The organism is Arthrobacter sp. ok909, assembly GCF_900104405.1.
Taxonomy (GTDB): domain Bacteria; phylum Actinomycetota; class Actinomycetes; order Actinomycetales; family Micrococcaceae; genus Arthrobacter; species Arthrobacter humicola.
On the sequence record NZ_FNJS01000007.1, the window covers coordinates 57672 to 114251 of the forward strand.

Below are 56580 nucleotides of genomic sequence, written 5' to 3' on the forward strand. Positions count from 1 at the left end.
AGCTGCGTCCCAGGCCGGCAGGGTAGATGCCGATCACATCCTTGAGGCTGCCGACGGGGAGGTAGTGCCGTGCCTTGGCGGCGGCGGGAGTCGCGCCGTGCGGTGGATCGGTGCGGTGGACGAGGGCCAGTTCCTGCAGGGAATGGAGCAGTCGGTCGATCGCGGCAACCGAGGAGCCATTGATCAGTTTCTTCAGCGTTGCCGCCGATGCGCTGTGTCCGGTATCGGCGTTGGTGCACAGGTGCAGGGTTTCCAGCACCTGCATCTGCGGACGGTTGAGCCGCTCGAGTGCCCGTTGCACGCTGACTCGTCCGCTGGCGCGGGCGGCCAGGGCGGCGAAGTCCGGGACGCCGGGAGAGATCAGGTCCGGCCGCGCGGAGAACAGGGCCCGCAACGAGTCGTCGCTTCGTGCCTGAAGTTCCTTGCTGAGCGCGCGGATGAGGGACATCGGTCCAACGTTACCTTTCGCCGGGCCCGCGCGGGCGGCGCCGGGCGACCGCCGCGTCGACAACTAGGGCGAGCATGAGCAGAAATGCCACCGGGAGCCCGTAGAGGGCCACCGAGGTAATCCAGACGGGCGCCACGACATGGTTGAACGCCAGGGCCATGACAGCGCCGACGGCGACGAGGGACAGCACGGCAATGGCGGCCGCAAGGATCATGAAGGGCCGCCGGTAACGCGTCAGTGTCATGAGGGCAACGCTAACAGTCCGGCCTCGCCCGCGCCTCACGCCGCTAAAGTGAACAAGGCAGGATAACCTTGGAGATACAGACCAACACGGTCCGGGCAGTCATACCCTGAACCCGCGTATCCATGCGGATGCGGTGACCGCCGGCCGTGTCCCCGCAGAACGAAGAAGGTTGATTACGTGCCTACCGGCAAGGTCAAGTGGTATGACAAGGAAAAAGGCTTCGGATTCCTCGCTGGCGAGGACGGCCAGGAAGTCTTCCTGCCCAAGTCCGCGCTGCCCGAGGGCGTCACGGACCTCAAGGCCGGAACGCGCGTTGAATTTGGGGTAGCCGACGGCCGCAAGGGGGCCCAGGCCCTCGGCCTGCGGGTGCTGGACAAGACGCCGTCCATCGCCAAAGCAAAGCGGCCCAGCGCCAAGGACCTTGCCCCGCTGGTCCAGGACCTCGTCAGCGTGCTGGACAACCTGTCCGGAACCCTGTCCGCGGGCAAGTACCCGGAAGGCAACAAGGGCAAGGCGATTGCAGCCGCCCTGCGTAAGGTTGCCGACGAGCTGGACGTATAAGGCTCTTGATGACTCAGGAACCTGATCAGTTGCCGGCGCCGGATGCCGGATCCAAAGTGCCGGCCGGATCCAAGGGAACCGGCCCGAAGCAGGGGTCCCGCCCTCGCGCCGGCGTGCCGGCCTGGCGCACCGGCAAGCCTGACGCCTTCCTGGCCGCCGCCGTCGACGTTGCCCGCGCCGCCGTGGAAAGCATTGCCCCCGCGGAGCAGATCGGCGAGCACCTCGGTGCCCGCAGCGAAGGAGACCGCCTGGTGACCCATCTGTTCGAATCCAGGCTGCCCGGGTACCTGGGCTGGCAGTGGTACGCCGTTCTGACCCGCAACTCGCGGTCCAAAGTGGTGACGGTCGACGAGCTCGGCCTGCTGCCCTCGGAAGACTCGATCCTGGCGCCGGCCTGGGTCCCGTGGGCTGAACGGGTCCGCCCTGAAGACGCGCAGACGGACGAGGCCGAGGAGGCGCCCGGCGCCCAGGCGCCGTCGCAGGGGCACGACGCGGAGCACGACGTCCAGCACGACGTCCAGCACGACGGCGATGCCCAGGCCGCCAGCGAGCAGGATGACGACGAGCAGGACGACGACGAGCAGGACGCCAACGAAGAAGACGCCGCCGAGTACGACGCCGAGGACGCTCGGGAACCCTCCACCGACGAGGCCGACTAGCGGTTGGAAGCGTCCGGGAGAGTGCATAGCGAGGGCTGGGCCTGATGTCCACGTTCAAATCCCTGCACATCCTGAACTACCGGATCTGGTTCGTCGGCGCCCTCATTTCCAACATCGGCACCTGGATGCAGCGCACCGCCCAGGACTGGCTGGTGTTCGCGCATCTGACGGCGCACGACGCCGGCGCGGTAGGCATTACGATGGCCCTGCAACTGGGCCCGCAGCTTTTCCTGGCCCCCGTGGCCGGACTGGTCGCGGACCGCTTCAACCGTAAACGGCTCCTGGTCCTGACCCAGTCCGCGATGGCGCTGCTGAGCGCCGGGCTGGGCATCCTCGTGATAACGGGCACGGCGCAGCTCTGGCACGTCTACGCCTTCGCCCTGCTGCTCGGCGTGGTCTCCGCGCTGGATGCCCCCGTCCGCCAGACCTTCGTCTCGGAACTGGTCCAGGACGACTACCTCCCCAACGCCGTGGCCCTCAACAGCGCCTCCTTCAACGTCGCCCGGATGATCGGCCCCGCTGTCGCCGGCGTGCTCACGGCCGTCGTCGGACCGGGCTGGGTCTTCCTCATCAACACCCTCACGTTCGCCGCGCTGCTGCTGAGCCTGGCGAAAATCCCGGCGGCATCGCTGCGCCGGCTGCCGCGGGCAGCGGCCGGCAAAGGCAGGATCCGCGAGGGGCTGCGCTATGTGAGATACCGTCCCGACCTTGTCGTGGTGCTCGTGGCCATCTTCATCGTGGGAACCCTGGGGCTGAATTTCGCCCTGTTCATCGCGGCCATGGTGGGCACCGAATTTGGTCTCGACGCGGGGGCCTTCGGCCTCATGAATTCGATCATGGCGATCGGCTCCGTCGCCGGGGCCCTGTTATCCGCTGGCCGAGGCACACCGCGCCTGCGGGTGATCTTCGCGGCAGCCGGGGCGTTCGGCGTGACCTCCGGCATCGCCGCCCTGGCTCCGAACTACTTCTGGTACGGCGTCGCGCTGGTGCCGGTGGGGCTGTTCGCGATCACCATGATGACGAGCGCCAACGGGTACGTCCAGACCACCACGGACCCTGTGATGCGAGGCCGCGTGATGGCCCTGTACATGGCGATCTTCATGGGCGGAACGCCCATCGGGGCGCCGTTCGTCGGCTGGGTGGCAAACATCGCCGGCCCGCGCTGGTCCATGGGCGTCGCGGCCGTTGCCGGCCTGCTCGCGGCCCTGATCGGGCTGCTGTGGATCATCCGGGCGAAGCAGCTGCGGCTCCACTTCAACCGCCGGGCCCGCGGGCTGCGGTACTTCCGCGTGGCAAGCCGCGCCACCGCAATTGGGGCCGGCGGATCCGGGGCCGGTGCAGCCGGCGTGGGCCCGGGCGCCCAGCCGGAGAACCTGCCCGGAAACGACGACGGCGCCGCACCGGCACGTGGCCGGGACGACGCCGTCGGACGCTGAGGCTACTTCTTGAGTTCTGCCACGACGAAGTCGATGCACTCAAGCAGCGCCGAGACATCGTCCGGTTCGATCGCCACGAACGTGGCGATGCGCAGCTGGTTGCGGCCCAGCTTGCGGTACGGCTCGGTGTCGACGACGCCGTTGGCGCGGAGCACCTTGGCGATGGCCGCGGCGTCGATCGATTCGTCGAAGTCGATCGTGGCGATCACGTTGGAGCGGTCCTCGGCCTTGGCGACGAACGGCGTGGCGTAGCCGGACGCCTCGGCCCAGCGGTAGATCCGGCCGGCAGAATCCGCGGTCCGGGCGGAGGCGAAGTCCAAGCCACCGTTGGCGTTGAGCCACTGCACCTGCGCATCCAGGGTGACCAGGGTGGCCAGCGCGGGGGTGTTGTAGGTCTGGTTCAGCCGGGAGTTGTCGATTGCGGTCTGGAGGTCCAGGAAGTCGGGGATCCAGCGGTTGCTGGCCTTGATCCGAGCCGCCCGCTCCAGCGCCGCCGGGGAGAACAGGCCAAGCCACAGGCCGCCGTCGGACGCGAAGTTCTTCTGCGGCGCAAAGTAGTAGACGTCGGACTCGGCCACGTCCACATCCAGTCCGCCTGCGGCCGACGTCGCGTCCACCAGCACCAGTGACCCTTCGTCGGCGCCCGCTACGCGCCGGACGGGGGCGGCCACGCCGGTGGACGTCTCGTTCTGCGGCCACGCGTATACGTCGACGCCGGCCTCGGCGTGGGCGGTGGGGCGGGTGCCGGGCTCGGCCTTGATGATGGAGGATTCGCCGAGGAACGGCGCCTTGTTGGTAGCCGAAGCAAACTTCGAGCCGAATTCTCCGAAGGACAGGTGCTGCGCCTTGGTCTCGACGAGTCCAAAGCTGGCAATGTCCCAGAATGCGGTGGAGCCGCCGACGCCGAGAATCACTTCGTAGCCCTCCGGGGCGCGGAAGAACTCGCTGAGGCCATTGCGGACCGAACCGACGAGGTTCTTTACGGGTGCCTGGCGGTGTGAGGTCCCCAGCAGCTTTGCCGACGCCGCTGCGAGGGCCTCCATCTGTTCCGGTCGGACCTTGGACGGGCCGGCGCCGAACCGTCCGTCCTTGGGCAGGAGGTTGGCGGGGATCGTGATGCTGGTGTCGCTCACAGTGGCTCCAATTTTCGGCTGGTTCGTAGCGTGGCTGGGAGGTGGCCTGGCCGGGACGGCTACAACGGACACCCCTTGTCATTCTGCCTTTTTTATTCTGCCTGACAGCCCCCGGCGATACGGAAAAGCCTCTGTCATAGTCCGGTCATTGAGACGGCCCCGAGGGGCCGGCCGGCGGGCGCCGGGGGAGCATCCGCAGTCCGGGCCAAAAATTATCCGGAGTAATTCAAAATAGGCTAGGCTGTTCTGCGAACGTACGGCGGATCTCGCCAGGGCGCATCCTTACACGCAGCCCGCACGCGGTACGGTGGGAATGACGCAAGGACTGCGCTCGAGGAGCTGAGCTGAATGACGGATCTGATTGATACCACGGAGATGTATCTCCGGACCATTCTGGAACTTGAAGAAGAAAACATCGTCGCCCTCCGCGCCCGCATCGCCGAACGACTCCGCCACTCCGGCCCCACTGTTTCCCAGACCATCGGCCGCATGGAGCGTGACGGCCTTGTGATTGTTTCCGGAGACCGGCACCTTGAACTGACCGAAACCGGACGGAAACGCGCCGTCGGCGTCATGCGCAAGCACCGCCTCGCGGAACGCCTGCTCGCCGACGTGATCGGGCTCGACTGGGCCTACGTCCACGAGGAAGCATGCCGCTGGGAGCACGTCATGAGTGAGCGCGTCGAGCGCAGGATCTTCGAGATGCTCGACCACCCGACCGTTTCGCCCTACGGGAACCCGATTCCGGGGCTCGCGGAACTTGGCGGCGCATCCTCGGGGGCCCACACGGACGGCGTCGTGAACCTTCTGGAGGCCATGGCCGGCTACGGTGCGGATTCGCGGATCACGGTCAACCGGCTCGCGGAGCCCATCCAGGTGGAACCGGAGCTTCTGGCCCAACTCGACGAGGGCGGAATCCGCCCCGGGGCGCTTGTCTCGCTGGAGCGGGTGGGGGAGTACATCTCGGTCCGGGTCCCGGATATCGAGGGCGCCTTGGAGTTGCCGCCAGAGGTCGCCGCGCATGTCTTTGTAACAGTCGTCTGACCAGCCAAAACGTCACCGTCATGGGATGACCCATGAGTTCTGCACAAACGCGATCACGGATTTATCACCGGGCGGCTTAATCGCCTATAGTTAGTGCCCTGTACCGATACCAAAGCGTTACCTGATCCGAAGCCGAGCCCTGCCAGCGGATCAGTCGCAGAACCACCTCCTGGCAGGGGCGGGGGAACCACTATCGGCTGCTTCTTCGGCAGCCTTGGGGTGAAGTCCGTCAGCGGCAAGCAGCTTCCACCGAGGACCCCCAGCGGATGCCTCTGTGGCTGGATGCTTGCAACGGCGGACCGGGTCTTTGATCTCTCTGACTCGAATCCGACAGCTAACTTCGCAGGCTCTCCAGAGAGGAACCGTTCTTGACCACCCAGACCGCCAGGGGCCGTCGCCGCGCAACCGGTCCCGCTCCGGAGCCGCGTCCCGGCGTCGCGTATACGGCCGAACGCCCGCGCGACCCGCACCGGGACGAGCGCCGCAGCCGCCGCAGTCCGTTCCGTCAGGTAACGGATTTTGCCGCCGCCAGCGGCGTGGGGCAGAAGGCCGGCATCGCACTGGCCGCGGCTGGTCTGGTACTCACGGTGACGGTCCCCGTTACCAGCCCGGTCATGGCCTCGAACGCGGACGGATCGGGCACGGTCTCGGCCGCAGCGCAGCCGGATGTCACGGCTGCCGCCGCCGCAAAGCTCGATTTCAGCCGGACGGCCGTCGCCACCAAAGGCGACCCGGACGGGAAGCTCAAGCAACTGCTGAGCGCCCAGTCCGTCGGCAGCATCACCCGCGCGGCTTCAGCCGGCACGCTGGGTCCGCCGCTGGACCAACTGATCACGGCATCGCCGTTCGGCTACCGTGTGAGCCCCATCACGGGCGGTCCGGGGGAGTTTCACCGCGGCCAGGATTTCGCCGCCCAGTGCGGCACGCCGGTCCACGCCGCCGCCAGCGGCACCGTGACCTTCAACGGATGGCACCCCTACGGCGGCGGCAACCGTGTGGTCATTGACCACGGCAACGGTCTGGAGACCACGTACAACCACCTGTCGTCGTCCTCGGTGAAGGTCGGCCAGAAGGTCTCCCGCGGCGATATCGTCGCGCTGAGCGGGACCACCGGCGCCTCCACGGGCTGCCACCTCCACTTTGAAGTGATGGTCAACGGCGACGTCGTTGACCCCCTCGGCTGGCTCTAATAAAGACGATGGACAACTCTCAAATTCCCGGGACACGCCGTGATCTGAATGTGACATTGGGTCCGGAGTCCTGTAGAGTTTGAAGCACGCCAACTTTTCCGAAGTTGGCGCTCTTGAGTGGATTGCCTAGCTCTGCCACCGCTCAAGGTCCGTTCGCATTACATCGTCTGGCAGGGGCGGGGGAACCAATTTTGGCCTTCGAAAGAAGGCCTAGGGGTTAAGTCGCAACGCTTCCCAGGAAGCAGCGCGGCCGGGTGACTCCCATCCGAATCCGACAGCTCACCTCGTAGGCATTGGGAGAGGCTACTTTCGTGTCTTCACGCCACAATGCTGCGCGTATGCGCACTGGCGCGGCTCTTTTGAGCCCGCTGACATCCACATCACGTGCCGCCCTTGCCGGCGCCCGGATGGGATCACGTTCCGCTGGCTCATTCTCCACCGAGTCCGGACAGCATGCAGTTCCCGCTTTTGGCGCGTCTTCGCAGTACACCCTTCGCTAAGTAACCCATTTCGGGGCGATCCGGCGTACCCCCAAGATGCCGGAGCGTCCTCAGCCCGCGCCCAAAAACGCGCGGTCCAAGGATCACGAAAGAGAGAACTTAATGACTACTCGTGCAACCGTTGCACGGCACCGCGCCGAGGTCACCAAGACCAACTCGCTGGCTGTTATTGCCAAGGCAGTCGGCGACAACGCCGGCGGCATGGGCCGTCAGGCCGCGGTCATCGCCGCAGCTTCCGGTCTGGTTCTGACCAGCGGAATCGCAGCCAACGCTGCTGAGACCAATGTTCAGCGCGAATCCACCTCCGCTTCCGCCCTGGAAGTCCAGTCGTCGGCTCCGGCCACGATTTCGGCTGCTTCCACCATTGCGATTTCCTACGAGAAGCCCGCCGTGACCACGTCGCCGGCTCCCGTCGTCGAGGCTCCCAAGCCCGTCGTGCAGGTCCAGACCGCCGCAGCCACCCAGGCCGGCGGCGCCCAGGCCGGCGTCAACGGCGGCGCAGCTGCCCTGGCCCCTGCCGGAATCGGAAGCGGCGCCGGTGCAACTATCGCTGCCGCCGCCTATGCACAGCTCGGCGTGGCGCAGGACTGCACCGCCCTTGCCACCAACGCCCTGGCCGCGGCCGGTATCCACTACCACGGCTGGCCGGCAGGTTACCTGTCCCTCGGCCGCACCGTGAGCGCCGCCGAAGCTCGTCCGGGCGACCTCGCCTACTACCAGAACGGTGGCGTGGGCATGCCCCACATCGCTGTCTACGTCGGCAACGGCATGGCAGTCCACGGCGGCTGGAACGGCGGCACCACCGCTCTCTACAGCGTGAACGTCGGTTCCGGCCCGGTCTTCATCCGCGTCGGCGGCTAGGCGCAAGCCCCCCGCACTTTCAAAGACCCCCGCCTCTTGAGGCGGGGGTCTTTCGTGTTACCGGGGCATGAATTTTCCGCGCTGGGGGCCGCACCGCCGAAAAAACATTCGGTGATCTGGCAGTTGAGTGTTTACTCTTGTCTTGTCGATCCATAGCCCGACCATGCACAGGGCAGCCGGCCCTCGTGCCCCTGGCGGGTGCGGCCGTGAAGAGGTATGCGGATGCGCACTCTCGTTCTGAATGCTGGATATGAACCGCTGGCGGTCATCACCTTCCGCCGGGCGCTCGTCCTTGTCCTGACCGGAAAGGCAAGCGTGGTGGCTGAAGGGGACGACCCCGTTGTCGGCCCGCAGGACATACTGGGCCGCCCGTCCGTGATCCTCCTGAACCGCTACATCCGGCCGCGGTACAACACGATGACGGCGGTCAGCCGCCGCGGCGTGCTCCGCCGCGATGCCCACCACTGCGCGTACTGCGGCAAGGCAGCCCACACGATCGATCACGTCCAGCCCAAGTCCCGTGGCGGCGCCGATTCTTGGGAGAACCTCGTGGCCGCCTGCCTGCGCTGCAACAATGCCAAGGGCGACCACACGCCGGCAGAGATGGGCTGGAAACTCGGATTTGTACCAGGTCCCCCGAAGGGCACCATCTGGCAGATCAAGGAACTCGAGAAGCCTACCCCCGCGTGGGATCCGTTCCTGCTGCCGGAATCGGCCGCCTGACCTACCTCTTGACCTACCGCTTGAACCGCTGCCCCGGCTGCTGCCCTAACCGTGGCCGTGGCCGTGGCCATGGCCGCGACCCCGGGCCCCGCCCGTGGCGCCCGAGCCTCCGGGCAGCTCGCGCCGCGCTAGGCTGATCCGGTGGAGTTCGATGCCATCATTCTCGCCGGCGGAAGGTCGGCCCGCCTGGGCGGTGTGCCCAAGTCGCGGCTGACTTACGACGGCGCCACCCTGCTTGAGCGGTCGCTGCGCGCCGCGGGCGGTGCCCGCCGCGTCGTCGTCGTCGGTCCTGACCCCGGGGACCTGCCCGCCGGGACCCTGAACTGCCGGGAAGACCCGGCGTTCGCGGGGCCCGCCGCCGCGATCGCCGCGGGACTGAACGCGCTGGCCGCCGAGCACGCCGGCCGCTCCGACGCCGGCGCTCCCGCGCCGTTCACCCTTGTCCTGGCCTGTGACATGCCCCGCTCGGCCGCCGCGGTCCGCGCCCTGGCCGGGACGCTGGCGGAGATGCTGGCGGAGGCAGTGACTGAAACGGCGACCGAGAACCTGGCAGAGGCCGGGGACGCGGCGCCAGCCGCGGATCAGCCGGGGCAGGCGGGCGACGGCGTCATGGCCGTGTCGGCCGACGGCCGGAAGCAGCCGCTCGCCGGGCTTTATGGCACGGCTGCGCTACAACGAAGTGCCGCGGACGCCGCGCGTGCGGGCAGCCTGGAAAACGCGTCCGTCTTCGCCCTTCTTGCTAGGCTGGACGTGCGGGAAGTTCGCGTTCCCCCCGGTTCCACGGATGACGTTGACACCTGGGATGACGCTTCCGCGCTAGGGGTATCCGGCAGGATTTCAGACCCCGGTCCGGGTTCCGGGCCGGAACTCCCCAGCTGAACTCGACCATGGAGGCAAACGGTGAAAAGCCAGGATGAAACGCTTGAAGACTGGTGCCGTGCCCTGCTCCAGGCCCTGGAGTTGGAAGGCGTTGAGATTGACGTGAACGAGGTCCTTGCCCTGGCAGGCGTAGCCGCGCACTCGGTGGTGCGACCGGCGGCTCCGCTGACCACGTTCATCGCAGGCTTTGCAGCAGGCCTGGCTTCCGGCTCCGGGAAGGCCTCGGACGCCTCGTCCATGCAGGCCGCCATGGCCGTAGCCCGCCGGCTCGCCACAGACTATGCAGCCGCCGAAGCTTCCGGGGCATGACGCCTGCGGCCCCAGACGGCAGCGGACCCGCCAGCGTCCCCCGCGGGGATAACGTCGCTGACGGCGTCGGGGACAACCTTGAGGACGGCCTGGAGGCCGTCCCCGGCGACCCCCAAGCCGGTGCCCTGGACGCTCCCGCACCGGACTCTGCCGGGCCGGACTCTGCTGGCCAGGACATTGGCGGGCCGGACATTGCCGGTCACGACGCCGCCGAACCGGACAGTGCCGGCCAGGACGGTGCCGGCCAGGACGGTGCCGACGTACAGCACCGGCATCTGGCCCACACATGGCTGGAGGCCCGGCAGCTCGCCTTCGACTGTGCCACTCCCATCCCTGCCGCCCCCGTGCCGCTTCGGCAGGCCCTGGGTCGGACCCTGGCAGCGGACGTGGTTGCCCTGCAGGACATGCCGCACTACGCCTCCTCCGCCATGGACGGCTGGGCCGTCAACGGCAGCGGTCCGTGGATCCTGGCCGAGCCCAACCAGCGGCTGGCGCCGCACCAGGCCAGCCGGATTGCCACCGGCGGCCTCATCCCCGATGGGGCCAAGGCGGTGCTGCGCAGTGAAAGCGGCGTCATCGGCACCGACGAGGACGGACTGCCCGTCCTGAAGCTGGGCGGCAGTGCGAAGCCGGGGGATCCGCGAAATGGTGACCACATCAGGAAAGCCGGCGAAGAAGCGGCCGCCGGAGATGTTCTGATCAAACGTGGCACCGTCCTGAATCCGGCTCACCTGGCCCTCGCCGCGCTGGCCGGGAACGACACGCTGCCCGTGCTCGGCAAGGCCCTGGTCCGCCTCGTCCTCACCGGCTCCGAGGTGGTGACGTCCGGACTGCCGGCGCCCGGGCAAGTTCGGGATACGTTCGGTCCCCAACTGGCGGCAGCGGTGGGGATGCTCGGCGGCATCTGTACCGAAGAGATGAAAATCGGCGATACCTACACCGAATGGCTCGCCGCGCTTGAGGACGGGGAGCCCGTCCCCGCGGGCGGCGGCCAGTCAAGCGGTCCGTCAAGCAGCCAGTCAAGCAGCGCGTCAGACATCCCGTTCCGCGACGCGCCCGGCGGCAGGTCCGCTGCTCCGGCTGCCGATCCTGCCGCTGAAAGCCTGCCCGCCGACGTCGTGATCACCACCGGCGGCACGGGCCGTTCCGGAACTGACCACCTCCGGCGTTCGGTGGACGAGCTCGGCGGCCGCCTGCTGATCGACGGGATCGCGATGCGGCCCGGCCACCCTGCCGTGCTCGCCGAGCTGCCCGACGGCAGGTACATCCTCGGCCTGCCGGGGAACCCGCTCGCGGCCATGATGGCTCTGTCCACCATCGGAGCCCCCCTCCTCGCGGCCCTGGGCCACGGCTCTATTCCGCCGCTCAGCGAGGTCCCCTGCGGTTCAACAATTGACGCCGATCCCGGCCGGACTCGCCTCATGCCCTTCCGGCTGGTGTACGGCATGGCATCCCCGGCGCAACACACCGGCCCGGGCATGATGCGGGGCCTCGCCGCGGCCGACGGCGTACTGGTGGTCCCGCCCCACGGCGTCCAGTTGGGGGAACTGGTCCCCGCGTTCGCGCTTCCATGGGGCACACCACTCCCGGACGCCGCGGCGGCCTCCGGCGCACCCAAGCCGGCGCCGAAGCGGACAGCCAGGAAAACCTCGGCCAGCGACGGGCCGGTGGACTGGAGCGCCCTCCTGGGCTGAATTTCGAGGGCCAACCCCGGCCCCCGGCCTCTGCCGCGCTGGCTTCAGGGTCGGGCGCTTGCAATGATGGAACCAACGTAACGACCAAGAAAATCTCACACCATGTTGCTTAGGAGTATCGGATGGGCCGCGTGACACAGCGCCGCAAGGTGCACAAGATTGTCCTCGACGGTTCCCCGCAGGCCCTCGAATTCCCCGTCCGCCACCGGGAAGACGTCCTCGCCGTTGAGGAACCGCTGGAAATCCGGATCGGAAGCATGTCCTTCTCCGTCACCATGCGGACGCCGGGCAACGACTTCGACCTCGTCGCAGGGTTCCTGGTCTCGGAGGGGGTCATCTGGACCCCCGAGCAGCTGGTTTCGCTCAGGTTCTGTGCGGGCGAAAACGCCGACGGTGTCCAGACCTTCAACGTCGTGGAGGCCCAGCTCCGGCCCGACGTCGTCCGGCCGGAGACGGGCCGCAACGTCTTCACGTCCAGTTCCTGCGGCATCTGCGGGACCGACTCGATCGACGCCGTCCGCAAATCCTCCCACTACAGCCCGGCCGAGGACCCGCTGACCATCCCCGTGGAGACGCTGGCGGCCCTCCCGCAGGCCCTCCGGTCCGCCCAGGACGTCTTTGACGTCACCGGCGGAGTGCATGCCGCCGGACTCTTCAGGATCTCCGACGACGGCTCGGCGGACCTGCTGTGCCTCCGGGAAGATGTCGGACGGCACAACGCGGTGGACAAGGTGGTCGGCTGGGCGCTCCGCGAGGGCCTGCTACCGCTCCGGGGAACCGTGCTGCAGGTCTCCGGCAGGGCCTCATTCGAGCTCGTCCAGAAGGCATCCCTCGCCGGAATCCCGGTCCTCGCCGCCGTCAGCGCACCCTCCAGCCTGGCCGTCGAGCTGGCCGAGGCCAGCGGGATGACGCTGGCCGGGTTTAGCCGCCAGACCAGCCTGAACATCTACGCGGGCCAGCACAGGGTCGCCGTTCCGGCACCCGCAGCCGGCTAGCGTGACCGGCTGACGGCGGCACTTGGCCAAAAGGTTCCCCGCGACGTAAATTTTATCCATTGACTGGAGTCAATCGGGCCCGCCAGCGCTGACCCGCCAGCGCTGAAGAGGATCACATTGCACGACGACCGCCGTCTTACGGAAGTCCGGCTGGACCGCTTTTTGCGTGACCGCATCGCCCCCGCGGTCTACCCGCGCACCCTGCCCCTGACGCTGAGCAGCTGGGACGCACCGGACGAGCCCGTGCCCGCGCTGGAGGCCCTGCGGCACGAGTTCACGCCGCAGGAACACGGCGCGGCCTGGGGCCGGCCGTGGAGCACCAAATGGCTCCGGCTGCAGGGCGAGGTGCCGGAATCCTGGGGTACGGCGGACGGCACGTCGGTGGAAATCCTCGTGGACCTGGGGTTCAGCGGCGACCTCCCGGGCTTCCAGTGCGAAGGCATCGCTTGGCGGTCCGACGGGACCATCATCAAGGCGATTTCCCCACGGAACCAGTACATCCCGCTCAAGCTCTTGGGCGGCGGCATGGCCGTTGACTTCTACGTCGAAGCCGCGGCCAACCCCGACCTGTCCCAGAACTGGACCTTCGCCGCCACGCCCTACGGCGACAAGGCGACGTCCGGCAGCGAGCCGAAATACCGACTCGGCAGGATCGCCATCGCCGAGCTCAACCAGACGGTCTGGGAGCTGCAACAGGACATCCTCACGCTCAGCGGGCTCATGCACGAGCTCCCCACCGAGCTGCCCCGCCGCCACGAGATCCTGCGGGCACTCGAACGCATGCTGGACATCATGGACCCCGAGGACGTGGCCGGTACCGCAGAGGCCGGCCGGGCCGCGCTCGCCGGCGTCCTGTCCCGGCCGGCCTACGCCTCGGCGCACCAGCTCGTGGCCACGGGGCATGCCCATATCGACTCTGCCTGGCTGTGGCCCGTACGGGAGACCATCCGCAAGTGCGCCCGAACGTTCTCCAACGTCGTCGCGCTGATGGACCAGGACCCCGGTTTCATCTTTTCCTGCTCCTCAGCCCAGCAGCTCGCGTGGATGAAGGAGTACTATCCGGAGCTTTTCGGCCGCATCGTGGACAAGGTCCGGGCCGGCCAGTTCGTTCCCGTCGGCGGGATGTGGGTCGAATCTGACTCCAATATGCCCGGCGGGGAGGCCATGGCACGGCAGTTCCTCGAGGGCAAGAACTTCTTCCTGGCCGAGTTCGGCGTGGACTGCCAGGAAGCGTGGCTCCCGGACACGTTCGGGTACTCAGCGGCGCTGCCGCAGATCATCAGGGCCGCAGGCAGCCGCTGGTTCCTGACCCAAAAGATCTCGTGGAACCAGGTCAACAGGATGCCGCACCACACGTTCAACTGGGAGGGCATCGACGGCACCCGGGTGTTTACGCATTTCCCGCCGGTGGACAGCTACAACTCCGACCTCAGCGCCAGGGACCTGGCACACGCGGAGCGCAACTACCGCGACCACGGACGCGGAACCACCTCACTGGTTCCGTTCGGCTACGGCGACGGCGGCGGGGGACCCACGCGCGAAATGTTGGCCGCGGCGCAGCGCACGGCGGACCTGGAAGGATCCCCGAAGGTGCGGATCGGCTCGGCAGCCAGCTTCTTCACCCATGCCCAGGCCGAGTATGAGCCCCTGCCGGTCTGGGTGGGCGAGATGTACCTGGAACTGCACCGCGGCACCTACACCAGCCAGGCCAAGACCAAACGGGGGAACCGGCGCAGCGAGCACCTGCTCCGGGAGGCCGAACTCTGGAGTGCCACCGCGGCAGTGCGTGCCGGGCACAGCTACCCGGCGGCGGAGCTCAACCGGCTGTGGCGGCTGGTCCTGCTGCAGCAGTTTCACGACATTCTGCCCGGCAGTTCCATCGCGTGGGTCCACCAGGACGCCGAACGCAACTACGCGGCCGTCGAACGCGGTCTTGAAGCCATCATCACCGAGGCCGCGGGTGCGGCACTTGGCACCGGCAACCGGGAATTCCTCCTCAATGCCGCCCCACACGAGCGCCAGGGCGTGCCGGCCCTGGCCGCTGCCGAGCCGGTCCCGTCCGGGCAACCGGTGGCCGTCACGGAAGCGAACGGCGGCTACATCCTGGACAACGGCATCATCCGGGCCGTGGTGGACGCCAACGGACTGCTCGCCTCGCTCATGGACTATGCCACCGGGCGTGAGGCGATTGCTCCCGGGGAGTCCGGCAACCTCCTGGAGCTGCACCGGGACACACCGAATGAATGGGACGCGTGGGACATCGACGCCTTCTACCGCAGGAACGTCGTCCGGCTGGTGGAGGCGCGATCGGTCGCACTGCAGCGCGGCCCCGGTCCGGAAGGCCTGAACGCCGTCGTCGTGGTGGAACGGATGGCCGGCTCCTCGGCCGTGACCCAGCGGATTGCGCTCGCGGCCGGTGCTGACTCCCTGGCGATCTCCACCGTCGTGGACTGGCAGGAAAGCGAAAAGCTGCTCAAGCTCGGCTTTGCCCTGGACGTCCGGGCGGACCGCTCTGCGGCGGAGACGCAGTTCGGGCACGTGTTCCGCCCCACGCACCTCAACACGTCGTGGGAGGCGGCGAAATTCGAGATCTGCGCCCACCGCTGGATCCACGTCGCCGAGCCCGGCTACGGGGTGGCCGTTTCCAACGCGTCCAGCTATGGCCACGACGTCACCCGCAACGTCCGGGAGGACGACGGCGGGACCACCACCACAGTGCGGGTCTCGCTCCTGCGGGCGCCGAAGTTTCCGGATCCCGGCGCGGACCAGGGCAGGCACGAGCTCCGGGTCACGATCCGGCCGGGTGCCAGCATCGCCGACGCCGTCGAAGAGGGGTACCGCACCAACCTGGCACCGCGGCTTGCAAGGGGAGCCCGCGGGGTTGAACCGCTCTTCACCGTGTCCAACGAAGCGCTCGTCATCGAGGCCGTCAAGCTCGCCGAGGACGGCTCCGGCGACGTGATCGTTAGGCTGTACGAATCACTGGGGGAGCGGTCCACGGGCCTCGTGACGGCGAACTTCCCGCTGACCGGAGTGCGCGCCGTGGACCTGCTGGAGCGGCCCGTCGATGCGCCGGGCGTGACGGCTGCCCTTGATTCGGCCGAGCTCACGCTGCGCCCGTTCCAGCTGGTCACGCTGAGGTTTGTGCGCTGAGGTTTGTGCGCCGAAGGCGAGGCAAAGAGACGCTGTGGCGCTGCCTTTGGGGCAACGGGAACGACCGGGGTTCCGGCCAAAGCACCGTTAAACAGGCTGAGTGGGAGCGGTCCATGCGGACCGCTACCACTCATCCCCCCAATGGCGCTTGGGCGACTGCCTCTGCTTCGCACGGCTAAGTTCCGTACACAAAGCGAATGTCGCTTTCACACATTCATGATTCTTTCACGGTCTAATGATTTTGTGAATGCCCTACCCTTTGTTCTTGCGGAATGTTGCGCGAGCGTTACCAGGCCCCTGTGCAGCGACCCCGGAGAACCAGAACAGGCCCAGCCCCAGGACATAGCCCACAACGGCCAAATAGTTGACCGTTTGCTGCGCGAGGGTCCAGGTTTCCGGGGCGAAGGAGGCGGGGACGCTGACGGCGGTGGCGACCGCTCCGACGCAGGTCAGCAAGGCCGCGGCACGCACCAGCCGCGGCAGTTGGCTGCGGGTGGTGGCCAGCAACGCCGGCAGGAGGGCGAGGGAGACAAAGCCCGGATAGGTGCGCCCGGCCGCAGCGTAGAACGGGGCCAGGACGGCGTTACGTCCGCCGTTGTCCGTTATGTCCAGCAGGCCGGCCGAGGACCCGCGGGTATCCATGAGGAAGAAGGTGGCCGCCACGGCGACGGCGCTCGCGGCCAGGGCCCAGCGTCCGGCCGGGCCGGCAATGAGGCGGTAGCCCCGTGGGTCCGCGAGCCCCCTGGCCACCCGCAAGCCGACCAGCAGCACCGCCGCGAACACGAGGAAGCGCAGGATGAGGTGGGTGAGGTTCCAGCCGCCCAGAACCCCGTCGATCGCCTCGTAGGGCCCGGCAACTGAGAGCAGGCTGCACAGCGTCGCAATCAGCAAGATTCCGAACACTGTCCTGTTCCGGCCCTGGATCGCATCCGGCACGCGCAGGAGGAGCACCACGGTGCATATGACCAAGGTGCCCCACTGGAGGGCCGCCATCATCCCGGGTTCGTCCACATCGTTCGCCTGTTCAGCCCCTGGACACTCAGGTGAAGTTAGCTTGCTTCTTCGGCGCCCGCACCGCAAGAGCCTTCGCAATCCAGACCAGGCACAGCCCCAGGACCAGGCACAGGATGGCGCTGTAGTTGAAGACAAACCGCAAGAATCCGAGGGGCGGCGGAATAACCGGGGACAGCAGGCTCAGGGAAATCGCCACGGTACCGAGCGCCAGCAACGCCGCGCTGGACCGCACCAGGACGGGGAGCCTGCTGCGGAAGGTCCGCACCATGGCAGGGAACAGGGCTGCGGTGATGAACGCCGGATAGAGACGTCCGGCGGCTCCGTAGTACTCCACCAAGGCGGCGTTGTGGTGGTCCTTGGCAGCCACCCCGACCAGCCCGGCGGAGGACCCCGTGGTATCCATCATGAGGAAGACCGCGATGACGACGAGCGATGCCGCGGCGGCCACGGAGATTCCGACCGGGCCCGTGATGAGCCGTAAGGCGTCGGTGGCGCTGAACCCCCGCGCCACCCGGAGTCCAAGGAAGAAGATGGCGGCGAAGATGACAAAGCGGAGCACCAGGTTGGCGATATTCATGCCGCCCAGGGCCCGGTCCACCGCCAGATACGGGGCATCGATGCTGAGCAGGATCGCCAGGGTCATGAGGGCAAAAATGGAGAACAGAGACCGGTTCTGGCCCCGGAGGGCGCTTGGAATGCGGGCGAGCGTGACGACGCCGCACACCGCGAGCGTGGTCCACTGCAGGATCCCGATCATCCGAGGTTCTCCCATATCTTCTCTGTTTGTGCTTGTTCCTGCTCCTGGCGTCGCAGCGATCTTCCGAGCGCTTGAAGCCGTTCGCCGGCCAACGACGCAAGTTCTCCGTCGGAGAGTGCATCCAACGCCGACTGCTTCGCCCCGGGCGGCCAGCCGGCTTCCTCCTCGGTGATCAAGCCGGTGGCGACAAGGCCGCCTGTGAAGCCTACGCCCGCCGCGCGGGAAGTCGCGACCGCCAGTTCGGGAGACAGTCTGTTGGCGGTGAGCTGGGCCGAATAGTTCTGCGGGGCGACTCCCGTGGCGGCCGAAACACGGTGACGCAACTCGCCGTCGTCGATCGCGTCCACCCAATTTCGGACGGAAGTGGCGTGCGGGGCCGGGCCCAGCCCGGGCGTCAGTGAACTGCCGCTGTCACCGTAGCCGCCGTAGGCCGGGGACGACCGGGAAATGACGGCGCGCAACAGGTCCATCGTCGCCACCTGGCTGACGAGCTCGGCGGGGGTCGGCGCTTGCGGCGACGTGGCCAGCTCCGCATAATGCTCGAAGGTGGCCAGCGCCGCCAAAGGGTTCAGATTCAGGGCCCGGCTGATGCTGACCAGTGTGGTTTCGGCCACTTTCCCGCGCACCAGTTGCTGGGCAAGCGTGGTGCGCTTGATCCCGGAGATCCTGCAGATATCGGCAGTGCTCGCCGACGGCGCAACCTGATGAAGCCAGAGTTGGAACGCCTTTGCGGGTAGGGGCATCTAGGGTTTCCTGCAGGGTCGGTTGTCAGCGCAGTTGGCAGTACTGCTTTCGGTCTGCGGTGGAGCTGCGGTGCCGGCGGCCCGCGTAGTGGCTTCGGGGTCTGGGATTTTGAGTAAGGTCCTGATTCAACTATGCTAAATGGTCGAACCCGCTGGTCCGTACACCCCCCAAGTCCGGACCGGCGGGTTCTTCTATGCCCGGTCCGTTTTCGGTCCGCCGGGACGACCGGATTTTGCCCGTCGGGGCGGCCCGTTCCGGGCCGGGGTGAGAGGATGAACTAATGACTGCAACCCTTGTTGCCAAGGACCTTTCCGGTGGTCACGATCACCGCACCCTCTTCTCAAAGCTCTCCCTGACAGTAGCTCCCGGTGACGTCGTCGGCGTCGTCGGTGCCAACGGCGCCGGCAAGTCCACCTTGCTGCGCCTGCTGGCCGAGGTGGACGAACCGCAGGAAGGCACCGTGAGCCTCGCCCCAGCGGACGCCTTTGTGGGCTGGCTGCCGCAGGAACACGAGCGGATTGCCGGCGAAACGGTGGCCGGCTACATCGCCCGGCGCACCGGCTGCGCCGAGGCGACCTCGGCCATGGAGTCCACCGCCGAGGCCCTGGGCTCGGGCGCCCCGGGCGCCGACGACGCCTACTCCCTGGCATTCGACCGCTGGATGGCCTCCGGCGCCGCCGACCTCGAGGACCGGATCCCGGCCGTGCTGGCTGACCTGGGCCTTGACGTGGGGCCGGACGCCGGGATGACGGGGCTCTCCGGAGGCCAGGCCGCGCGCGTTGCCCTGGCAGCCCTGCTGCTCAGCCGCTTCGACATTGTGCTCCTCGACGAGCCCACCAACGACCTCGACCTCAACGGGCTGGCCAAACTGGAGTCCTTCGTCCAGGGCCTGCGCGGCGGCGTGGTCCTGGTCTCGCATGACCGCGAGTTCCTGTCCCGCTGCGTGTCCACGGTGGTGGAACTGGACCTGGCCCAGAATTCGGTTGCGGTGTACGACGGCGGGTACGAGTCGTATCTGGAGGAACGCGCCGTGGCGCGCCGCCATGCCCGCGAACGCTACGAAGAGTTCGCCAACACCAAGGCCGACCTCGTCTCCCGGGCGCGCACGCAGCGCGAATGGAGCTCCCAGGGCGTCCGGAACGCGATGAAGAAGAACCCGGACAATGACAAGATCCGCCGGGCGGCCAGCACCGAGTCCTCGGAAAAGCAGGGGCAGAAGGTCCGTCAGATGGAATCCCGCATTGCCCGGCTCGAAGAAGTCGAAGAGCCGCGCAAGGAATGGCAGCTGCAGTTCAGCATCGGCGCGGCCCCCCGGTCCAGTGCCGTGGTGGCCACCCTGCGCGACGCCGTCGTGCGGCAGGGGGATTTCACCCTGGGCCCGGTAAACCTGCAACTGAATGCGGGGGAGCGGATCGGGATCACCGGTCCCAACGGTGCAGGCAAATCCACCCTGCTCCGGCTCCTGCTGGGAATCCAGCAGCCCGACTCCGGTTACGCCTCCATGGGTGCGTCCGTGGCCGTCGGGGAGATTGACCAGGCCCGCGGCCTGCTGGCCGGCGATCTGTTGCTGGGGGAGGCCGTCGAAGCCGTCCTGACCGAGCAGACCCCTGCCGAAGTACGCACCCTGCTGGCGAAGTTCGGCCTGAAGGCCGATCACACCAACCGGCCCGTCGACTCCCTCTCCCCGGGGGAACGGACCCGGGCCGCGCTGGCGCTGCTGCAGGCCCGGGGGGTAAACCTGCTGGTGCTGGACGAACCCACCAACCACCTCGATCTGCCCGCCATTGAACAGCTTGAAGAAGCACTGGACGGTTACGAGGGCGCGTTGCTGCTCGTCACGCACGACCGCCGGCTGCTGGAAAACGTCCGTCTTGACGTGCGCTGGAACGTCGAAAACGGCGTCGTCACCGAGTTGCACGCCGATGCCCCGAAAGGCAACATCACATGAGCATGGACCGGGTCGCCTGGAGCTCCCTTTACAACATCACCCGCGCCTCGAGCGGGTCCAAACCGTTCTCGAAGGAGACGCTGAAGCGTGTCTTCAGTTTTGCCCGCCCGCACCGCGGCAAACTGATCGCCTTCGTGCTGCTGTCCATCGTGATGGCCTTCCTGGCGGTCGCCACCCCGGTCCTCGCCGGGCAGGTGGTCGACGAGATCATTGCCCACGCGGATGCCGGAACGGTGATCTGGCTCGCGGTCCTCATCGCCATCGTGGCGGTAGCCGAGGCCGGAATCGGCCTTGTAACCCGCTGGATGTCCTCCACAATCGGTGAAGGCGTGATCGTGGACCTGCGCACCAAGGTCTTCGACCACGTCCAGAAGATGCCGATCGCCTTCTTCACCAGGACCCGGACCGGGGCCCTCGTGAGCCGGCTGAACAATGACGTCATCGGAGCGCAGTCGGCCTTCGCCGGCACCCTGTCCGGCGTCGTCAGTAACGCCGTGGCCCTCGCGCTGACCCTCGCGGTGATGCTCAACAAGTCGTGGCTCGTCACGGTACTTGCCATGATCCTGCTGCCGATCTTCCTGATCCCGGCCCGCCGGATGGGGTCAAAACTCGCCGATCTGCGGCGCGAGGCCGCCGAACACAACGCCGCCATGGGCACCCAAATGACCGAGCGCTTCTCCGCGCCCGGCGCCACCCTGGTCAAGCTCTTCGGCCGCCCCGACGAGGAGTCCCGCGAGTTCGCCCTCCGGGCCGGCCGCGTCCGGGACATCGGCGTCCGCACCGCCATGCTGCAGTTCACCTTCGTCACGGCGCTGACGCTCGTCTCGGCACTGGCCCTTGCCCTGGTCTACGGCCTGGGCGGCTTCCTGGCGCTGCAGGGGCAGCTGGCCGCGGGCGACGTCGTCGTGCTGGCGTTGCTGCTCACGCGCCTTTACGCGCCGCTCACCGCACTCTCCAACGCCCGGGTCGAGATCATGAGCGCTCTGGTCAGCTTCGAGCGGGTCTTCGAGATCCTGGACCTGAAGCCGCTGATCGAGCAGAAGCCGGACGCCGTGGCGTCCCCGCCCGGTCCGCTCTCGGTGGAGTTCGACGACGTCCGCTTCGCCTACCCCTCGGCGGACAAGGTCTCGCTGGCCTCGCTGGAGGACGTGCTGACCCTGGACACCCGCGGCGGCGAGGAAGTGCTGCACGGCATCAGCTTCCGGGTGGAGCCCGGCCAGACGGTCGCGCTCGTCGGCTCTTCGGGCGCCGGGAAGTCCACGATCGCGCAACTGCTGTCGCGCCTCTACGACGTCGATTCCGGCGCGGTGCGCTTCGGCGGAACCGAGCCCGGCACCGGGGTGGACGTTCGCGACCTCACCTTCGATTCCATGCGCGAGACCCTCGGCATGGTGACGCAGGACGGCCACCTGTTCCACGAGAGCATCGCCTCCAACCTGCGCCTGGCCCGCCCCGATGCCACCGAAGAGCAAATGTGGGATGTGCTGCGGCGGGCGCGGCTCGAAGACATGATCCGGTCGCTGCCCGATGGCCTGAACACTGTGGTGGGGGAGCGCGGCTACCGGCTCTCCGGCGGCGAACGGCAACGCCTGACCATTGCCCGCCTGCTCATCGCCCAGCCGCGGGTGGTCATCCTCGACGAGGCCACCGCCGCGCTGGACTCCACCAACGAGGCCGCCGTGCAGGAGGCGCTGGGCGCCGCCCTGGAGGGCCGCACCGCCGTCGTGATCGCCCACCGGCTCTCCACGATCCGCGCAGCAGACGCGATCCTCGTGGTGGAGAACGGCTCGATCGTGGAGCGCGGTACCCACAGCGAGCTCCTCGCCGCCGAGGGCCGTTACGCCGAGCTCTACCGGACCCAGTTTGCCGAGGCCAGCGCGGTGGCCCAGGAGGCTGTGCCCGGATACTAGGCCGGGGTTAGCGGTGACGGATCCCGACACCATGTGTCCCGGCGAGGAAATCGCCCCCGTGAAATGCTGGCGGCCGTCGCCGCCGGGCCTGTAGTCTCTGTTCACGGTGATGGATCCCGCCGGAACAGCAGGCGCGTCAGGTGCCGCTGTTCGAACCGCCGCCTGGCTAATGGTTCCTACCTTTGCTGATCCGAAGGTAGGTGAGCCGTGCCCGCACCCCCGCAACTCCGTCCTGCTGCGCCACGACCGGAGCGTCCCGAACGGCCGGGCCCGCGAGGGCATCCGGACCGCAACCGCGACCGCCGTGCTAATCAGACCGAACCAGGCGTACATGGCGGATCTCGGGTCCGGCTGCGGACAGCTGAAATCCGGGGCGCCGGCCCGCGGGGAACGTGTGGCCAAATACAATCGGCTCCTGGAAATCACAGCCAAGGACCCGTCCCTGCCGTACGGTCCGACCGGGACCTACCTCAACGACCCCAACGAGCCGACCCCATGTATCAGGAGCGCCCATGAATGAGCCCGACAACGAGACCCGGGCCGCCACCGGACCCGTCGCCTACGTCCCGCGGAAGATCACGGGACCGGTGCTGATGGGTGTGGTGCCAGGCCAGCCCCTCGCGGTCGCGCACCGGGCCGCGGAAATGGCCTTCAGCCTGAACGTTGAGCTGATCTGCGCCCACGTGGATGTCACCACCTACCTCGCCGAAGAACCCGACGGACGGGTCGAAGCCCGGCCGATTGATCCGGACGGCGTCGACGACGACATCGAAGGCATCAGCGCCGGTATCGCGGAACACCTCCGCGAGGCCCTGGGCGAGACCGGGATCCGGTGGTCCTTCCTGACCCTCTCCGGGGAGCCGGCACGGGCCCTGGGACGGCTCGCCGAGACCAGGGACGCGTCAATCATCGTCGTCGGCACCCGCGAACGCGGCTTTGGGGCCCGGTTCGAGGAGTTGCTGGTCGGTTCCGTGGCTGTCCATCTCACCCACCGTCAGCACCGGCCCGTGCTGGTGGTCCCGCTTGCTCCCCAGCCCCGGCACCATCCGAAGGAAGGCCGCTGATGGAACCGCCCGCCCGCGAGGCTGCGGCGGCAGCCGGCTCTTTCGGAAGGACCGCCGGCGCAGACGCCGGGACGCTCGGTGCGGCACGCGCCCACCCTCCGGTGCACCTGCACCCGGGGTTCGTGCTGGTGGTCATCGCCGGGGGTGTGTTTGGAGCCCTGGCCCGTTTCGGGCTCAGCAGCGTCCTGCCGTCCCCGTCCGGCTGGCCGCTGCCCACCCTGATCATCAACCTGACCGGCGCCTTCCTGCTCGGCGGCCTACTGGAGGCCCTGGTCCGCCGCGGTCCGGACGCCGGGAAGCTGCGGATCATCCGGCTGCTCGCCTGTACCGGTTTCATGGGCGCGTTCACCACCTACAGCACCCTGGCCCTGGAAACGAATGCCCTGCTTGGAGCAGGACGCACCACCGATGCCGTGCTCTACGTGGCGGCGACGCTGATCGGCGGCGCCGCGGCAACAGTGGCGGGGATCCGCGCCGCCGTCGGACACCACCGCAGGAGGGCCGCCCGGCACCGGGACACGGACCCGCACACCGGCCGGCAACAGCCCAACAAGCCCGGGAGGAACCGGTGAACGCCCTGACCATTGTCTTGCTCGGAATCGCCGGCGGACTCGGCGCGGGGACCCGCTTCGTGGTGGACGGACTGGTCAGATCCAGGCTCCGCACAGCCCTGCCCGTGGGCACCATCGCCGTCAACGTCACCGGCTCCTTCCTCCTGGGGCTGGTCGCCGGCGCCGTGATCGTCCACGCGGCACCGCCCGAGCTGCAGGCCATCGCCGGCACCGGATTCCTGGGCGGCTACACCACCTTCAGTACGGCCAGCTTCGAGACCGTCAGGCTCATCCAGGCCGGCCGCACGGGCCTGGCCCTCCTGAACGGCATCGGCACCGCCGCCGCCGCGGTTGGTGCCGCGGCAGCCGGCCTGGCCCTGGCCAGCCTGTTATGAGGCCGGACACCAGCCCGACAGTAGCCGAGAACCACCGCCAGGAGCACCGTTGCCGGACATGAGCCATCAGCCCCTCGAGGCAGCCCGGGCCGGGAAGGCCGGGCCCAACAGGCTCGGACCCATGGGGTTCGTGCTGACGTTCGGCGTGGTGAGCATGCTCGCCGACGTCGTCTACGAAGGCGCCCGATCCATCACCGGCCCGTTCCTGGCTACCCTCGGAGCCAGCGCGGTCATGGTCGGCTTCATCACCGGATTCGGGGAAGCCGTGGCCACGGTCCTGCGCCTTGGCACCGGCCCCCTGGCCGACAAGACCCGCAAGTACTGGCCGCTGACCATCGCCGGCTACACCCTGACCGTGATCGCCGTCCCGCTCCTGGCCCTCGCCAGCTCCCTGTGGCAGGCAGCCGCGCTGGTCATCATGGAGCGGTTCGGCAAAGCCGTCCGCACGCCCGCAAGGGACACCATGCTCTCCCACGCCGGGGCGGACATGGGCCGGGGAAAGGCCTTCGCCATCCACGAAGCCCTCGACCAGTCCGGGGCCCTGCTGGGCCCTTTGCTCGTCGGACTGATGATCGCCGTCTCGGGCTACCAGCTGGGCTTCGGCGTTTTGGCCGTCCCCGGCGCGGCCGCTCTCATCGCCGTGCTGCTGCTCCGCCGGGCCGCCCCGGAGCCACAACGATATGACACCCACGCCATCAACGAACCCGTGGCGGTCCCCGGCCTGGCACCGGCACGCGTCCCACTGCCAGCCCGCTTCTGGTGGTACAGCGCCTTCACGGCCGTATCGATGTTCGGGTTCTCCACCTTCGGTGTCATTTCGTACCACCTCGAAGTCCAAAAAGTCTTGCCCTCGGCACTGATACCGGTCACCTACGCCGTCTCCATGGGCGCAGCGGCGGTGGCCGCACTGGCCTCCGGGGCGCTCTATGACCGGATCGGGCTGCGCGGACTGCTCATCGCCCTGCCGCTGACCGCCGCCGTCCCCTTCCTGTCCTTCACAGCCACCCCGGCCCTCGTCTGGGCCGGAGCCGTGGTCTGGGGAGCGGCCTTGGGAATCCACGAATCCACCCTCCGGGCCGCGGTCGCGGACCTGGTCCCGGCCGCGCGGCGCGGGACCGGATACGGCATCTTCACCGCCATCTACGGCCTCGCCTGGCTCGCCGGGTCAACCATCATCGGCGCCCTCTACACGGCGTCGTACACCGGACTCATCACCTTCACCATCGGTACACAAGTTGTCGCGCTCATCGCCTTCATCCCCCTCCTGGGCAGCAAAGCCGGCAACGCCAGCGAACCCGCCCAGCCCGGTAAGAGCTGAGCCAACCCGAACACGGCGACGGAGTCCGTCGATCATGACGGATCAGGTGTGATGATCCCGGGCCCTCAGGCACCGCCGGGCCTATCCCGCTGACGGTTTGGCTGACAGTGCCGGCAGCACATGGTCCGTCAGCAGGGGGGCGAGGTCGCCGGGCAGTTCGCCTGCCAGATCCAGCCAGCGGATCTCGGCAATTTCCGCCGACGGCCGGGCGCTCCACACTCCCGGAGCCGTGAAGACGGTGGCCTCGATCTGGGTGGCCGCCTCGTTGGCGGCGTCCGCGAGCCAGCAGCCCAGCAGGTCCAGCCGGTCCGCGGCCAGGACGATCCCGACTTCTTCCCGGAGTTCGCGCACCGCCGCCTCCGCGGCCGTTTCGCCGGCCTCGGGTTTGCCGCCGGGGTGCATGAACTTGTCCGTGCCCCTTTTCCGGACGGTCAGGAGGCGTCCGGCGTCATCGAAGACGCAGACGGCGGAGACGACGATGCGGGGGTTCACTCTGAAAGCCTAGCGTCCGGCGCTGGATCGAGTTTCGTGTCCACTGCGGCGTCCAGCCGGCGCAGGACCGACTCCAGCAACTGGTCCTTGGCCGGCCCGGTGACGTCCCAGCGGTAGCCGCATTCGTCGGGCCCGGCCACGGTGTAGGTCACGCGGTACGTGTCGGGGTCGCACCAGTGCACGTCCCGGTTGGCCTGCCCCGCAAAGCCCATGCGGTGGAAGGGACGACCGTCCGGGAAATACACGTCCAGGACAGCCGGCGTGTCCGCCGGCCGTAGCAGATATTCCCGGCTCGCCGGCGCGGTGAACGGCGTGCCGTCAAAGGTGGCCCAGCGGACGGTGCCTTCTTCGCGCCAGTGCAGGCCGCCGTCGTCGCCATCCGTAAAACGGACGACGCCGGTGAAGGTTCCGCGGGTTCCGGTCTTGCGGTCCAGCAGCGTGCGGTCGACGGACCAGGAGCCGCGCAGGTAGGCGCGGAGGTCAAAGTCCGGAGCCGAATCCGGGGTTTCTTCCGGGGCAGGAAAGTTCAAGTGCCCTCGATTGGAATCGAACCAACGACACCGGCTTTAGGAGAGCCGTGCTCTATCCACTGAGCTACGAGGGCGGGCATCCGCGGCCGGCCACTGGCCGGCCCAGTCGGACACGGATACAAGCATACAAGGTGAGCGGGGGTACTACGCTCGTGGCATGACCGCAGGAACCACCGAACTTTCCGCCGGAGCCATCTACTACCCGGATGTGGCCGCCACCCGGTTCTATGTGGGAGCGCTGGCGAAGCTGAGCGTCCTGCAGTATTTCGTGGCGGAGTCTGCCGTGATCGGCGCCTGGGCCGGAGCGGACCCCTACAGCCGCCGCACCGGCTACATCAGCGACCTCGGCGCCTCGGCCTGCGGGGACTTTTCCGGCCGGGACGTCTGCTCGCCGGCGCACGTGCTGATGAATGCGTCCTTTGTGGTCCAGGGTCTTGGCATGATGGTCGGCGCGATCCTGCTTGGTTCGGCACTCCTGTGCCTCGCCGCTCAACCCGGTGTTCCGCTCACTCGGGGTGCCGGCCGGCCGGGCCACGCCCGTGGGAATGCGGGCCCGGCGGGCCCGGCAGGCCGGGCGCAGCACCCGGCGCGCTGGAGCGCGGGGGTGGCCGCCGCGGCTGCGGCACGGCTGTTGACCGGCACCGCCGGCGCGGGCACCGTCATTGTGGGGTTCGTGCCCGAAAACACTGGATCCCCCTGGCACGTGGCCGGTGCCCTCATGTACTTCGCGGCCGGCGCCCTGGCCCTCCTGGTGATCGGCTGGCTGTGGCTCAGGCAGACCCCGCTGGGGTGGCTCATCCTGGGTTGCGGCGCGGTGTCCCTTGCGGCGCTCGTTGCCGGCGGCGTGACGGGCATGCATGTGCCGGAACCTGGCACGCTGGAGCGGCTCATGGGCTACCCCATAACGGTGGGCGTCGCAGCGGCCGGCCTCGTCATCGCCCAGCGGGTCCAGCACGAGCGCACGCTGCGCAAGCGCGCCCGGGCCCGTTGACGGTTCCTGCTGGCGCACTGGCCTCCGGTACCAGTTCGCGTAATTTGCCGGGTGTCTGATGTCCGGCACGCGTCAGACCTTGCATTATCATGAGGGCACTCACCGGAACATTCCGGTGTGCGTTCGGGTTTGCCGGAGGCGTGCGCCAATCTGCCGACTTTGCCGTCTTATGGGGACTAATGCCAGATCAGTTTGTCTTGCCGGGCTTCGATACGGAAAGCGTGGCTACAGAACGATTCGGTGCAATCTGGTGCCGTCAAACGGGGGCCGAGCCGCGTTCCGAGCCGCTGACAAACGTTCATCCGAGACCGTCGAGGCACCAGATAATGCTGGGTCGCCTTGGAATTCTCACGACGCTGCCCACCTGGATTACTTGCGCTATTTCCACCATTCTGAAAGAACCCGCGGTCAAACTTAATGCAAGCTTCAGGGTTCAGATTGAGATGGTTTCTCGTGTTCTCGTCTTAACAATCCTGACGTTTTCGGGCCTGGGGCACTTCCTGGCCGCAGCTGCCATCCGCGCCTACGCCGGGGTGTGTAATTCCGTACTAGATGTAATCCTCGGGATGGTTAACTGGCAGTATGCCAGTCCCCGGCCCAAGACAGTGAAGGAGAGCCCTTGATTGCCAAGACAGCTGAGGAAGTGGGCTGGACCGTGATTCTCGATCATGGCGTTCGTCGGCTAAACCTGGACCTCCGCGATTTCACCGACCATCGCCGTCGAATTGCGGTCCGATGACGCTCGATGCCCTGGCCGGGCACGACGGGCAGCACACGGACGATGCCGCTGGCGCCCCCGAGCGCGCGGCGGTGGCCGCAGCAATTGTTACGGCCGCGGTGGCTGCAACGACCAATGCGTCTTTCTCCAGGTCCCATGCGGACCCTGACGCTGCCGGCGATGATTCCGGCAGCGATGCCGCCCGGGCTATCGGGGTGCGGATGATCGACGGCGCCATCATCGAGGTCCTGCTTCCGCCCAACCAGGAAATCGAGGGTCCCGAAGCACGCATTGCCGGTGACGCCGTTCGTGCCCTCGCGGCGGGAAAGCGGATGCCAGTGCTTCTAGTGATTACCGGCGTCGTCCGTGTCAGCGTTGAGGCTCGGCAGGTTTACACAGGGTCCATAGCGGCCACGGCATTTGCCCTGGTGGGCGAGAGCCCGGTGGACCGGGTCATTGCCCACTACCTCTTGCGGTCCAGGGGCGAGACGATTCCGGCGCAGTTCTTCAGCTCCGAATCCTCGGCCGTCGAATGGCTAAGGCAGTACGTCCGTGACGAGTGAAGTGCCGGACCCCAGGCTGCACGCCCTCGTGGAGGGTATTGTGCGGATCGCCGGCGGCGATCTGAGCACCCGGATCCCGCACTCCGGGGCCCGGGACGACGTCGCCGCCGTCATTGCCGGCATCAATCTCATGGCTGATGACCTGCAGACCATCTACCAGGAGCTGGAGGAGCGCGTCGAAAGCCGCACGGCCATGCTGCGAGAGGCCCAGGTCGAGCTCGAACGCATGGCGCTGACCGACCCCCTGACGCAACTCGCCAACCGGACAGCACTCAACTCGGTCCTGAGCCATGCCCTGGCCGAGTCCGCGCGGGGCGAGATGCCGCCGGCACTCCTGATTCTTGATCTCGATTCGTTCAAGGGCATTAACGACACGTTGGGACATAGCGCCGGCGACGACGTCCTGCGGGTGATCGCCCGCCGGCTGCAGGCGGCCGTCCGCGAGACGGACACCGTGGCACGCCTAGGCGGCGACGAATTCGCCGTCATGCTGCCGAAGTCCAATCTGGTCCGAGCACGCCGGGTGGCGAATAGGATCCTCGCCGCGCTCAACGAGAGCCTCGACGTCGGGGACTTGAGAATCACGTGCGGAACGAGCATCGGCCTGCGGATCGCGGAGCCCGGCCAGTCTGCTGACGACCTTGTGATGGAGGCCGACACGGCCATGTACGCCGCCAAGGCCCAGCCCCACGGCAGCATTAAAGTGTTCGAGCCGGCCCTGCTGTACGCGCGCCGGCTGCAGAGCGTCATGGTCACGGAAATGCGCGAAGCGATCAGGGAAGACCAGCTGACCCTGCACTACCAGCCGGTGGTGGACCTCACCACGGGGAGGATCGAAGGTGTGGAGGCGCTTGTCCGGTGGAACCACCCGGTGCGCGGCCTCCTTATGCCGGACTATTTCATTCCCTTGGCCGAGGAAACTGGCATGATCGTGGACCTTGGCCACTGGGTGCTGCGTAATTCCGTGCGTCAATTGCGGCAATGGCAGCAGGAACAGCAGGTGGACAGCACGTTCAACGTCCGCGTCAACATCTCCACCACCGAACTGCAAAGCCTAGAACTGATCGAACATGTCCGGGACATCCTCCGGGAGACCGGGGTAGATGCGTCAAACCTCATCGTGGAGCTGACGGAGTCTATGGCCGTCAACGGCGGGGATGTGGACCAGTATTCGCTCAACGGCCTCCGGCGACTCGGCGTCCAGCTTGAGATCGATGACTTCGGGACCGGCTATTCATCCATCAGCTACCTGCGAAAACTGCCTGTCAACGTGGTCAAGATCGACCGGAGCCTGATCAGCGGACTGGGGATCGACGAACAACAGCGGGATTTTGTGGCCGCGGTGCTGCATCTCATCCACGCTTGCGGCCTCAAAGCGCTGGCCGAGGGCATTGAGACGGCGGAACAGGCCGAGATTCTTCGCGATATGGGCTGCGGCAGCGGCCAGGGCTACTTCTTTGGCCGGCCCGCGCCGGCCGCGGACATTGCGGCGTTGATGAGCCGGGTCAAGTAGGGGTTTGGGGTAGGGGCCTCGCGGCTGTGGCACGAGCTTGACCGAAAGTTAAACAGCGACGGCGGGTGTCGGAATCACTTCGTACACCCGCCGCCTGTCAAAGCAGTCTCCGTTACTTCTTAGTGGAGTCCGGCCACCAACCGATAGCGACGACTGAGCTCTGGCCGGAGGTGTCTGCTGCAGCAGAAATCGCTGCGGAGGCGGACATGCCCGCGGCTGCCAGCGCACCGGCGACGAGGAGTGTTGCAAGGGTCTTCTTCATTAGGACTCCTGATACGTAAGAGGCTGATGTGACTCATGTGACTTGTGGTGCAGATTTAGTATAGGGGCAAACGACACGCCGTTGTATAACAATTCGTGCCACTGTGTATTGGTTCGTGTTATTGGCGCGAAGCTTGGCGAGTCCTGAGCCAATATTGCGCAGGTCTTGCTTGCGCGGTTTGTTCGCTTCCGCTCCCGCGGCAACGGATAATTGAGTCATGCAACAAAGCTCCGTTTCACCCTCGTACGCTGCTGCAGAGCTCCAGGCGCGCGAATACCGGTCCAGTCACGACTTCCGGGAGGCGGCAACCGCCGCGCAGGCAGCCGCGGACATTGCCAGTGCCGAAGGTGATTCGTCGTCGTGGTGGCACATGACGTTGTTCCGGGCCGAGAGCCTCATTGCCGCCGGAGAAATTGAAGCTTGCGCGGAACTTGCCGCCACATTGATTGCTGACCCCCGGGGCGGGAACCTGCAGCTCCAGGCCCAGGTACACATCCTTTTGGCCCTGACCCGCCGAGGCATGGGTCTGCTTGAAGAGGCCGCCGACGAGGCTAGAATCGCAGCGGACCTCATGAACGCCGAGGACGACGTCGAAATCGCGGTCAAAGCTCGGCAGGCGCTCATTGCGGCGCTCGCCGACAGCGGCAGACTTGAAGAAGCCTGGGCGGAAAGCCTCATCATGGCCGACATCATTTCCGGAGAAGTCGATGACCAATTGGTGGGCAAGGCGTACTGGGTCATCGGAAACGTCGCGTTTCTTTGCGGCAAAGTCACCGAGGGACTGCATTACCACGAGCTCGCCGCCGCCACCTTTTCGCCAGCCCGGAACCTCACTGTCTGGGCGAAATTCAATAAGGCCTCCGCGGCTATGCGGCTGGCCGCCGATGTTGCGGACGCGGACACTCTGCGCTGTATCGAACGCGCAGAACTGGCCACCGACGTCATCGGCGGCACTGCGGAAGACCACGTACTGCTCAAGCTGAATCGCGGCCACTGGAACTTCCTGGCGGGGGAGCAGAAAGCGGCGGTCGACACTCTCGGTGACATCTTCCCTGTCCCCGAGAAGACCTCGCCGCAGATTCTGGGCGAGGCACATCTGCTGCTGGGCCGGTCTCATGGCGCCTTGGGAAACGGGGCTGAAGCCCGGAAACACCTACTGGAAGCCGCCGACTACTTTGAGAATGCAGGAGCCCCGCAACGGGCGGAGCAGGCTCTTGAATTCCTCACGAACGTGCCCTGACCTGCCGCCGAGGTGGACATGCCCCTCGTTATCGGCGAGGACTGGACATAACATCAACATTTCCCGCGGCGGCGAAGGTTGGGCATCTCCCTCCGTGGGCCTCGTGCTGCACTGCGGGACATGCCCCGTGCAGGGACCGACGAATGGGCATAAGACCACTGGGCCCAGTGGTCGTTGTCATAGCCGGACATGTTCCGTGGCTGCATCCGGGTGCGGAGGACAAGTCCAATGGCGAAAGTCAGGACTGGACATGTTCAGTGGTGGATTCCGGGTCAGAGGAACAAGCCCAGGGGCGCGACCTAAGGGGGGACATGTCCTGCGCGTAGATTCGGGTGCGGAGGACAAGTCCAGGGCCGTGGACTAAGGCTGGACATGTCCCGCGGTGGGGGAATCTGCGGTGGCCTTGCGTCCGAGGAATACGGCCACGCCGCCAGCCACGAGGCTCAGCGCCAGAAGTGCCCAGCCGGCCACGGTGAGCCCGGAGGCCAGGGCCACCTGACCGGCGTCGAGAGTCCCGGCGGACATCATTGCATCGATCACGATGTTGCCCCACAGCCTGACCACGGCGAAGAGCAGCGGCAATGCCCACAGCGCCCAGCGCAGGGATTTCTTGGACACGTTAGTTCCGATCAGGAGCAGCCAAGTGAATCCGAAGATCAGCGGGAAGAGCATGCCGGCTGTCTTGTGCACATAGCTCAGCTGGCCGCGGGCGTCGGAGTCCATGGCCCCTCGCAGCTGCTCCACGAACCCCTGGTCGAAACCCCCCACCATCGAATCCGGCATGGCCTGGCCACCGGACAGTTGCGTGAGCTGGTTGAGGGTGAGCAGATGCAGATACCAGAACAGGAACAGGCTGGCCACGACCCCGGCGATCACAATCAGGTGGCTGTTGTTCTGTGCCTTCTGCGGGGTCCGGTCGGTGGTCGGATTGATCACCGGCGGGAGGTGGTGTTGTGGGACCGCCGCATTGGCGCCGTGCTTCTTGATCCGCTGCGCGGGTGTCTTGGCCATGGCTCCATTATCGCCCGTCCGCTTCGACCTCCCGCGCCGGCTGTTCACTGCCAACGGGCGCCGCTACTCTGGAACGCGTGACCGAACTAGGAAAACACCGGCTTGGCCGGCACAGCACCGCAGATCTTGACCCGTCGCTGGATGACTACCAACTGGCCGAGGCCCTGGTCCGCGAGGCCGGCACGCTGGCGCTCTTGATGCGGCAGGCGGGGCTCGAGGGCCGGCAGAAGACGTCTGTCTCCGACGTTGTCACGGCCGCAGACCACGCCGCCGAGTCCTATGTGCTGGAGCAGCTGCGGCGCTGCCGGCCCGAGGACGGCATCCTGGGCGAAGAGGGTGCCTCCGTGGCGGGCAGCAGCGGCCGGACCTGGGTCATCGACCCCGTCGACGGGACGTACAACTTCCTGCATGGCTCCACCTACTGGTGCTCGGCCATCGCCCTAAACGACCCGTCCGGTGCAGGGCTCGGCGCCATCTTCCAGCCGGAGGAGGACAAGCTCTGGCTCGGCGGGAACTCCCGGGCGGCAACTCTCAACGGCGAGAAGCTCCTCACTTTCCTCCCCGGCTCATCAGGAGGCAAGGGAAGGTCGGACGCCCCGGTCTCGGAACTCGGCGCCGCAACGTACATCCACCCGACGTGGCTCGCCGATCCGATGTGTGCCATGCCCTGGCATGCGGCTGCGACGTCGGCAGCGGCCCTGCGCATGTTCGGATCCGGTTCCTGTGACCTCAGCCGGGTAGCCGACGGCGAGCTCGGCTGCTGGTTCCAGCACAGTTGCCCCGAGTGGGACTGGCTGCCGGGCAAGGCGATCGTCGAGGCGGCCGGCGGCGCGACCGACGTCGTGCGCGTCAACGGCCTGGACTGGTTCATCGCGGGAGGCACGACGGCGGTGCGCCAGCTGCGTGCCGCGCTCGTCTCCGGCTCGGTCGGCTAGCCTTTTCAGTCCGCAGGACTTCGCCGGGGGACATGCTCATCCCACGGCGAAGCGGCCGCGGGACATGCTCATTCTTTGCGGCCAGGAGTGGGCATAGGGAGATTATGTCCGGTGGTTGCGGGCGGCGGAGGGCATGTCCCGCTCGGAGCCCAGGGTTCGTGGGACATGCTCATTCTTCGAGCGCAGGGGTGGGCATAGGGGGATTATGTCCGGTGGTTGCGGGCGGCGGAGGGCATGTCCCGAGGGGCGGACGCGGCTGTCAGCGCCACCGCCTAGACTTAGATACACCATGGATATGTTGTTTGACCCTTATGCCGACGGACCCTTCCAAGCTGCCTCCAAGGCGGCGGCAGGCACCAAAGAGCCTGCCGGGACCGGCCTTCCGGGGCCGGATTCAGGGGCCGGCTTCGGGCCGGCCGGCAACGGCTTCGGCCCGGATGGCAACGGCAGCGCCCCGGGCCACGGCCCCGGCAACGCTTGGGACCGTCCGCAGCTTCCGAACGCGAGCGAGCTCCTCGAAGGCCTGAACCCGCAGCAGGAAGAAGCCGTGAAGCACGCCGGCACCGCCCTGCTGATCGTGGCCGGCGCCGGTTCGGGCAAGACCCGGGTGCTCAGTAACCGGATCGCCTACCTGATCGCCACGGGCCGGGCGCACCACGGCGAGATCCTGGCCATCACCTTCACCAACAAGGCCGCGGCAGAAATGCGGGAACGCATCGAGGTCCTGGTCGGCGCCCGGGCAAAGACCATGTGGATCTCCACCTTCCACTCCTCCTGCGTCCGGATCCTGCGCCGCGAGGCGAAGAACGTCGGGCTCAATTCCAACTTCTCCATCTACGACTCCGCGGACTCGCTGCGCCTGATCACGCTCGTCGCCAAGAACCTGGACCTCGACCCCAAGCGTTTCGCGCCCAAGGCCATCCAGCACAAGATTTCCGCGCTCAAGAACGAGCTGATCGACGACGACTCTTACGCCTCCAGCGCCAACCACAACGATCCGTTCGAACAGGCCGTCGCCGAGGTCTTCAAGGGCTACACCCAACGCCTGCGCCAGGCCAACGCCATGGACTTCGATGACCTGATCGCCCAGACCGTCTACATGTTCCGGGCCTTCCCGGCGCTCGCCGACTCGTACCGGCGCCGCTTCCGGCATGTCCTCGTGGACGAATACCAGGACACGAACCACGCCCAGTACGCCCTCGTGCGCGAAATCGTCGGCGAGGGGCCCGAGGCCTCCGAGCTCACCGTGGTGGGCGACTCCGACCAGTCCATCTACGCCTTCCGCGGCGCGGACATCCGCAACATCGTGGAGTTCGAGAAGGACTACCCGGACGCCCGCACTATCAAGCTCGAGCAGAACTACCGCTCGACCCAGACCATCCTCAGCGCCGCCAACTCGGTCATCTCCCGCAACCCCAACCGGCCGGAGAAACGGCTCTGGACGGCAGAGGGCGACGGCGAAAAGATCGTCGGCTACGTCGGCGAGAACGAGCACGACGAAGCGCAGTTCATCGCCAAGGAAATCGACCGGCTGCAGGACGAGGGCAACCTGCGTCCCGGCGACGTCGCCATTTTCTACCGCACCAACGCCCAGTCCCGCTCGATCGAAGACGTCCTGGTGCGCGTGGGCCTGCCGTACAAGGTGGTGGGCGGCACCCGCTTCTACGAGCGCAAGGAAATCAAGGACGCACTCGCCTACCTGCGGGTTCTGGTCAACCCGGACGACGACGTCAACCTCCGCCGGATCCTCAACGAACCCAAGCGCGGCATCGGCGACCGTGCTGAGGGCGCTGTCGCTGCCCTTGCCGAGCGCGATCGCACCTCCTTCATGACCGCAGCGAGGCGCGCCGACGAAGCCCCGGGCATGGCGACCCGCTCGGTCAACGCCGTGCTGGGCTTCGTGAAACTCCTTGACGACCTCGCCGAGGTGGCCTCCGGCTCGGGTGCGGCCGCCGCCCTGGAAGCCGTGCTCGAACAGACCGGCTACCTCGCGGCGCTGCGCTCCAGCACGGACCCCCAGGACGAATCGCGGGTGGAGAACCTGGCGGAACTCGTCGCCGTCGTGCGCGAATACGAACGCGACAACCCCGAAGGCTCCCTCGGAGCCTTCCTGGAACAGGTGTCCCTCGTGGCCGACGCCGACCAGATTCCCGATCCTCCCGGGGCAGATATTGACGCCGCGGTGGCCGAGGCCAAGCGTCTGGGCGTCGTCACGCTCATGACCCTGCACACGGCCAAGGGGCTGGAATTCCCGGTGGTGTTCCTCACCGGCATGGAGCACGGGCTGTTCCCGCACCAGCGCTCCGCCACCGATCCCAAGGAACTGGCCGAGGAACGCCGGCTGGCCTACGTCGGGCTCACCCGCGCCCGGAAGCGCCTCTACCTCACCCGGTCCGAGGTCCGCAGCATGTGGGGCCAGAGCCAGTACAACCCGGCCAGCCAGTTTATCGAGGAGATCCCGGCCGAACTCGTGGAATGGAAGCGGGAAGGCGCCAGCCGCCAGAGCGGCGGCTGGGGGAGCGGCCCCGCGATCGGTTCCAGCCGCTACAGCGGTTCATTCTGGGGTGCCGGAACGCCCCGCGGCGCCGGCGCCAGCCCGTCCGCGGGCTTCAACGCCGATGTTCCCGCCGCCGTGGCCAAGAACAGGGTCCAGCCGCAGAAGGAAATCGTCGCCGTCAGCGTGGGGGACAAGGTCAACCACACCAGCTTCGGCAACGGCACCGTCCTTGCGGTCGAGGGCTCCGGGGACAAGACGGTCGCCAAGGTGAAGTTCGACGTCGGCGAGAAGCGGCTGCTGCTGCGCTACGCGCCGCTGACCAAGCTGGACGCCTAGGGGAGGTGCCCGGCACCGGCACCGCCAGCGCACGCGCCAGAAGGCCATTGCGCATGACCGCTCGCCGGCCCCAGCCGAGCACGCATCTGCCGCCCGCTGCGCATCAGCCGACGGCTCCGGCTCCTCCCGCCTAGGTTACGAAGCCGCATCTGACACGGCCGCACGGCCGGTCCGCGCGCCGTCGGACACCCCAAAAACCGCGTAATCTAGCGGTTTTTCTACGCTCCATAGAATAGTGTCCTTACTCACATAACGGGTACTCTGGAACGGGCTGGTCCGATCGAAGGACTAGAGTTCCCAGAGGAGCATTGCGCCGTGTGGCTCGTTTCCAAGCTTGTCGCAGGGTGCGTTTATTCCGCAGCCCGGTAACCGCGAGTACGTGGGGTCCGGCTGTACAGAAACTACTTCGACGTAGAAGGACACTAAACCGTGGACCTGTTTGAATACCAGGCGCGCGATATGTTCGAGGCGCACGGTGTACCCGTGCTTGCTGGCATCGTGGCGCACACCCCTGAAGAAGCAAAGGCAGCTGCCGAGAAAATCGGCGGCGTGACTGTCGTCAAGGCCCAGGTTAAGGCCGGAGGCCGCGGCAAGGCCGGCGGCGTCAAGGTCGCCAAGACCGCTGACGAGGCATTTGAACACTCCACCAACATCCTCGGGATGGACATCAAGGGCCACACCGTCCACCGCGTGATGATCGCCCAGGGTGCTGACATCGCCGAGGAATACTACTTCTCTGTCCTGCTGGACCGGGCCAACCGCAACTACCTGGCCATGTGCTCGGTTGAAGGCGGCATGGAAATCGAGCAGCTCGCCGTTGAGCGGCCCGAAGCCCTGGCCAAGATCTCGATCGACCCGGCCGTGGGCATTGACCAGGCCAAGGCCGACGAAATCGTTGCCGCTGCAGGCTTCGCCGAGGAACTGCGTGGCAAGGTCGCCAGCGTAATTCTGAAGCTCTGGGACGTCTTCAAGAAGGAAGATGCCACCCTCGTGGAGGTCAACCCGCTGGTCCTGACCGGCGCCGGTGACATCGTTGCCCTCGATGGCAAGGTCTCCCTCGACGAGAACGCCGACTTCCGCCACCCCAAGCACGCTCACCTTGAAGACAAGGACGCTGCTGACCCGCTCGAGGCCAAGGCCAAGGCGCAGGACCTCAACTACGTCAAGCTGGACGGCGAAGTCGGCATCATCGGCAACGGCGCCGGTCTCGTGATGTCCACCCTCGACGTCGTTGCATACGCCGGCGAGAACCACGGCAACGTCAAGCCCGCCAACTTCCTGGACATCGGCGGTGGAGCTTCCGCCGAGGTTATGGCAGCAGGCCTCGACGTCATCCTGGGCGACCCGCAGGTCAAGTCCGTCTTCGTCAACGTCTTCGGCGGCATCACCGCCTGTGACGCCGTGGCCAAGGGCATCGTTGGCGCACTGGCCGAGCTGGGCCACTCCGCGAATAAGCCGCTGGTAGTCCGCCTCGACGGCAACAACGTTGAGGAAGGCCGCCGCATCCTGGCCGAGGCCAACCACCCGCTGGTTACCCTGGCCGCCACCATGGACGAGGGCGCCGACAAGGCCGCCGAGCTCGCCAACGCAGCGAAGTAGAGGGACTCGACTATGTCTATTTATCTGAACAAGGACTCCAAGGTCATCGTCCAGGGCATCACCGGCGGCGAAGGCACCAAGCACACCGCCCTGATGCTCAAGGCCGGCACCAACGTTGTTGGCGGCGTCAACGCCCGCAAGGCCGGCACCACGGTCCTGCACGGCGACACCGAGATCACCGTTTTCGGCACCGTCAAGGAAGCCATGGCCGAGACCGGCGCTGACGTTTCCATCGTCTTCGTGCCGCCGGCCTTCACCAAGGACGCCGTCGTTGAAGCCATCGAGGCCGGCATCGGTCTGGTTGTCGTCATCACCGAAGGCGTGCCGGTCCAGGACTCCGCCGAGTTCTGGGCACTGGCCCAGTCCAAGGTCGACGCCAACGGCAAGCAGGTCACGCGGATCATCGGACCGAACTGCCCCGGCATCATCACCCCGGGTGAGGCCCTCGTCGGCATCACCCCGGCAAACATCACGGGCAAGGGCCCCATCGGCCTCGTCTCCAAGTCAGGCACCCTGACTTACCAGATGATGTACGAACTGCGCGACCTCGGCTTCTCCACCGCCATCGGCATCGGCGGCGACCCGGTCATCGGCACCACCCACATCGATGCCCTCGAAGCCTTCGAAGCTGACCCGGAGACCAAGGCGATCGTCATGATCGGCGAAATCGGTGGCGACGCCGAAGAGCGTGCCGCCGACTACATCAAGGCACACGTCACGAAGCCGGTTGTCGGCTACGTGGCCGGCTTCACCGCTCCGGAAGGCAAGACCATGGGCCACGCAGGCGCCATCGTCTCCGGCTCCGCGGGCACCGCCCAGGCCAAGAAGGAAGCCCTCGAGGCTGCCGGCGTCAAGGTCGGCAAGACGCCGTCCGAGACCGCCAAGCTCCTGCGCGAGGTCTTCGCAACCCTGTAGTTCGAAGCACCAAGCACTAAAAGCAACGCGGGGTCACTTACGGCCCGTCCCACTCGCTGGGACGGGCGCGAAGTGACCCCGCGTTGTTTGTTTAAGTACGACGGCGGCAGGGCCACCTTCCCGGCGAAGGTGGCCCTGCCGCCGTCGTACCTTGTGTTCGATGTATTTGGGCTCCGGCTAGACCTTTGCCCCGGTGAGGACTTCTTCGAGCCGGTCGTAGCCCTCGGACATGCCGCCCTCCATCCCGGACTGCGCCATGCCGTCGCGCGCTTCCACGCTGGGGTAGACCGAGTGGCCGATGAGCCGGGACCGGCCGCCGCCCAGGTCCACGAAGGTCATGGAATCGAGGCTCACCACATCCGGGTAGCCGTCGAACTCGAAGGTTTGGATGGCGAAGTCGTTCTCCCGGACGGTGTGGAAGACGCCGCTGAAGACATACGCGCTGCCGTCCGGCGCGGTGTGGGTATAGCGGTAGCTGCCGCCGGTCCTGAAGTCATAGTGGTCAATGCTCATGCGCATCCTCCGCGGCCCGAGCCATTGGGCGACGAGTTCGGGGTCCCGATGCGCCCGGAAGACCTCGGAGACCGGGAAGTCGAAGTCTCGCTCGAAGTCGATGAAGGGGAGTCCCGCGGGGACCGTCAGTGTCAGTGCGTTGCTCATGATGCGTCCTTTGCCTGTGTGCCGCCCTGCGCGGCGCGGGTTTCAAGCACGGCGTCTAGGCTGCGGTACTGGCTCTCGCGGATCAGCCGGTACTGGTCGATCCAAGCGGTGAGCGCCTCAAGCCGTGCGGGGTTCAGGTGAACGGGCCGGCGCTGGGCGTCACGGGTGCGGGTGACCAGCTGCGCCTGCTCGAGGACCTGGATGTGTTTCGAGACTGCCTGTTTGGTGATCGCGAACGGCTCCGCCAGTTCATTGACGGTGGCCGGACCCCGGCTGAGCCGGGCAATGATGCGGCGCCGGACGGGATCGGCGAGGGCCAGGAAGGCCGCGTCGAGCTCGCCGTCGTCGCTGGAATCCATGGGTGGGGGCCTCCTCTTCAATGGTCACCTGATCAGTAATCAACCAAGTAATTGATCAACCTCTAGGTTGTTAACGCTACGCCTGGGCTTGCGCCCCCGCAATACCCCAACGCGGGGTCACGTCACGCCCACCCCGCACCCCGGGATGGGCGGTAAGTGACCCCCGCGTTGCTGCGTGCCGCCCGGGAATCCTTGCGCCACTCTTACGATATTTGTTAGTATGTCAGGACAAACTAGCAAAGGAGATGCGAGTGCCTCTCGTGCGAATCGACGTCAATCAGGGCCGCACCGCGGAGCAGCTGCAGGGGCTCAGCCAAGGAATCCATGCTGCGATCGTGGCTGAATACGGGATTCCGGAACGGGACTACTTTCACATCCTGACGGAGCACCAGGCCGGGCAAATCGTCGCCCAGGACGCCGGCCTCGGCTTTGAACGGACGCCGGATGTTGTGATGATCCAGATCTTCACCCAGACCGGGCGCAGTCAGCCGGCAAAGCAGTCCCTGTTCGCCGCCATCGCGGAAAAACTGGCTGCCGTAGGGGTTTCCGGCGAGAACGTCTTCATCGGCTACGTCGAAAACACGGCCGGGGACTGGTCGTTCGGCTTTGGCCGGGCCCAGTACATGACCGGCGAACTTGGGGTCCCCAGTCAGTAGCTGAGGGTCGTCCTGCCGCCGTCAGGACGGCCGCTCCACGGCGCCGTCAGTGCGCCCCGTGTCAAGTTGTAAATATGTCAGTACAAACCTTTGACAGTACATGGATTCTAGGGCAAAGTAGTGGATGTGGCCCGGCTCACGCCGGCCCCTAAGCACCGAAGCTCAGGCTGCGAAAAGGTACCGAGTTCACACCAGAAAGGTCCACGATCACCGTGACCCACGAACTGCTCACGATCGGGCGAATCAGCGTTGATATCTACCCGAACGACATCGGGGTGGATCTGGAGGATGTCACGTCCTTCGGAAAGTACCTTGGCGGATCCCCGTCCAACGTAGCGGTCGCCGCTGCCCGCCATGGCCGCCGCACGGCCGTCATCAGCCGCACCGGCGACGATGCCTTCGGCAAATACTTGCACCGCGAGCTGCGCAAGTTCAACGTGGACGATTCCTACGTCACCTCCGTCAAGGAGTGGCCCACCGCGGTCACGTTCTGCGCGATCAAGCCGCCGGAGGACTTCCCGCTCTACTTCTACGGGCGGTTCCCCACGGCGCCGGACCTGCAGATCAAAGCTGAGGAACTGGACCTGGACGCCATCCGGGACGCGGGCATCTTCTGGTCCACCGTCACGGGCCTGTGCCAGGAGCCCAGCCGCACCGCCCACATTAAGGCCCACGAGGCGCGTCCCCGTACCGGGCTGAAGCCGGGCCAGTTCACCATCCTGGACCTCGACTACCGGCCGATGTTCTGGGCCTCCGAGGAGGAAGCCCGGGAACAGGTCGCCAAGATCCTGCCGCATGTCTCGGTGGCGATCGGCAATGACAAGGAATGCGCCGTCGCCGTCGGCGAGGGCACCCCGGACGAACAGGCCGACCGGCTGCTCGCCGCCGGCGTCGAAATCGCCGTCGTGAAGCTTGGCCCGGAAGGCGTCATGGCCAAGACCCGCACCGAACGCATCGTCTCCGCCCCGGTGCCGGTGGAAACCGTCAACGGCCTCGGCGCCGGTGACTCCTTCGGCGGGGCATTCTGCCACGGTCTGCTCTCCGGCTGGCCGCTGGCCCAGGTGCTCGACTTCGCCAACGCCGCCGGCGCCCTGGTCGCCTCCCGCCTGTCCTGCGCCGACGCGATGCCGACGCCGGAAGAAGTCACGGGCCTGCTCGCCGAACGCGGCCGCCTCGCGCCGGGTTCCTACGCCACCGAAGGAGCAACACTGTGAGTGTCAACCCGGCCGCCGCCACCCTCACGCTGGGGGATGACCCCCGCCGCTACGAGCACCTGAGCATCATCCGGCTCGAAGACCCGGACGCGATCGCCCGCGCCGCGCAGGCCCGGCGCCGCCACCCCGGCGTCAAAGCCGGCAAGCAGAACTTCATCGTCGCCGCCGACCACCCCGCCCGCGGGGCCCTCGCGGTCGGCGGCGATCCTGTGGCCATGGCCGACCGCCGCCAGCTCCTGGACCGCCTGCAGATTGCCCTGGCCAACCCCGACGTCGACGGTGTCCTGGCCTCGCCGGACATCATGGACGACCTCCTCCTGCTCGGCGCGCTCGAGGGCAAGCTCCTCTTCGGCTCCATGAACCGCGGCGGGCTCTCCGGCCTGGTCAACGAATTCGATGACCGCTTCACCGGCCACACTGCGGCCGCCCTCGAGGCCCTGGGCGCCGACGGCGGCAAGATGCTCACGCGCATCTGCCTCGGCGACCCGGACACCGTCGCCACCCTCGAAGCAACCGCGAGGGCGATCGATTCCCTGGCCGAGCGCAAGCTGATTGCCATGGTGGAGCCGTTCCTCTCCGTCCGCGAGAACGGCAAGGTCCGCAACGACCTCTCCACCAACGCCGTCATCAAGTCAGTGGCCATCGCCGAAGGCCTCGGCGCGACCAGCGCCTACACCTGGATGAAGCTCCCCGTGGTGGCCGAGATGGAACGCGTCATGGCGTCCACCACCATGCCCACTGTGCTCCTCGGAGGAGACCCCGAGGGCAGCCAGGAGGACGTCTTCGCCAGCTGGCAGGCCGCCCTGGCCCTGCCGGGTGTCCAGGGTCTCACGGTCGGCCGGACCCTGCTGTACCCGCACGACGGCGACGTCGCCGGCGCCGTGGCCACCGCCGCCTCGCTGCTGCACCACACGGACGATCCCCGCACCGAATCCACCCGCACCGAAGAAGCATCGGAGTAACTTCCCATGGGAATGAGAACTGCCTCAGGAACACGCAGAATGACAGTCGCCCAGGCTGTCGTGGAATACCTGTCCAAGCAGTACACCGTCGATTCGATCGGCGGCCAGGACTTCAGGGAACGCCTGATTCCGGGCACGTTCGGCATCTTCGGCCACGGCAACGTTGCCGGCGTCGGACAGGCCCTCAAGCAGTACCAGCAGCTCGATCCGACGATCATGCCGTACTACCAGGGCCGCAACGAACAGGCCCAGGCGCACCAGGCTGTCGGCTACGCCCGGCACACCCGGCGCCGCCAGACGTTCGCGATCAGCACCTCGATCGGCCCGGGGTCCTCGAACCTTCTCACCGGCGCGGCGCTGGCCACCACCAACCGGCTGCCGGTCCTGCTGCTGCCGAGTGACACCTTCGCCACCCGTGCCGCCGACCCCGTGCTGCAGCAACTTGAACGCCCGGAAGCCTACGACATCACCGTCAACGACGCCTTCCGGCCGCTGTCGAAGTTCTTCGACCGCGTCTCCCGGCCCGAGCAGCTGTTTTCCGCGTTCCACCACGGCCTGCGTGTCCTGACCGACCCGGCCGAGACCGGCGCGGTCACGATCTCGCTGCCGCAGGACGTCCAGGCCGAGGCTTTCGACGTGCCCGAGGAATTCCTCACTGAACGCGAATGGCGGATCCGCCGCCCCGACGCCGACGACGAGGACATCCGCCGTGCCGCCGACGCGATCCGCGCCGCCAAGCGGCCCCTGATCATCGCCGGCGGCGGCGTCCTCTACGCCTACGCCAACGAGGAACTCGCCAAATTCGTCGAACTGACCGGCATCCCGGTAGGCAACACCCAGGCCGGCGTCGGCGTCCTGCCCTGGGACCATAAGTTCTCCCTCGGCGCGATCGGCTCCACCGGCACGACGGCGGCCAACGCCATCGCCGCCGAAGCGGACCTCATCATTGGCATCGGCACCCGCTACGAGGACTTCACCACCGCGTCCCGGACCGCGTTCCAGAACCCGGACGTGAAGTTCATCAACATCAACGTCGCCGCAATCGACGCCTACAAGCACGGCACCTCCCTGCCGATCGTCGCGGACGCCCGCAAGGCCCTGGTCAAGCTGAACCAGGCCCTCGGCGGCTACCGGATCGGCGCGGACCTTGAGCAGCAGATCGCGAACGAGAAGGCCCGCTGGAACGCCACCGTGGACACGGCCTTCGACACCCGCTTCACCCCGCTGCCGGCGCAAAACGAGATCATCGGCGCCACAAGCCGCGCCATGGACGCGGCGGACGTCGTCATCTGCGCCGCCGGTTCGCTGCCCGGTGACCTGCACAAGATGTGGCGCGTGCGGGACCCGTTCGGCTACCACGTCGAATACGCCTACTCCTGCATGGGCTACGAAATCCCCGGCGGCCTCGGCGTCAAGCGTGCCGCCCTGGCCGAAGCCGCGAAGGGCGGGACGCAGCGCGACGTCGTCGTGATGGTCGGGGACGGCTCCTACCTGATGATGCACACCGAACTCGTCACCGCCGTCGCCGAACGGATCAAGCTGATCGTGGTCCTGATCCAGAACCACGGCTACGCCTCGATCGGCTCGCTCTCCGAGTCCCTGGGCTCGCAGCGCTTCGGCACCCAGTACCGTGCCCTGGACGAGGAGCACCACAGCTTCGACGACGGCGAGCGGCTCCCGGTGGACCTGGCCCTGAACGCCGAGTCCCTCGGCGTGAAGGTGATCCGGATCGAACCGGGCGAGAAAGTCATCGCCGAGCTCGAGCAGGCCATCCGCGACGCCAAAGCCGCCCCCGAAAACGGCGGCCCGATCGTCATCCACGTCGAATCCGACCCGCTGCTGGATGCCCCCAGCTCCGAGTCGTGGTGGGACGTCCCGGTCTCCCAGGTCTCCGAGCTCGAATCCACGAAGCAGGCCTTCCAGACCTACGTCGACCACAAGAGCCGCCAGCGCAAGCTGCTCGGCTGACCCTCTTCACCACCACGCACAGCCACAGACCAAGGAAGTCCATCACCATGTCAACGACGACCGTCACCACCATCAGCCACTTCATCAACGGCGCCGAAACCTCCGGCGAAGGCACCCGCACCCAGCCCGTCTACAACCCCGCGACCGGCGCGGTCACCGCGGAGCTGCGGCTGGCCAACCGGGCAGACCTCGACGCCACCGTTGCCGCCGCCCGCGCCGCCGCCGACACCTGGGGCGACATCTCCCTGGCCAAGCGCACCGCCGTGCTGTTCAAGTTCCGCGAACTCGTCGCGGCCCACATCGACGAACTCGCCGAACTGATCACCGCCGAACACGGCAAGGTCCTCTCCGACGCCAAGGGTGAAATCGGCCGCGGCCTGGAAGTGATCGAGTTCGCCTGCGGCATCCCGCAGCTGCTCAAGGGCGACTACTCCGACCAGGTCTCCACCGGCATCGACGTCTTCTCCTTCCGCGAGCCGCTCGGCGTCGTCGCCGGCATCACCCCGTTCAACTTCCCGGTCATGGTGCCGCTGTGGATGGCCCCGATGGCGATCGCCACCGGCAACGCCTTCATCCTCAAGCCCTCCGAACGCGACCCCTCCGCCTCCATGCTCCTGGCCAAGCTGTGGAAGCAGGCCGGCCTGCCCGACGGCGTCTTCCAGGTCCTGCACGGCGACAAGGAAACCGTCGACGGCCTGCTGACCCACCCGGACGTGGACGGCATCTCCTTCGTCGGCTCCACCCCGATCGCGAAGTACGTCCACGAGACCGCCACCAAGCACGGCAAGCGCGTCCAGGCCCTGGGCGGGGCGAAGAACCACGCGATCATCCTGCCCGACGCCGACCTCGACAACGCCGCCGACCACCTCGCCGCCGCCGCCTTCGGCTCCGCCGGCGAACGCTGCATGGCGATCTCCGTCGCCGTCGCCGTCGGCGAAGCCGCCGATCTGCTCGTCAAGAAGGTCGAGGAACGCGCCCTGGCCGTCAAGGTCAACAACGGCACCGCGCCCGACGCCGAAATGGGCCCGGTCATCACCCCGGCCTCCAAGGAACGTATCGTCCGGATCGTTACCGAAGCAGAGACCGCCGGCGCCGCCATGGTGGTGGACGGCCGCGACCTCGTCGTCCCCGGCCACGAGGACGGCTTCTGGGTCGGCCCCACCGTCCTGGATCACGTCACGGCCGGGATGACCGCCTACACCGAGGAAATCTTCGGCCCGGTCCTCGTCGTGGTCCGCGTGGAGGACCTCGACGCCGGCATCGCCCTTATCAACGCCAACCCCTACGGCAACGGCACCGCGATCTTCACCTCCTCCGGCGCCAGCGCCCGGAAGTTCCAGCGCTCCGTCACGGTGGGCATGATCGGCATCAACGTGCCCCTGCCCGTGCCCGTGGCGTACCACTCCTTCGGCGGCTGGAAGGCCTCGCTGTTCGGCGACAAGCACATCTACGGCCCCGAAGGCGTCTCCTTCTACACCCGCGGCAAGGTCGTCACCTCCCGCTGGCCCGAACCCACCCACGCCTCCGGCGCCTCCTACAACTTCCCCTCCAACTAGTCCCCACTGCCACCCTCGCCTCGCAAGCTCGGCCAGGGAACCCTGGCGGCGTGGGCCCACCCACCGGCTCCCAACAACCACGATCGATTGCTCCGCAACCGCCGTTTTGAGCGTCCAAAACGGCACCTGCGGAGCAATCGATGAGAAGGAATGGAAATGACAGAGAACAAGCTGATCATCGGCACCGCGCCGGACTCCTGGGGCGTCTGGTTTGCGGATGACCCGCAGCAGATCCCGTGGGAACGCTTCTTGGACGAGGTGGCCGAATCCGGCTACAAGTGGATCGAACTCGGCCCCTACGGCTACCTTCCCACCGACCCGGCCCGCCTCGCCGAGGAACTCAAGGCCCGCGACCTGAAGGTCACCGCAGGAACCGTGTTCACCGCCTTCCACCGTGGCCTGGAACAGTGGGAAACCGCGTGGGAGCCGGCCCGCAAGGTCGCTGAACTCACCGCCGCGATGGGCGGGGAACACATCGTTGTCATCCCTGCCATGTGGCGCGACGACGTCACCGGCGAGGCCGTGGAAAGCGGCCAGCTCACCGAAAAGGCCTGGAGCGACCTCTTTACCGGCCACAACCGCCTGGGCAAAACGCTGCTGGAGGACTTCGGACTGAAACAGCAGTTCCACTCGCACGCAGACTCCCATGTCGGCGCGCAGGAGGACATCGAGACCCTCCTCGCCGCCACGGACGCGAAGTACCTCAACCTCTGCCTGGACACCGGCCACGCCGAATACTGCGGGGCCTCCAGCCTCGACCTGATCAAGAACTACCCGGACCGGATCGGCTACCTGCACCTCAAGCAGATCAACCCGGACGTCCTCAAAAAGGTCAACGAGGAAGACCTGACCTGGGCCGCCGCCAACCTGGCCGGCGTCATGACCGAACCGCCGAACGGCCTGCCGGACCTGCGCGCCGTCATCGAAGCCGTCGAGGCGCTCAACCGGCCGATCTTTGGCATTGTGGAACAGGACATGTACCCCGTGGCCTTCGACGTCCCGATGCCGATCGCCAAGCGCACCCGCAACTACCTGCTCTCCTGCGGCTCCCGCACCGCCGTCAACTAGAACTCAAAGGAACCCACCATGACCAAGATCCTCCGCGTCGCCGTCATCGGCGCCGGCCGTATGGGCGCCGACCACATCCAGCGGCTTAAGACCCGCATCCACGGCGCAGAAGTCGCCGCCGTCGTCGACGTCGATCTCGCCCGGGCGCAGGCCGCCATCGAAGGCATTCCCGGCGCCGTCGCTTTGGCCGACGCCGACGAAGCCCTCAACAACGGCGACGTCAACGCCGTGCTGATCGCCACCCCCGGCTTCCTGCACGAGGACATCCTGCTCAAGGCGATCGCCAAGGACATCCCGATCCTCTGCGAGAAGCCGCTCACCCCGGACGCAGAGTCGGCCTGGAAGATCGTCGAGGCCGAAGGGCAGCTCGGCCACAAGCGCATCCAGGTCGGCTTCATGCGCCGCTTCGACGCCGAATACGCCGCCCTTGGCAAGATCATCCGCGAGTCCGAACTCGGCGAGCTGCTCATGCTGCACCACCAGCACCGGAACCCCACCACCCCGCCGGGCTTCACCAACGAGATGCTGATCAACGACTCCGTGGTCCACGAGTTCGACGCCATCCGCTACTTCACCGGCGAGGAAATCACCTCGGTCCAGGTCCGCCTCGGCAAGGCCACGCGGAACGCCCCGGCCGGTCAACACGACCCGCAGCACGTCCTGATCGAGACCGAATCCGGCGTCCTGGCCGACGTCGAGATCTACGTCAACGCGAAGTTCGGCTACGAAGTGGCCACCCAGGCCTCCTTCGAGGACGGCATCGTCAGCATCGGCGGGGACAAAGGCCCGTACACCCGCAGCAACGGACACTGGGGCGGCAACGTCACCCCCGGCTTCGAGGAGCGTTTCGGGGCGGCGTACGACGTCGAAATCCAGTCCTGGGTCGACGCGGCCCTCCGCGACGAGATCGGCGGCCCCACCGCGTGGGACGGCTACGCCACCGCCGCCTGCTGCGAGGCTGGCGTCGAGGCGCAGAAGAACGGCGAAAAGGTCGCCGTGAAGCTCAACGCCAAGCCTGCCCTCTACCGCTAGGAACCCTGCCGGCCGGCGCCCGCTGCTAACAACACGGCGCCGGCCGGCCGCGCGTCCGCCAGATCCACAATGGAGTGTGCACCGTGAAAATCGCCCTTGACCCCACGCCGTTCCACCACAGCCACGGACTCCTCGAGTTCCCGCGCGTCGTCGCCGACCTCGGCTACAAGTACATGCAGATGACCCCGCACGCCGATTTCATCCCGTTCTTCAACCACCCGAAGGCCGACGACGAGCTTGTGGGCAAGCTGAACAAGGCCTGCAAGGACGCGGGAATCGAAATCGCCTCGGTGCTGCCCGTGCTGCGCTGGTCCGGCCCGGACGAGGACGCCCGCGAGGCCGCCGTCCGCTACTGGAAGCGCGCCATCCAGATCACCGTGGACCTCGGCGTCAGCACCATGAACACCGAATTCAGCGGCCGGCCGGAGAAGGCCGAGGAATCCGAGCGCGCCTTCTACCGCTCGATGGAGGAACTGCTGCCGATCATCGAACGGGAAGGGATCGACCTGCTGATCGATCCGCACCCGGACGACTTCGTCGAGGAGGGCCTGGCCGCGATCCGGGTGATCCGCGGACTGAACTCGAAGAACGTGGGCCTGGTCTACGTGGCCTCGCACAGCTTCCACATGAAGAACGAGCCGCTGGAGATCATGCGGGCCGCGGGGGACAAGCTGCGCCTGGTTCACGTCGCCGACACCATGAACCACCACGCCTCGCACGGGCTGCGCTACATCACCAACCCGCCCGGGAACCCGGTCCGGGTGCACCAGCACCTAAAAATCGGCGACGGCGACGTCAACTGGGACGAGTTCTTCGGCGGCCTGAAGGAAATCGGCTTCCTCGACCGCGAGGACACCGTCATGGTCTCCAGCGTCTTCGCCGAGGACGACAACGCTGCCGAGGTCTCCCGCTACCAACTGGAGACCATGACACAGCGCATCGAGAAGGCGAGCCTATGACGAAGTCCGACGGAACACTGACGAACTCAGCACCGCGCGCAGCAGCGCCCGATTCCGCGCCCGACTCCGAAGTCCAGGAAGCCGCCGTCCGGAGAACCGGTGGAGCATCCAATCCCAAGAGGTTCATGCGGCGCGTCGCGCTCTTCTCCACGTTTGGCGGCCTCCTCTTCGGCTATGACACGGGCGTCATCAACGGCGCCCTGCCGTTCATGCAGCGGGACCTCGGCCTCACCCCGCTGACCGAGGGACTCGTGACCTCCACCCTGCCCCTCGGTGCAGCGTTCGGTGCCATCTCGGCAGGCCGGCTCTCGGACCGCTTCGGCCGGCGACGGACCATCATGGGGCTCGCGTTGATCTTTGCGGTGGCCACCATCGCCTGCTCCATTTCTCCCAGCACCGAACTGCTCATCGCCTCCCGCACCCTGCTGGGCCTTGCCGTCGGCGGGGCATCGGTGATCGTTCCGGTCTACCTCGCGGAAATGTCCCCGGCGGCCCAGCGCGGACGCATCGTGACGCAGAACGAACTCATGATTGTCACGGGGCAGTTCCTGGCCTTTACGTTCAATGCCGTACTGGGCAACGCCTTCCCGGAGGCCTCCCACGTGTGGCGGTGGATGCTCGTCATTGCCACGCTGCCCGCCCTCGTTCTCTGGTTTGGCATGCTGGTTCTGCCGGAAAGCCCCCGCTGGCTGGCTTCGGCCGGCCGCTTCGGTGAAGTCCTTGAGGTACTGCGCCGGTCGCGGGCCACGGAGGACATTTCCACCGAGTTCGATGAAGTCCGGCAGGCCGCGAGGGAAGATTACCAATCCAAACTCGGCACCTTCCGCGACCTCACGGTGCCGTGGATCCGGCGCATCTTCGTCGTCGGACTGGGGCTGGCCGTGATCAACCAGATCAGCGGCGTCAACGCCATCATGTACTACGGCACCTCCATCCTCTCCAGCTCCGGCTTCGGCGATCAGGGCGCCCTGATCGCCAACGTCGTCAACGGCGTCACTTCGGTAGTCGCCGTCGTCGTCGGAATGTCCCTCATGTCGCGTCTGCCCCGGAAGTCCATGCTGATCGCCGGCCTGATCGGCACGGCAACGTCCCTGCTGGCCATCGGCATCATCTCCATGGCTATCCCGGAAAGCATCCTCCGCGGCTATCTGGTGCTGCTGTTCATGGTGACGTTCCTCGCCTCGATGCAGTCCTGCATCGGCACGGTGACGTGGCTGACGATGGCCGAAATTTTCCCGCTGCACGTCCGCGGCATTGGCATGGGGATCTGCGTCTTCGTCCTGTGGATGATCAACTTCCTGATCGGGTTCTTCTTCCCGCAGATGGTGTCCTGGATCGGCGTCTCCGTGACGTTCTTCATCTTCGTGGCGATCCAACTGGCAGCCATCGTCTGGGTGAAGCGCGTCGTTCCGGAGACCCGAGGCAAGAGCCTCGAGGATCTGGAACACTTCTTCAAACAGGCGGCCGTCAAACAACCCGCCACCGCATAGCGTTACCAACCGCATAGCCTGACCAGCACAAAGCCCCGCCCCCGGCATGACCCAACTAGCTCGCAGCAGGGGCCGTTATGAGCCTTCATAACGGCCCCTGCTGCGAGTCACTTGGGCTGTCGCGGGGGCGGGGCTTTCTGCGTTGGAGCGGTTGAAGCGGTTGAAGCGGTTGTCGCGTTAGACCGCGGCGTGCAGCCGGGGGAGGGCGTCGACCAGCGGCGCCAGTTCCGGCACTTCCTGGGCCTCGGCCAGCGCCCGCTCCAGGGTAGCGTCGTGGACCGGCCTGCTCTGCTCGAGCAGCGTGATGCCGCTGGGCGTGAGCTCGGTATAGATCCCGCGGCGGTCATCCGCGCACAGGATCCGGGTCAGCAGCCCGCGGTCCTCCAACCGGTTGACCAGGCGAGTGGTGGCGCTCGCGCTCAATGCCGTGGCGCGGGCCAGCTGCTGCATCCGCATATGCCAGCCGTCCTGCCGGCTCAGCGCGTCCAGCACGGTGTACTCCACCACGGAGAGCTGCGCCTCGGCCTGCAGGGAGCGCTCCAGCTCGGCTTCGATCAGCCCGTGCAGGGCCGCGAGGGTCCGCCAGCCTTGCGCCCGGACCTCGACGGCGTCGTCCTTGATGCCCATCTGGTGAATCCCTTCAGCTAGCGTGCCCGGCGGGAGTGCGCCCGGCACATCAAATAATAGTTGCTTGCGCGCTGTATCTGCTTGTGCAAGAATAAATAACGCGTCTGCAACTACTAGCTTACGCGCCATATCCCTTTCCGTACAGCTTTGTAAGGAGCACCCCCATGCCTGTTGGCCTGATAGCCCTAGCCCTCGGCGGGTTCGGCATCGGACTCACCGAGTTCGTCATCATGGGCCTGCTGCCACAAGTGGCCGCAGACTTCCACGTCACCGAGGCCAGCGCGGGCTGGCTCATCTCCGGCTACGCGCTCGCCGTCGTGGTCGGGGCGCTGGGCCTCACCGCCGCCGTGACGCGATTCGAACGCAAGCCCGTGCTGGCCGTGCTGATGGTGCTCTTCATCGCCGGCAACTTCGTCTCGGCGCTCGCCCCCGACTACCCGATCATGATGGCAGGGCGCATCCTTGCCGCGCTGTCTCACGGCGCGTTCTTCGGCATCGGCGCCGTGGTGGCCGCCAGCATGGTGGCACCGGATAAGAAGGCCGGCGCGATCGCGATCATGTTCACCGGCCTCACGGCGGCCAATGTGCTGGGTGTCCCGTTCGGCACCATGCTGGGCCAGGCCGCAGGTTGGCGCGCCACGTTCTGGGCGATCACCGTCATTGGCGTCCTCGCCCTGGCGGGCATCCTCGCCCTGGTCCCGAAAACCGGCTCCGCCGAGGCGGCCGCCGGTGGGCTCCGAAGCGAGCTCCGTGCCTTCCGGTCCGGCCAGGTCTGGCTTTCCATCCTGGTCACCATCCTCGGCTACGGCGGCATGTTCGGCGCCTTCACCTACATTGCGTTCACCCTCACGGAAGTCACCGGCTTCGCCGCCTCCACCGTGCCGTGGCTGCTGATCCTCTTCGGCGTCGGGCTGTTCATCGGCAACACCCTCGGCGGCAAGGCGGCCGACAAGAACGTGGACCGCACCCTGCTCGTGGTGCTCGCCGTGTTGGTGGTGGTGCTCGTGGTCTTCGCACTGACCTCCGGCAACCAGCCGATGACCATCGCCTCCATGGTGCTGCTGGGCGGCTTCGGCTTCGCTACGGTCCCCGGGCTGCAGATGCGCGTCATGAAGTACGCCAGTAGCGCCCCCACCCTGGCCTCCGGCGCTAATATCGGCGCTTTCAACGTCGGTAACGCCCTCGGCGCCTGGTTGGGCGGCGTGACCATCACCGCCGGCCTCGGTTACACCTCGCCGATCTGGGCCGGTGCCGGCATCACCGTGCTGGGCCTGGCGGTAATGGTGTTCGGGGCAGCCGCTGCAAAGAAGCACGACGTCGGCCGGCCGGCCGACGTCGACAGCTCCACGGCGGATCCCGAGACGGAGCTGCAGCCCGTCTGACGGCCCGGCCTGCAGGCCTACTGGCCGAACGGCAGCCGCGGGTCCAGGTCCTGACCCTCCCAGGTCTGGCGGATCCAGCCGTGGTGCGGGTCGTCGCTGATGAGCCAGTCGCGGACCGGGCCCGGGCCGGCCATGACGTTGAGGTAGTACAAGTCGTAACCGGGGGCGGCCATGGCGGGCCCGTGCCAGCCGTAGGGCACCAGGACGACGTCGCCGGTCCGGACCTCGGCCGCAACGTCGATGGGCCGCTCGTCGGAAGCGTACACACGCTGGTAGCCGATGGCGTCGTCGGCGCCCGGGCGCTCCGGCGCTCCCGGTGTGACCCGGGTTTCGAAGTAGTAGATCTCCTCGAGACTTGTCTCGCCGTCCTTTTCCTCATCGTGCTTGTGCGGGGGATAGGAGGACCAGTTGCCACCGGGAGTGAGGACCTCGCAGACGATGAAGCGGTCAGCTTCCAGCGCGGCGGGGGTGCCGAAATTGTGGACCTGGCGGGAGCAGTTGCCCGCTCCGCGCAGTTCCACCGGCGTCTCGGCGGCCGTGACGAGGCGGGTCGGGTAGGACGCCTTGGCCGGGGCGGTGGCAACCGCCACCCGTCCGCCGTCGGCCGAGGTGATCCTCACTGCGTTGCCGGTTCCCGTGTAGAGCACATCGCTGGGGCCGCTGAAGACGCTGTCCCGCCCGGCCAGCGGATACTCCTGTCCGTCCACGGTCGCCACGAAGGAGCCGTTGAGCGGCACCACGATGCGTTCCTCCGATGCGGCGGCCAGTTCGACGGCGCCGCCAGCAGCCAGTGTGGCGACCTTCAGTCCGGTATGGGCCCAGCCCTCCACCTCCAGCGCGGAGTCGGATGTTCCGATGGAAATGTCCCACTTGCCTTGTGCGGCGGTGCCGAGCGGATAGACCCAGTTGGCCATGGAAGCTGCCCTTTCGTAGTCGCGCCGGAAGTGGGCGCGGGTGTGCGGGGTTGGAGATGGCGGCGCTCGTTGTTGAACGCGGGCGTCCGAATAGTGTTTCTCTAGACGCCAGTGTTCGAGCGCCTAAGATTGAACGCCTCTCTCGGGGCGCCTATCTCTGAACGCCTATCTCTGAACGAGTGTCATTTCAAAGCTGTAAGAATCGGCCCTGTAGGCGTGGTGGCCGGTTTCCACCATGCGCCCGGTGTCGTCCACGGCCGTGCGCTCCATGGTGACGAGGGCGGAGCCTGGGGTCGTTTCGAGCAGCGGCGCCTGGTAGTCGTTGGCGATCATGGCGCCGATCCGCTGCGAGGCAAGCCGGAAGTTCACGCCGCCGTTGCGCAGGATGCCGTAGAGGCCCTGCGACGCCAGGGAGGCCTCATCGATCGCGGTGATGTCGTCGCGCACCCAGTTCTCCATCAATGCCAGCGGCTTGCCACCCACTTTCCGGAGCCGGGTGAAGTGATAGACCTTGGCGCCGGCGGGGAGCTGGAGCGCCGTCCGGATCGAGGCGTCCGCCTCTTCATGCGAGAAGCTCAGCACGTCGGTGGTGGGCTTGCTGCCGCTGTTGCTCAAGTCGTCGTAGAGGCTGGAGAGCTCCAGCGGGCGGCGGACCTGGCTGGACACCACCTGGGTGCCCACGCCCCGCTTGCGGACCAGGAGGCCGGAGCGGACCAGCTCATCCATGGCTTTGCGCATCGTGGGGCGCGAAAGGTTCAGCTGGGCGGCCAGGTCGATCTCATTTTCCAGCCGGCTGCCGGGCTCCAGCAGGCCGGTGTGTATCGCGGCCTCGATGCCCTGGACCACTTGGTGGTACAGCGGTACCGGGGACGAACGGTCGATCCGCAGATTTAGTTGATTCGCCACTGGCGTGCTCCCTTGCGCTCCGCAGCGGCCGTGGTGGCGGCCAATCTGCGTTTGTCAGCCATATGTTCGCTTGATAGGACATACTGCCTTTTTCTGATAGTAGCAGGGCTGCCAAAGGGAGCCAAGGGCTTTTGCGGGAGGCTGTGGGAGCAAGGGTTGGGGCGATGGATTTGGGCTGGTCAGGCCCGCAAATTCGCTATCTCCATCGCGTAGCGCTACGTCAAAACATCCTAATGTCAGGACAAACTATTGACATCTGTGATTGAAGTCACCATGATCTGTTGTAGATGGCTCATAGACCGACGCGATGAAGCGGCCGGCGTGGCCCGGAATCAAAGGAGATTAATCGTGACCAAGTTCTCGTGGCGGAAGGCGGCCCTTGTGGCGGCCGTTGTACCCATGTTGGCCCTGAGCGCGTGTTCCAGCAGCGGCGGCAAGCCCGCAGATACAGGCAATGCAGCCGGTGGTGGCCAGGCCGTCTCGACGCCGCGGCTCAAGGTCGCCCTTATTACCCACGCCGCGGCTGGGGATACCTTCTGGGACATCGTCCGCAAGGGCGCCGAGGAGGCGTCCGCGAAGGACAACGTCGAGCTCCTCTACACGTCCGATCCCGAAGCGGGGCGCCAGGCCCAACTCATCCAGCAGGCTATCGACCAGAAGGTGGACGGCATCGCGGTCACGCTCGCCAAGCCCGAAGCCCTCAAAGACGTCCTGAAGAAGGCCACCGACGCCGGCATCCCCGTTGTGAGCCTCAACGCCGGCGAAGGGGTCTCCCAGGCGCTCGGTGCCTTCACCCACTTCGGTTCCAACGAACAACTCGCCGGTGAGGCAGTCGGCACCCGGCTCGCGGCGGAGGGCTACAAGCACCCGGTCTGCGTGATCCAGGAACAGGGCCACGTCGGCCTTGAAGCCCGCTGTGCCGGCGTCAAAGCCAAGGTGCCCGGAACGGAAATCCTCTACGTCGACGGCAAGGACATGACCGCCGTCCAGTCCACCGCGACCGCCAAGCTCCAGGCCTCCAAGGACGCCGACGTCATCATCGGCCTCGGCGCACCGTACACGCTCACGCTCCTCAAGTCGGTCACGGATGCCGGCAGCTCAGCCAAGGTGGCAAGTTTCGACCTGAACGCGGACCTCGCCCAAGCCATCAACGACGGCAAGGTTATCTTCACGGTGGACCAGCAGCCGTGGCTGCAGGGCTACATGTCCATTGACGCGCTCTGGCAGAACAAGCGCGGCGGCTTCAAGCTCGGCGGCGGCCAGTCGGTCCTCACCGGCCCGAGCATCGTCGACAAGTCAAATGCGGCCGATGTCCTGACATTCGCCAAACAGGGTATCCGCTAACAGCCCGCTGGCCGGGCCGGCCCCGTGCCGGCCCGGCAGCAAGGAGAATCATCATGACCATCACCCAGACAAAGACCAAGTCGCCGGCGCCCGATGAGCGCGTCGCCAAGCGCAGTCCGTTCCAAAAACTGCTCGGACGTCCCGAGGTCGGTGCCCTGGTGGGCGCCATCGTCCTCTTCATCTTCTTCGCGTTGGTGTCCCCAACCTTCACCCAGCCCGGCGCCCTGGCGACAATCATGTACGGCTCCTCCACGATCGGGATCATGGCCGTGGGGGTGTCCTTGCTGATGATCGGCGGGGAGTTCGACCTCTCCACCGGCGTCGCCGTGATCTCCTCGGCGCTGACGGCGT

54 protein-coding genes, 1 tRNA gene, 1 pseudogene and 3 riboswitches (2 of these 59 running past the window's edge) are annotated in these 56580 nt (G+C 66.9%); of the genes and pseudogenes, 40 read left to right on the top strand and 16 right to left on the bottom strand.

Annotated features, from left to right (window positions below):
• Together BLR03_RS07730 and BLR03_RS07735 are read right to left on the bottom strand one after the other, a co-directional pair.
• On the bottom strand, positions 1-448 hold the 5' end (the start) of the coding sequence (locus tag BLR03_RS07730; protein WP_091251401.1) for a helicase-associated domain-containing protein. Its footprint begins 2051 nt before the window's first position; 448 of the gene's 2499 nt are visible here — the first part of the coding sequence; the start codon lies at positions 446-448; its stop codon lies off the left edge, out of view.
• A gap of 10 nt (positions 449-458) precedes the next feature.
• Positions 459-692: a hypothetical protein gene (locus BLR03_RS07735; protein WP_091251403.1), complete on the bottom strand. Its 234-nt coding sequence runs from the start codon at positions 690-692 to the stop codon at positions 459-461.
• Positions 693-869: 177 nt separating this feature from the next.
• Here BLR03_RS07735 and BLR03_RS07740 point away from each other — a divergent pair, with 177 nt between their 5' ends.
• The 3 genes from BLR03_RS07740 to BLR03_RS07750 are packed head-to-tail and all read left to right on the top strand — an operon-like array spanning position 870 to position 3348.
• Positions 870-1253 (top strand): cold-shock protein, encoded by a 384-nt coding sequence (locus BLR03_RS07740; protein WP_091251405.1) that lies wholly within the window; start codon positions 870-872, stop codon positions 1251-1253.
• Between the two features lie 8 nt (positions 1254-1261).
• A complete protein-coding gene (locus BLR03_RS07745) occupies positions 1262-1912 on the top strand; it encodes a DUF3027 domain-containing protein (RefSeq protein ID WP_091251407.1) in 651 nt (216 codons plus the stop codon).
• Between the two features lie 44 nt (positions 1913-1956).
• Positions 1957-3348, top strand: a complete 1392-nt coding sequence (locus tag BLR03_RS07750) for an MFS transporter (protein WP_091251409.1) — start codon at positions 1957-1959, stop codon at positions 3346-3348.
• 2 nt (positions 3349-3350) lie between these two features.
• On the opposite strand, the gene serC is transcribed toward BLR03_RS07750, so the two are convergent.
• Positions 3351-4481: a phosphoserine transaminase gene (gene serC / locus BLR03_RS07755; RefSeq protein ID WP_091251411.1), complete on the bottom strand. Its 1131-nt coding sequence runs from the start codon at positions 4479-4481 to the stop codon at positions 3351-3353.
• A 348-nt stretch (positions 4482-4829) separates the two neighbouring features.
• On the opposite strand from serC, the gene BLR03_RS07760 reads away from it, so the two are divergent.
• The 9 genes from BLR03_RS07760 (at position 4830) to BLR03_RS07795 (ending at position 15829) form a co-directional block, all read left to right on the top strand.
• Positions 4830-5525, top strand: coding sequence for an iron-dependent transcriptional repressor DtxR (locus tag BLR03_RS07760; RefSeq protein WP_091251412.1), 696 nt, complete (start codon positions 4830-4832; stop codon positions 5523-5525).
• Positions 5526-5675: 150 nt separating this feature from the next.
• Positions 5676-5889: riboswitch (cyclic di-AMP (ydaO/yuaA leader) on the top strand.
• Positions 5890-5893: 4 nt separating this feature from the next.
• Complete coding sequence (locus BLR03_RS07765) at positions 5894-6715, top strand: M23 family metallopeptidase (protein ID WP_091251415.1); 822 nt, start codon at positions 5894-5896, stop codon at positions 6713-6715.
• A 123-nt stretch (positions 6716-6838) separates the two neighbouring features.
• Positions 6839-7022, top strand: a riboswitch (cyclic di-AMP (ydaO/yuaA leader).
• A 295-nt stretch (positions 7023-7317) separates the two neighbouring features.
• Complete coding sequence (locus tag BLR03_RS07770; protein ID WP_091251416.1) at positions 7318-8076, top strand: NlpC/P60 family protein; 759 nt, start codon at positions 7318-7320, stop codon at positions 8074-8076.
• Between the two features lie 222 nt (positions 8077-8298).
• Positions 8299-8799 carry an HNH endonuclease gene (locus BLR03_RS07775; RefSeq protein ID WP_091251585.1) on the top strand — a complete coding sequence of 167 codons (501 nt, stop codon included), beginning with the start codon at positions 8299-8301 and terminating at the stop codon, positions 8797-8799.
• Positions 8800-8940: 141 nt separating this feature from the next.
• Positions 8941-9678, top strand: coding sequence for a molybdenum cofactor guanylyltransferase (locus BLR03_RS07780; RefSeq protein WP_175460448.1), 738 nt, complete (start codon positions 8941-8943; stop codon positions 9676-9678).
• Positions 9679-9699: 21 nt separating this feature from the next.
• Positions 9700-9987 (top strand): DUF6457 domain-containing protein, encoded by a 288-nt coding sequence (locus BLR03_RS24350; protein ID WP_175460449.1) that lies wholly within the window; start codon positions 9700-9702, stop codon positions 9985-9987.
• The gene (locus BLR03_RS07785) at positions 9984-11681 is read left to right on the top strand and encodes a molybdopterin molybdotransferase MoeA (protein ID WP_254788271.1); all 1698 of its coding nucleotides are present in this window, start codon (positions 9984-9986) and stop codon (positions 11679-11681) included. Before BLR03_RS24350 ends, BLR03_RS07785 begins: the two co-directional genes overlap by 4 nt.
• 122 nt (positions 11682-11803) lie before the next feature.
• The gene (gene fdhD / locus BLR03_RS07790) at positions 11804-12676 is read left to right on the top strand and encodes a formate dehydrogenase accessory sulfurtransferase FdhD (RefSeq protein ID WP_091251418.1); all 873 of its coding nucleotides are present in this window, start codon (positions 11804-11806) and stop codon (positions 12674-12676) included.
• Between the two features lie 117 nt (positions 12677-12793).
• Positions 12794-15829 carry an alpha-mannosidase gene (locus tag BLR03_RS07795; RefSeq protein ID WP_091251420.1) on the top strand — a complete coding sequence of 1012 codons (3036 nt, stop codon included), beginning with the start codon at positions 12794-12796 and terminating at the stop codon, positions 15827-15829.
• A gap of 252 nt (positions 15830-16081) precedes the next feature.
• Here BLR03_RS07795 and BLR03_RS07800 read toward each other — a convergent pair whose 3' ends face one another.
• From BLR03_RS07800 to BLR03_RS07810, 3 genes are read right to left on the bottom strand one after another with little or no spacing between them, the layout of a single operon-like run.
• Positions 16082-16840 (bottom strand): hypothetical protein, encoded by a 759-nt coding sequence (locus BLR03_RS07800; protein ID WP_091251422.1) that lies wholly within the window; start codon positions 16838-16840, stop codon positions 16082-16084.
• 28 nt (positions 16841-16868) lie between these two features.
• On the bottom strand, positions 16869-17600 hold the full coding sequence (locus tag BLR03_RS07805; RefSeq protein ID WP_091251424.1) for a hypothetical protein: 732 nt from the start codon (positions 17598-17600) through the stop codon (positions 16869-16871).
• A complete protein-coding gene (locus BLR03_RS07810; RefSeq protein WP_091251426.1) occupies positions 17597-18343 on the bottom strand; it encodes a hypothetical protein in 747 nt (248 codons plus the stop codon). Before BLR03_RS07810 ends, BLR03_RS07805 begins: the two co-directional genes overlap by 4 nt.
• 281 nt (positions 18344-18624) lie before the next feature.
• Between BLR03_RS07810 and BLR03_RS07815 the strand changes: the two genes are divergently transcribed.
• The 7 genes and pseudogenes from BLR03_RS07815 to BLR03_RS07845 all read left to right on the top strand — a co-directional run bounded on the left by BLR03_RS07815 (position 18625) and on the right by BLR03_RS07845 (position 25530).
• Positions 18625-20292: an ABC-F family ATP-binding cassette domain-containing protein gene (locus BLR03_RS07815; RefSeq protein WP_091251427.1), complete on the top strand. Its 1668-nt coding sequence runs from the start codon at positions 18625-18627 to the stop codon at positions 20290-20292.
• Positions 20289-22202 carry an ABC transporter ATP-binding protein gene (locus BLR03_RS07820; RefSeq protein ID WP_091251429.1) on the top strand — a complete coding sequence of 638 codons (1914 nt, stop codon included), beginning with the start codon at positions 20289-20291 and terminating at the stop codon, positions 22200-22202. Before BLR03_RS07815 ends, BLR03_RS07820 begins: the two co-directional genes overlap by 4 nt.
• Before the next feature lie 96 nt (positions 22203-22298).
• Positions 22299-22388, top strand: a riboswitch (Fluoride riboswitch).
• A 142-nt stretch (positions 22389-22530) separates the two neighbouring features.
• Positions 22531-22722 (top strand): annotated as a pseudogene (locus BLR03_RS24870) (hypothetical protein); the annotation flags it as partial.
• A complete protein-coding gene (locus tag BLR03_RS07830) occupies positions 22715-23266 on the top strand; it encodes a universal stress protein (RefSeq protein ID WP_091251431.1) in 552 nt (183 codons plus the stop codon). The pseudogene BLR03_RS24870 and the gene BLR03_RS07830, both read left to right, overlap by 8 nt.
• Complete coding sequence (locus BLR03_RS07835; RefSeq protein WP_091251432.1) at positions 23266-23838, top strand: fluoride efflux transporter FluC; 573 nt, start codon at positions 23266-23268, stop codon at positions 23836-23838. Before BLR03_RS07830 ends, BLR03_RS07835 begins: the two co-directional genes overlap by 1 nt.
• On the top strand, positions 23835-24212 hold the full coding sequence (gene crcB / locus BLR03_RS07840) for a fluoride efflux transporter CrcB (protein ID WP_091251433.1): 378 nt from the start codon (positions 23835-23837) through the stop codon (positions 24210-24212). The genes BLR03_RS07835 and crcB overlap by 4 nt, the downstream gene beginning before the upstream one ends.
• 58 nt (positions 24213-24270) lie before the next feature.
• Entirely contained in the window at positions 24271-25530 is a 1260-nt protein-coding gene (locus BLR03_RS07845; protein WP_091251435.1) for an MFS transporter, read from the top strand.
• Between the two features lie 81 nt (positions 25531-25611).
• On the opposite strand, the gene BLR03_RS07850 is transcribed toward BLR03_RS07845, so the two are convergent.
• From BLR03_RS07850 to BLR03_RS07860, 3 genes are all read right to left on the bottom strand, one after another.
• The gene (locus BLR03_RS07850) at positions 25612-26022 is read right to left on the bottom strand and encodes an NUDIX hydrolase (protein WP_091251436.1); all 411 of its coding nucleotides are present in this window, start codon (positions 26020-26022) and stop codon (positions 25612-25614) included.
• Positions 26019-26552 carry a DUF6314 family protein gene (locus tag BLR03_RS07855; protein ID WP_091251439.1) on the bottom strand — a complete coding sequence of 178 codons (534 nt, stop codon included), beginning with the start codon at positions 26550-26552 and terminating at the stop codon, positions 26019-26021. The genes BLR03_RS07850 and BLR03_RS07855 overlap by 4 nt, the downstream gene beginning before the upstream one ends.
• Position 26553: 1 nt before the next feature.
• Positions 26554-26626, bottom strand: a tRNA-Arg gene (locus BLR03_RS07860).
• A gap of 83 nt (positions 26627-26709) precedes the next feature.
• On the opposite strand from BLR03_RS07860, the gene BLR03_RS07865 reads away from it, so the two are divergent.
• From BLR03_RS07865 to BLR03_RS07880, 4 genes are all read left to right on the top strand, one after another.
• Positions 26710-27543, top strand: coding sequence for a hypothetical protein (locus tag BLR03_RS07865; protein WP_091251441.1), 834 nt, complete (start codon positions 26710-26712; stop codon positions 27541-27543).
• Between the two features lie 89 nt (positions 27544-27632).
• Positions 27633-28166: a hypothetical protein gene (locus tag BLR03_RS23905; protein WP_139184483.1), complete on the top strand. Its 534-nt coding sequence runs from the start codon at positions 27633-27635 to the stop codon at positions 28164-28166.
• Positions 28167-28278: 112 nt separating this feature from the next.
• The gene (locus tag BLR03_RS07875; protein ID WP_091251443.1) at positions 28279-28824 is read left to right on the top strand and encodes a DUF7793 family protein; all 546 of its coding nucleotides are present in this window, start codon (positions 28279-28281) and stop codon (positions 28822-28824) included.
• Positions 28814-30337, top strand: a complete 1524-nt coding sequence (locus tag BLR03_RS07880; protein ID WP_091251444.1) for a putative bifunctional diguanylate cyclase/phosphodiesterase — start codon at positions 28814-28816, stop codon at positions 30335-30337. The genes BLR03_RS07875 and BLR03_RS07880 overlap by 11 nt, the downstream gene beginning before the upstream one ends.
• A 112-nt stretch (positions 30338-30449) precedes the next feature.
• Here BLR03_RS07880 and BLR03_RS24355 read toward each other — a convergent pair whose 3' ends face one another.
• On the bottom strand, positions 30450-30599 hold the full coding sequence (locus BLR03_RS24355; RefSeq protein WP_175460450.1) for a hypothetical protein: 150 nt from the start codon (positions 30597-30599) through the stop codon (positions 30450-30452).
• 217 nt (positions 30600-30816) lie between these two features.
• Here BLR03_RS24355 and BLR03_RS07885 point away from each other — a divergent pair, with 217 nt between their 5' ends.
• The gene (locus BLR03_RS07885) at positions 30817-31839 is read left to right on the top strand and encodes a hypothetical protein (protein ID WP_091251446.1); all 1023 of its coding nucleotides are present in this window, start codon (positions 30817-30819) and stop codon (positions 31837-31839) included.
• Between the two features lie 360 nt (positions 31840-32199).
• Here the strand turns inward: BLR03_RS07885 and BLR03_RS07890 are convergent, their stop codons facing one another.
• Complete coding sequence (locus tag BLR03_RS07890; protein ID WP_091251447.1) at positions 32200-32850, bottom strand: hypothetical protein; 651 nt, start codon at positions 32848-32850, stop codon at positions 32200-32202.
• A gap of 77 nt (positions 32851-32927) precedes the next feature.
• Here BLR03_RS07890 and BLR03_RS07895 point away from each other — a divergent pair, with 77 nt between their 5' ends.
• The 4 genes from BLR03_RS07895 (at position 32928) to sucD (ending at position 39132) form a co-directional block, all read left to right on the top strand.
• Complete coding sequence (locus BLR03_RS07895) at positions 32928-33785, top strand: inositol monophosphatase family protein (RefSeq protein ID WP_091251449.1); 858 nt, start codon at positions 32928-32930, stop codon at positions 33783-33785.
• Positions 33786-34074: 289 nt separating this feature from the next.
• The gene (pcrA, locus tag BLR03_RS07900) at positions 34075-36618 is read left to right on the top strand and encodes a DNA helicase PcrA (protein WP_091251451.1); all 2544 of its coding nucleotides are present in this window, start codon (positions 34075-34077) and stop codon (positions 36616-36618) included.
• A gap of 429 nt (positions 36619-37047) precedes the next feature.
• Positions 37048-38217, top strand: coding sequence for an ADP-forming succinate--CoA ligase subunit beta (sucC, locus tag BLR03_RS07905; protein WP_018776032.1), 1170 nt, complete (start codon positions 37048-37050; stop codon positions 38215-38217).
• A gap of 12 nt (positions 38218-38229) precedes the next feature.
• The gene (gene sucD / locus BLR03_RS07910) at positions 38230-39132 is read left to right on the top strand and encodes a succinate--CoA ligase subunit alpha (protein WP_018776033.1); all 903 of its coding nucleotides are present in this window, start codon (positions 38230-38232) and stop codon (positions 39130-39132) included.
• Positions 39133-39309: 177 nt separating this feature from the next.
• On the opposite strand, the gene BLR03_RS07915 is transcribed toward sucD, so the two are convergent.
• Positions 39310-39792 carry an SRPBCC family protein gene (locus BLR03_RS07915; RefSeq protein ID WP_091251452.1) on the bottom strand — a complete coding sequence of 161 codons (483 nt, stop codon included), beginning with the start codon at positions 39790-39792 and terminating at the stop codon, positions 39310-39312.
• Positions 39789-40151: an ArsR/SmtB family transcription factor gene (locus tag BLR03_RS07920; protein ID WP_091251454.1), complete on the bottom strand. Its 363-nt coding sequence runs from the start codon at positions 40149-40151 to the stop codon at positions 39789-39791. Before BLR03_RS07920 ends, BLR03_RS07915 begins: the two co-directional genes overlap by 4 nt.
• Before the next feature lie 251 nt (positions 40152-40402).
• On the opposite strand from BLR03_RS07920, the gene BLR03_RS07925 reads away from it, so the two are divergent.
• The 9 genes from BLR03_RS07925 to BLR03_RS07965 all read left to right on the top strand — a co-directional run bounded on the left by BLR03_RS07925 (position 40403) and on the right by BLR03_RS07965 (position 51056).
• Complete coding sequence (locus tag BLR03_RS07925; protein ID WP_091251456.1) at positions 40403-40807, top strand: tautomerase family protein; 405 nt, start codon at positions 40403-40405, stop codon at positions 40805-40807.
• A 212-nt stretch (positions 40808-41019) separates the two neighbouring features.
• Complete coding sequence (gene iolC / locus BLR03_RS07930; protein WP_091251457.1) at positions 41020-42021, top strand: 5-dehydro-2-deoxygluconokinase; 1002 nt, start codon at positions 41020-41022, stop codon at positions 42019-42021.
• Positions 42018-42983, top strand: coding sequence for a Cgl0159 family (beta/alpha)8-fold protein (locus BLR03_RS07935; protein WP_091251459.1), 966 nt, complete (start codon positions 42018-42020; stop codon positions 42981-42983). Before iolC ends, BLR03_RS07935 begins: the two co-directional genes overlap by 4 nt.
• A 39-nt stretch (positions 42984-43022) precedes the next feature.
• Positions 43023-44951 carry a 3D-(3,5/4)-trihydroxycyclohexane-1,2-dione acylhydrolase (decyclizing) gene (iolD, locus tag BLR03_RS07940; protein ID WP_091251461.1) on the top strand — a complete coding sequence of 643 codons (1929 nt, stop codon included), beginning with the start codon at positions 43023-43025 and terminating at the stop codon, positions 44949-44951.
• 47 nt (positions 44952-44998) lie between these two features.
• The gene (locus BLR03_RS07945) at positions 44999-46507 is read left to right on the top strand and encodes a CoA-acylating methylmalonate-semialdehyde dehydrogenase (RefSeq protein WP_175460451.1); all 1509 of its coding nucleotides are present in this window, start codon (positions 44999-45001) and stop codon (positions 46505-46507) included.
• A 156-nt stretch (positions 46508-46663) separates the two neighbouring features.
• Positions 46664-47575 carry a sugar phosphate isomerase/epimerase family protein gene (locus BLR03_RS07950; RefSeq protein WP_091251463.1) on the top strand — a complete coding sequence of 304 codons (912 nt, stop codon included), beginning with the start codon at positions 46664-46666 and terminating at the stop codon, positions 47573-47575.
• Between the two features lie 18 nt (positions 47576-47593).
• Positions 47594-48607 (top strand): Gfo/Idh/MocA family protein, encoded by a 1014-nt coding sequence (locus tag BLR03_RS07955; RefSeq protein WP_091251464.1) that lies wholly within the window; start codon positions 47594-47596, stop codon positions 48605-48607.
• An 83-nt stretch (positions 48608-48690) separates the two neighbouring features.
• Positions 48691-49566, top strand: a complete 876-nt coding sequence (locus tag BLR03_RS07960) for a sugar phosphate isomerase/epimerase family protein (RefSeq protein WP_091251466.1) — start codon at positions 48691-48693, stop codon at positions 49564-49566.
• Positions 49563-51056 (top strand): sugar porter family MFS transporter, encoded by a 1494-nt coding sequence (locus BLR03_RS07965; protein ID WP_091251468.1) that lies wholly within the window; start codon positions 49563-49565, stop codon positions 51054-51056. Before BLR03_RS07960 ends, BLR03_RS07965 begins: the two co-directional genes overlap by 4 nt.
• Before the next feature lie 177 nt (positions 51057-51233).
• Here the strand turns inward: BLR03_RS07965 and BLR03_RS07970 are convergent, their stop codons facing one another.
• Complete coding sequence (locus BLR03_RS07970; RefSeq protein ID WP_091251470.1) at positions 51234-51683, bottom strand: MarR family winged helix-turn-helix transcriptional regulator; 450 nt, start codon at positions 51681-51683, stop codon at positions 51234-51236.
• Positions 51684-51847: 164 nt separating this feature from the next.
• Between BLR03_RS07970 and BLR03_RS07975 the strand changes: the two genes are divergently transcribed.
• Positions 51848-53065 carry an MFS transporter gene (locus BLR03_RS07975; protein WP_091251472.1) on the top strand — a complete coding sequence of 406 codons (1218 nt, stop codon included), beginning with the start codon at positions 51848-51850 and terminating at the stop codon, positions 53063-53065.
• Positions 53066-53082: 17 nt separating this feature from the next.
• Here BLR03_RS07975 and iolB read toward each other — a convergent pair whose 3' ends face one another.
• Positions 53083-53979: a 5-deoxy-glucuronate isomerase gene (gene iolB, locus BLR03_RS07980; RefSeq protein WP_091251474.1), complete on the bottom strand. Its 897-nt coding sequence runs from the start codon at positions 53977-53979 to the stop codon at positions 53083-53085.
• Between the two features lie 165 nt (positions 53980-54144).
• Positions 54145-54885, bottom strand: a complete 741-nt coding sequence (locus BLR03_RS07985; protein ID WP_091251475.1) for a GntR family transcriptional regulator — start codon at positions 54883-54885, stop codon at positions 54145-54147.
• Between the two features lie 348 nt (positions 54886-55233).
• Between BLR03_RS07985 and BLR03_RS07990 the strand changes: the two genes are divergently transcribed.
• Together BLR03_RS07990 and BLR03_RS07995 are read left to right on the top strand one after the other, a co-directional pair.
• Positions 55234-56229 carry a substrate-binding domain-containing protein gene (locus BLR03_RS07990; protein WP_091251478.1) on the top strand — a complete coding sequence of 332 codons (996 nt, stop codon included), beginning with the start codon at positions 55234-55236 and terminating at the stop codon, positions 56227-56229.
• Between the two features lie 53 nt (positions 56230-56282).
• Positions 56283-56580: the 5' end (the start) of an ABC transporter permease gene (locus BLR03_RS07995; RefSeq protein ID WP_091251480.1), read on the top strand. 752 nt of this gene lie beyond the right edge of the window; only the first 298 of its 1050 coding nucleotides appear in the window; it begins with the start codon at positions 56283-56285; its stop codon lies off the right edge, out of view.

Coding starts and splice junctions, on each gene's coding strand:
- BLR03_RS07950 (WP_091251463.1), top strand. CDS start 46,664: ATGACAGAGAACAAGCTGATCATCGGCACCGCGCCGGACTCCTGGGGC.
- BLR03_RS07885 (WP_091251446.1), top strand. CDS start 30,817: ATGCAACAAAGCTCCGTTTCACCCTCGTACGCTGCTGCAGAGCTCCAG.
- BLR03_RS07965 (WP_091251468.1), top strand. CDS start 49,563: ATGACGAAGTCCGACGGAACACTGACGAACTCAGCACCGCGCGCAGCA.
- BLR03_RS07805 (WP_091251424.1), bottom strand. CDS start 17,600: ATGATCGGGATCCTGCAGTGGACCACGCTCGCGGTGTGCGGCGTCGTC.
- BLR03_RS07770 (WP_091251416.1), top strand. CDS start 7,318: ATGACTACTCGTGCAACCGTTGCACGGCACCGCGCCGAGGTCACCAAG.
- pcrA (WP_091251451.1), top strand. CDS start 34,075: ATGGATATGTTGTTTGACCCTTATGCCGACGGACCCTTCCAAGCTGCC.
- BLR03_RS07945 (WP_175460451.1), top strand. CDS start 44,999: ATGTCAACGACGACCGTCACCACCATCAGCCACTTCATCAACGGCGCC.
- BLR03_RS07845 (WP_091251435.1), top strand. CDS start 24,271: ATGAGCCATCAGCCCCTCGAGGCAGCCCGGGCCGGGAAGGCCGGGCCC.
- BLR03_RS07835 (WP_091251432.1), top strand. CDS start 23,266: ATGGAACCGCCCGCCCGCGAGGCTGCGGCGGCAGCCGGCTCTTTCGGA.
- BLR03_RS07875 (WP_091251443.1), top strand. CDS start 28,279: ATGACGCTCGATGCCCTGGCCGGGCACGACGGGCAGCACACGGACGAT.
- BLR03_RS07760 (WP_091251412.1), top strand. CDS start 4,830: ATGACGGATCTGATTGATACCACGGAGATGTATCTCCGGACCATTCTG.
- BLR03_RS07865 (WP_091251441.1), top strand. CDS start 26,710: ATGACCGCAGGAACCACCGAACTTTCCGCCGGAGCCATCTACTACCCG.
- BLR03_RS07785 (WP_254788271.1), top strand. CDS start 9,984: ATGACGCCTGCGGCCCCAGACGGCAGCGGACCCGCCAGCGTCCCCCGC.
- BLR03_RS07810 (WP_091251426.1), bottom strand. CDS start 18,343: ATGCCCCTACCCGCAAAGGCGTTCCAACTCTGGCTTCATCAGGTTGCG.
- BLR03_RS07890 (WP_091251447.1), bottom strand. CDS start 32,850: ATGGCCAAGACACCCGCGCAGCGGATCAAGAAGCACGGCGCCAATGCG.
- BLR03_RS07970 (WP_091251470.1), bottom strand. CDS start 51,683: ATGGGCATCAAGGACGACGCCGTCGAGGTCCGGGCGCAAGGCTGGCGG.
- BLR03_RS07975 (WP_091251472.1), top strand. CDS start 51,848: ATGCCTGTTGGCCTGATAGCCCTAGCCCTCGGCGGGTTCGGCATCGGA.
- BLR03_RS07815 (WP_091251427.1), top strand. CDS start 18,625: ATGACTGCAACCCTTGTTGCCAAGGACCTTTCCGGTGGTCACGATCAC.
- BLR03_RS07955 (WP_091251464.1), top strand. CDS start 47,594: ATGACCAAGATCCTCCGCGTCGCCGTCATCGGCGCCGGCCGTATGGGC.
- iolD (WP_091251461.1), top strand. CDS start 43,023: ATGACAGTCGCCCAGGCTGTCGTGGAATACCTGTCCAAGCAGTACACC.
- BLR03_RS07820 (WP_091251429.1), top strand. CDS start 20,289: ATGAGCATGGACCGGGTCGCCTGGAGCTCCCTTTACAACATCACCCGC.
- BLR03_RS07920 (WP_091251454.1), bottom strand. CDS start 40,151: ATGGATTCCAGCGACGACGGCGAGCTCGACGCGGCCTTCCTGGCCCTC.
- BLR03_RS07915 (WP_091251452.1), bottom strand. CDS start 39,792: ATGAGCAACGCACTGACACTGACGGTCCCCGCGGGACTCCCCTTCATC.
- BLR03_RS07745 (WP_091251407.1), top strand. CDS start 1,262: ATGACTCAGGAACCTGATCAGTTGCCGGCGCCGGATGCCGGATCCAAA.
- BLR03_RS07750 (WP_091251409.1), top strand. CDS start 1,957: ATGTCCACGTTCAAATCCCTGCACATCCTGAACTACCGGATCTGGTTC.
- iolB (WP_091251474.1), bottom strand. CDS start 53,979: ATGGCCAACTGGGTCTATCCGCTCGGCACCGCCGCACAAGGCAAGTGG.
- BLR03_RS07775 (WP_091251585.1), top strand. CDS start 8,299: ATGCGCACTCTCGTTCTGAATGCTGGATATGAACCGCTGGCGGTCATC.
- BLR03_RS07735 (WP_091251403.1), bottom strand. CDS start 692: ATGACACTGACGCGTTACCGGCGGCCCTTCATGATCCTTGCGGCCGCC.
- BLR03_RS07830 (WP_091251431.1), top strand. CDS start 22,715: ATGAATGAGCCCGACAACGAGACCCGGGCCGCCACCGGACCCGTCGCC.
- fdhD (WP_091251418.1), top strand. CDS start 11,804: ATGGGCCGCGTGACACAGCGCCGCAAGGTGCACAAGATTGTCCTCGAC.
- BLR03_RS23905 (WP_139184483.1), top strand. CDS start 27,633: ATGAGGGCACTCACCGGAACATTCCGGTGTGCGTTCGGGTTTGCCGGA.
- sucD (WP_018776033.1), top strand. CDS start 38,230: ATGTCTATTTATCTGAACAAGGACTCCAAGGTCATCGTCCAGGGCATC.
- BLR03_RS24355 (WP_175460450.1), bottom strand. CDS start 30,599: ATGAAGAAGACCCTTGCAACACTCCTCGTCGCCGGTGCGCTGGCAGCC.